This window comes from Phytohabitans flavus (genome assembly GCF_011764545.1).
Taxonomy (GTDB): Bacteria; Actinomycetota; Actinomycetes; order Mycobacteriales; family Micromonosporaceae; genus Phytohabitans; species Phytohabitans flavus.
Map to the genome: position 1 here is coordinate 285,229 of NZ_AP022870.1, position 57,671 is coordinate 342,899.

Annotated in this window: 43 protein-coding genes, 10 pseudogenes and 1 riboswitch (1 of these 54 running past the window's edge); of the genes and pseudogenes, 41 read left to right on the forward strand and 12 right to left on the reverse strand. The window is 71.2% G+C overall.

All coding sequences use genetic code 11. The features are described 5' to 3' along the window. Positions 1-345 precede the first annotated feature (345 nt). Positions 346-810 (reverse strand): DUF5709 domain-containing protein, encoded by a 465-nt coding sequence (locus Pflav_RS01265; protein ID WP_173033062.1) that lies wholly within the window; start codon positions 808-810, stop codon positions 346-348. A gap of 98 nt (positions 811-908) precedes the next feature. On the opposite strand from Pflav_RS01265, the gene Pflav_RS01270 reads away from it, so the two are divergent. The 3 genes from Pflav_RS01270 to Pflav_RS01280 all read left to right on the forward strand — a co-directional run bounded on the left by Pflav_RS01270 (position 909) and on the right by Pflav_RS01280 (position 4,943). Then, a complete protein-coding gene (locus Pflav_RS01270) occupies positions 909-2,132 on the forward strand; it encodes a multidrug effflux MFS transporter (protein ID WP_173033064.1) in 1,224 nt (407 codons plus the stop codon). Between the two features lie 130 nt (positions 2,133-2,262). Then, positions 2,263-2,994: a methyltransferase domain-containing protein gene (locus tag Pflav_RS01275; protein ID WP_232070902.1), complete on the forward strand. Its 732-nt coding sequence runs from the start codon at positions 2,263-2,265 to the stop codon at positions 2,992-2,994. Positions 2,995-3,164: 170 nt separating this feature from the next. Continuing rightward, a complete protein-coding gene (locus Pflav_RS01280; RefSeq protein ID WP_173033067.1) occupies positions 3,165-4,943 on the forward strand; it encodes a putative bifunctional diguanylate cyclase/phosphodiesterase in 1,779 nt (592 codons plus the stop codon). Positions 4,944-4,996: 53 nt separating this feature from the next. On the opposite strand, the gene Pflav_RS01285 is transcribed toward Pflav_RS01280, so the two are convergent. Further along, positions 4,997-5,512 carry a peptidase inhibitor family I36 protein gene (locus tag Pflav_RS01285; RefSeq protein ID WP_173033069.1) on the reverse strand — a complete coding sequence of 172 codons (516 nt, stop codon included), beginning with the start codon at positions 5,510-5,512 and terminating at the stop codon, positions 4,997-4,999. A 212-nt stretch (positions 5,513-5,724) separates the two neighbouring features. On the opposite strand from Pflav_RS01285, the gene Pflav_RS01290 reads away from it, so the two are divergent. Both Pflav_RS01290 and Pflav_RS01295 read left to right on the forward strand, forming a co-directional pair. Further along, the gene (locus Pflav_RS01290; protein WP_173033071.1) at positions 5,725-6,309 is read left to right on the forward strand and encodes an RNA polymerase sigma factor; all 585 of its coding nucleotides are present in this window, start codon (positions 5,725-5,727) and stop codon (positions 6,307-6,309) included. A 223-nt stretch (positions 6,310-6,532) separates the two neighbouring features. Beyond that, positions 6,533-7,396, forward strand: coding sequence for a hypothetical protein (locus Pflav_RS01295; RefSeq protein ID WP_173033089.1), 864 nt, complete (start codon positions 6,533-6,535; stop codon positions 7,394-7,396). Positions 7,397-7,436: 40 nt separating this feature from the next. Here Pflav_RS01295 and Pflav_RS01300 read toward each other — a convergent pair whose 3' ends face one another. Then, entirely contained in the window at positions 7,437-8,462 is a 1,026-nt protein-coding gene (locus tag Pflav_RS01300) for an aldo/keto reductase (RefSeq protein ID WP_232070903.1), read from the reverse strand. A 92-nt stretch (positions 8,463-8,554) separates the two neighbouring features. Between Pflav_RS01300 and Pflav_RS01305 the strand changes: the two genes are divergently transcribed. Genes Pflav_RS01305 through Pflav_RS01315 form a run of 3 tightly spaced genes read left to right on the forward strand, consistent with a single transcriptional unit; the run spans position 8,555 to position 11,143 of the window. Further along, positions 8,555-9,397: a helix-turn-helix transcriptional regulator gene (locus tag Pflav_RS01305; protein ID WP_173033091.1), complete on the forward strand. Its 843-nt coding sequence runs from the start codon at positions 8,555-8,557 to the stop codon at positions 9,395-9,397. Between the two features lie 43 nt (positions 9,398-9,440). After that, positions 9,441-10,541 (forward strand): LLM class flavin-dependent oxidoreductase, encoded by a 1,101-nt coding sequence (locus Pflav_RS01310; RefSeq protein WP_173033093.1) that lies wholly within the window; start codon positions 9,441-9,443, stop codon positions 10,539-10,541. Then, positions 10,538-11,143: an FMN reductase gene (locus Pflav_RS01315; RefSeq protein WP_173033095.1), complete on the forward strand. Its 606-nt coding sequence runs from the start codon at positions 10,538-10,540 to the stop codon at positions 11,141-11,143. Before Pflav_RS01310 ends, Pflav_RS01315 begins: the two co-directional genes overlap by 4 nt. 108 nt (positions 11,144-11,251) lie before the next feature. Here the strand turns inward: Pflav_RS01315 and Pflav_RS01320 are convergent, their stop codons facing one another. Then, entirely contained in the window at positions 11,252-11,485 is a 234-nt protein-coding gene (locus Pflav_RS01320) for a DUF397 domain-containing protein (RefSeq protein WP_173033098.1), read from the reverse strand. A gap of 310 nt (positions 11,486-11,795) precedes the next feature. Between Pflav_RS01320 and Pflav_RS01325 the strand changes: the two genes are divergently transcribed. Beyond that, positions 11,796-12,659 carry a helix-turn-helix domain-containing protein gene (locus Pflav_RS01325; protein WP_232072589.1) on the forward strand — a complete coding sequence of 288 codons (864 nt, stop codon included), beginning with the start codon at positions 11,796-11,798 and terminating at the stop codon, positions 12,657-12,659. An 804-nt stretch (positions 12,660-13,463) separates the two neighbouring features. Here the strand turns inward: Pflav_RS01325 and Pflav_RS01330 are convergent. Further along, entirely contained in the window at positions 13,464-14,219 is a 756-nt protein-coding gene (locus Pflav_RS01330) for a DUF427 domain-containing protein (protein ID WP_173033102.1), read from the reverse strand. An 85-nt stretch (positions 14,220-14,304) separates the two neighbouring features. On the opposite strand from Pflav_RS01330, the gene Pflav_RS01335 reads away from it, so the two are divergent. Continuing rightward, complete coding sequence (locus tag Pflav_RS01335; protein ID WP_415624369.1) at positions 14,305-14,712, forward strand: type II toxin-antitoxin system PemK/MazF family toxin; 408 nt, start codon at positions 14,305-14,307, stop codon at positions 14,710-14,712. A 2-nt stretch (positions 14,713-14,714) separates the two neighbouring features. Next, positions 14,715-15,536 carry a methyltransferase domain-containing protein gene (locus Pflav_RS01340; RefSeq protein ID WP_173042166.1) on the forward strand — a complete coding sequence of 274 codons (822 nt, stop codon included), beginning with the start codon at positions 14,715-14,717 and terminating at the stop codon, positions 15,534-15,536. Here the strand turns inward: Pflav_RS01340 and Pflav_RS48330 are convergent. The 6 genes and pseudogenes from Pflav_RS48330 to Pflav_RS01375 all read right to left on the reverse strand — a co-directional run bounded on the left by Pflav_RS48330 (position 15,505) and on the right by Pflav_RS01375 (position 21,340). Beyond that, a pseudogene (locus Pflav_RS48330) lies at positions 15,505-16,661 on the reverse strand (serpin family protein). The gene Pflav_RS01340 and the pseudogene Pflav_RS48330 sit on opposite strands and share 32 nt — an antisense overlap. 81 nt (positions 16,662-16,742) lie before the next feature. After that, positions 16,743-17,564 carry a C39 family peptidase gene (locus Pflav_RS01355; RefSeq protein ID WP_173033110.1) on the reverse strand — a complete coding sequence of 274 codons (822 nt, stop codon included), beginning with the start codon at positions 17,562-17,564 and terminating at the stop codon, positions 16,743-16,745. Positions 17,565-18,103: 539 nt separating this feature from the next. Beyond that, positions 18,104-18,271, reverse strand: a complete 168-nt coding sequence (locus Pflav_RS01360; protein ID WP_173033112.1) for a hypothetical protein — start codon at positions 18,269-18,271, stop codon at positions 18,104-18,106. 403 nt (positions 18,272-18,674) lie between these two features. After that, a pseudogene (locus tag Pflav_RS01365) lies at positions 18,675-19,354 on the reverse strand (TVP38/TMEM64 family protein). Positions 19,355-19,413: 59 nt separating this feature from the next. Next, positions 19,414-20,130 carry a type 1 glutamine amidotransferase gene (locus Pflav_RS01370; protein WP_173033114.1) on the reverse strand — a complete coding sequence of 239 codons (717 nt, stop codon included), beginning with the start codon at positions 20,128-20,130 and terminating at the stop codon, positions 19,414-19,416. Beyond that, on the reverse strand, positions 20,120-21,340 hold the full coding sequence (locus Pflav_RS01375) for a Mur ligase family protein (RefSeq protein WP_173042167.1): 1,221 nt from the start codon (positions 21,338-21,340) through the stop codon (positions 20,120-20,122). Before Pflav_RS01375 ends, Pflav_RS01370 begins: the two co-directional genes overlap by 11 nt. A gap of 531 nt (positions 21,341-21,871) precedes the next feature. Further along, a riboswitch (cyclic di-AMP (ydaO/yuaA leader) is annotated at positions 21,872-22,015 on the forward strand. 190 nt (positions 22,016-22,205) lie between these two features. Between Pflav_RS01375 and Pflav_RS01380 the strand changes: the two genes are divergently transcribed. The 28 genes and pseudogenes from Pflav_RS01380 to Pflav_RS01510 all read left to right on the forward strand — a co-directional run bounded on the left by Pflav_RS01380 (position 22,206) and on the right by Pflav_RS01510 (position 54,671). Next, positions 22,206-22,700 (forward strand): NlpC/P60 family protein, encoded by a 495-nt coding sequence (locus Pflav_RS01380; RefSeq protein WP_232072819.1) that lies wholly within the window; start codon positions 22,206-22,208, stop codon positions 22,698-22,700. Beyond that, entirely contained in the window at positions 22,622-22,843 is a 222-nt protein-coding gene (locus Pflav_RS44590; protein ID WP_232072591.1) for an NlpC/P60 family protein, read from the forward strand. Before Pflav_RS01380 ends, Pflav_RS44590 begins: the two co-directional genes overlap by 79 nt. A 327-nt stretch (positions 22,844-23,170) precedes the next feature. Beyond that, positions 23,171-23,602, forward strand: coding sequence for a division/cell wall cluster transcriptional repressor MraZ (gene mraZ, locus Pflav_RS01385; RefSeq protein ID WP_173033118.1), 432 nt, complete (start codon positions 23,171-23,173; stop codon positions 23,600-23,602). A 175-nt stretch (positions 23,603-23,777) separates the two neighbouring features. Continuing rightward, positions 23,778-24,788: a 16S rRNA (cytosine(1402)-N(4))-methyltransferase RsmH gene (gene rsmH, locus Pflav_RS01390; RefSeq protein WP_415624370.1), complete on the forward strand. Its 1,011-nt coding sequence runs from the start codon at positions 23,778-23,780 to the stop codon at positions 24,786-24,788. Positions 24,789-24,833: 45 nt separating this feature from the next. Continuing rightward, entirely contained in the window at positions 24,834-25,361 is a 528-nt protein-coding gene (gene ftsL, locus Pflav_RS01395; RefSeq protein ID WP_180201252.1) for a cell division protein FtsL, read from the forward strand. A gap of 6 nt (positions 25,362-25,367) precedes the next feature. Continuing rightward, a pseudogene (locus Pflav_RS01400) lies at positions 25,368-27,607 on the forward strand (peptidoglycan D,D-transpeptidase FtsI family protein). Between the two features lie 54 nt (positions 27,608-27,661). Continuing rightward, a complete protein-coding gene (locus Pflav_RS01405) occupies positions 27,662-29,155 on the forward strand; it encodes a UDP-N-acetylmuramoyl-L-alanyl-D-glutamate--2,6-diaminopimelate ligase (protein WP_173033120.1) in 1,494 nt (497 codons plus the stop codon). Then, positions 29,152-30,533: pseudogene (locus tag Pflav_RS01410) on the forward strand (UDP-N-acetylmuramoyl-tripeptide--D-alanyl-D-alanine ligase). Before Pflav_RS01405 ends, Pflav_RS01410 begins: the two are co-directional and overlap by 4 nt. Further along, the gene (gene mraY, locus Pflav_RS01415; RefSeq protein WP_173033122.1) at positions 30,530-31,627 is read left to right on the forward strand and encodes a phospho-N-acetylmuramoyl-pentapeptide-transferase; all 1,098 of its coding nucleotides are present in this window, start codon (positions 30,530-30,532) and stop codon (positions 31,625-31,627) included. Before Pflav_RS01410 ends, mraY begins: the two are co-directional and overlap by 4 nt. 1,107 nt (positions 31,628-32,734) lie before the next feature. Further along, positions 32,735-34,135: an FtsW/RodA/SpoVE family cell cycle protein gene (locus Pflav_RS01420; RefSeq protein WP_232070906.1), complete on the forward strand. Its 1,401-nt coding sequence runs from the start codon at positions 32,735-32,737 to the stop codon at positions 34,133-34,135. Next, positions 34,135-35,243 (forward strand): annotated as a pseudogene (murG, locus tag Pflav_RS01425) (undecaprenyldiphospho-muramoylpentapeptide beta-N-acetylglucosaminyltransferase). Before Pflav_RS01420 ends, murG begins: the two are co-directional and overlap by 1 nt. After that, a complete protein-coding gene (murC, locus tag Pflav_RS01430) occupies positions 35,240-36,640 on the forward strand; it encodes a UDP-N-acetylmuramate--L-alanine ligase (RefSeq protein WP_232070907.1) in 1,401 nt (466 codons plus the stop codon). The pseudogene murG and the gene murC overlap by 4 nt, the downstream one beginning before the upstream one ends. Before the next feature lie 85 nt (positions 36,641-36,725). After that, a complete protein-coding gene (locus Pflav_RS01435; protein ID WP_173033124.1) occupies positions 36,726-37,517 on the forward strand; it encodes a cell division protein FtsQ/DivIB in 792 nt (263 codons plus the stop codon). 216 nt (positions 37,518-37,733) lie between these two features. Beyond that, positions 37,734-38,840, forward strand: coding sequence for a cell division protein FtsZ (gene ftsZ / locus Pflav_RS01440; protein ID WP_173033126.1), 1,107 nt, complete (start codon positions 37,734-37,736; stop codon positions 38,838-38,840). Between the two features lie 14 nt (positions 38,841-38,854). Then, the gene (locus Pflav_RS01445) at positions 38,855-39,574 is read left to right on the forward strand and encodes a YggS family pyridoxal phosphate-dependent enzyme (RefSeq protein WP_232070908.1); all 720 of its coding nucleotides are present in this window, start codon (positions 38,855-38,857) and stop codon (positions 39,572-39,574) included. Between the two features lie 128 nt (positions 39,575-39,702). Further along, a pseudogene (locus Pflav_RS01450) lies at positions 39,703-40,436 on the forward strand (cell division protein SepF). A 27-nt stretch (positions 40,437-40,463) separates the two neighbouring features. After that, positions 40,464-40,760, forward strand: coding sequence for a YggT family protein (locus Pflav_RS01455; protein WP_173033127.1), 297 nt, complete (start codon positions 40,464-40,466; stop codon positions 40,758-40,760). 50 nt (positions 40,761-40,810) lie between these two features. Next, a complete protein-coding gene (locus Pflav_RS01460; protein ID WP_173033128.1) occupies positions 40,811-41,620 on the forward strand; it encodes a DivIVA domain-containing protein in 810 nt (269 codons plus the stop codon). A gap of 46 nt (positions 41,621-41,666) precedes the next feature. After that, positions 41,667-42,314, forward strand: coding sequence for a hypothetical protein (locus Pflav_RS01465; RefSeq protein WP_173033129.1), 648 nt, complete (start codon positions 41,667-41,669; stop codon positions 42,312-42,314). A gap of 152 nt (positions 42,315-42,466) precedes the next feature. Further along, positions 42,467-42,775 (forward strand): DUF167 domain-containing protein, encoded by a 309-nt coding sequence (locus Pflav_RS01470; RefSeq protein ID WP_173033130.1) that lies wholly within the window; start codon positions 42,467-42,469, stop codon positions 42,773-42,775. Then, positions 42,775-44,280 carry a potassium/proton antiporter gene (locus tag Pflav_RS01475; RefSeq protein WP_173033131.1) on the forward strand — a complete coding sequence of 502 codons (1,506 nt, stop codon included), beginning with the start codon at positions 42,775-42,777 and terminating at the stop codon, positions 44,278-44,280. The genes Pflav_RS01470 and Pflav_RS01475 overlap by 1 nt, the downstream gene beginning before the upstream one ends. A 611-nt stretch (positions 44,281-44,891) precedes the next feature. Then, entirely contained in the window at positions 44,892-45,311 is a 420-nt protein-coding gene (locus Pflav_RS01480) for a TraR/DksA family transcriptional regulator (RefSeq protein ID WP_173033132.1), read from the forward strand. Positions 45,312-45,387: 76 nt separating this feature from the next. Further along, a complete protein-coding gene (gene lspA, locus Pflav_RS01485; RefSeq protein WP_173033134.1) occupies positions 45,388-45,966 on the forward strand; it encodes a signal peptidase II in 579 nt (192 codons plus the stop codon). Then, positions 45,963-46,888 (forward strand): annotated as a pseudogene (locus tag Pflav_RS01490) (RluA family pseudouridine synthase). The gene lspA and the pseudogene Pflav_RS01490 overlap by 4 nt, the downstream one beginning before the upstream one ends. Before the next feature lie 44 nt (positions 46,889-46,932). Beyond that, a complete protein-coding gene (locus Pflav_RS01495; RefSeq protein WP_173033136.1) occupies positions 46,933-47,949 on the forward strand; it encodes a hypothetical protein in 1,017 nt (338 codons plus the stop codon). A gap of 311 nt (positions 47,950-48,260) precedes the next feature. Then, positions 48,261-49,910, forward strand: a complete 1,650-nt coding sequence (locus Pflav_RS01500) for a MinD/ParA family ATP-binding protein (protein WP_173033138.1) — start codon at positions 48,261-48,263, stop codon at positions 49,908-49,910. Positions 49,911-50,032: 122 nt separating this feature from the next. Then, positions 50,033-53,569: pseudogene (dnaE, locus tag Pflav_RS01505) on the forward strand (DNA polymerase III subunit alpha). A gap of 196 nt (positions 53,570-53,765) precedes the next feature. Then, positions 53,766-54,671 (forward strand): DUF2567 domain-containing protein, encoded by a 906-nt coding sequence (locus tag Pflav_RS01510; protein WP_232070911.1) that lies wholly within the window; start codon positions 53,766-53,768, stop codon positions 54,669-54,671. 16 nt (positions 54,672-54,687) lie between these two features. On the opposite strand, the pseudogene Pflav_RS01515 reads toward Pflav_RS01510, so the two are convergent. Further along, positions 54,688-55,412 (reverse strand): annotated as a pseudogene (locus Pflav_RS01515) (LON peptidase substrate-binding domain-containing protein). Between the two features lie 88 nt (positions 55,413-55,500). Between Pflav_RS01515 and hisD the strand changes: the two are divergent. Both hisD and Pflav_RS43050 read left to right on the forward strand, forming a co-directional pair. Then, on the forward strand, positions 55,501-56,793 hold the full coding sequence (hisD, locus tag Pflav_RS01520; protein WP_173033140.1) for a histidinol dehydrogenase: 1,293 nt from the start codon (positions 55,501-55,503) through the stop codon (positions 56,791-56,793). Beyond that, a pseudogene (locus Pflav_RS43050) lies at positions 56,790-57,671 on the forward strand (histidinol-phosphate transaminase) (it continues 197 nt past the right edge of the window). The gene hisD and the pseudogene Pflav_RS43050 overlap by 4 nt, the downstream one beginning before the upstream one ends.

The following is a 57,671-nucleotide window of genomic DNA, read 5'->3' on the forward strand; positions in this document are numbered from 1 at the left end:
ATCCCAAACCAAGGAAATCGAGCTACCGCGATGTCCGTTGTGGTCCGGACCGTCGCTCCCGCGGCCTCGCCCTGCGCGGTTGGGCAAGCTCACCCCCCCCGGGTCGTGGTCGGCCGACCACGATCTCTCGCGTGCACCAACCCGACCGCGCCGATCAAAGGAAGCGGGTCTGCGGGTGGGGCTTGGACCGCGGACCTGGCAGCGAAGGTCGGGGATTTCGGCGAGCGCCAGCGAGCCGCCGACCTGCGCGGTGCCCGCGGGAGCATACGGTCGGCGACTGACGCGGACCGGGGCAAATATCGGTCTTAAGAAATCTCTAGGCTGAGTGCGGCAGTGCGGCGGTGGTCACCGCAGCGGCCCGTCGCCGGGCCCGTCCGGGTCGTCGACCACGTGCACCGCGGCCTCCTCGGCGCTCGCGCCGCCGCCGTCGATGCCCCGGTCCCAGCCCACCGAGTCGGGCTCGTCGTCCTCGCCGAAGCCCTCGTCGTCGGCGACGAGCCGGCCGGCGCGCGGGTCCCGCTCGTACCCGCGGCGGGTCAGCTCGTCCTCGTCCTCGTCGCCGTCCTCGGCGTTCGGGTCGACGTCCGGCTCCTCCTGCGCCAGGTACTGGTCCAGCGACTCGCCGGCCCGCTCCTCGGCCGCGGTCGTGCCGTACCGGTTCGCCCCGCTCCAGCGGTCGGCCGGCGCGATGCCGGTGTCCAGCGGGTCCTCGACACGGTCGTCGTCGAGCGTGTCGTACGTGTCGAGCACGCCGTCGTCCTCGATCTCGTCGCCCTGCCGGATGTCGTCGCGCGAGTCCTCCTGCGTCATGGTCCACAGCGTAGGGTGTGAGCTGGCGCACCTCGTGACGGAGTGGGAATGCGCAACGCCTGCGACGGTTGGAGGCAGGTGTGCTCAATGGTGAACTGATGAGCGGCCGGGACCGGCTGAAGCTCGTACTCGTGCTCGGCTCGCTGATCGCGATCGGCCCACTGACCATCGACATGTACCTGCCGGCGCTTCCCTCGATCACGACCGGCCTCGAGACGACCGAAACCACCGTACAGCTCACGCTGACCGGCACACTGATCGGCCTGGCGCTCGGCCAGCTCGTGATCGGCCCGCTCTCCGACGCGTACGGGCGCCGCGCCCCGCTCATCGCCGGCCTCGCGCTGCACGTCGCCGCCTCGGTGCTGTGCGTCGTCGCGCCGAACATCGAGGTGCTCGGCGCGCTCCGGCTGCTCCAGGGCCTCGGCGTGGCGGCCTCCTCGGTGGTGGCGCTCGCCGTCGTGCGCGACCTGTTCAGCGGTACCGCGTTCGCCAGCCTCCTTTCCCAGCTGATGCTGGTCATGGGCGCGGCACCGATCCTCGCGCCCACCCTCGGCGGCGCGTTGCTGCGCTGGACCGAGTGGCGGGGAGTGTTCGTCGCCCTGGCCGCCTTCGGCGTGGTGCTGCTCGCCGTGGCCGCGCTGCGGCTGCCGGAGACACTCCCGCCCGAGCGGCGCCGCCCGGCCGGTGTGGCCTCCACGCTGCGCGGGCTGGGCCAGCTCGCCAAGGACCGTACGTTCGTCGGCCTCGTCTTCGTCGCCGGGCTGAGCATGGCGGCGCTCTTCGCGTACGTGGCCGGCTCGTCGTTCGTCATGCAGGACGAGTTCGGGCTGAGCGAGCAGGAGTTCGCCATCGCGTTCGGCCTCGGGGCGGTCGGCCTGATCACGGCCAGCCAGCTCAACGTGCGGCTGCTGCGCCGGTACAGCCCGCAGCGGATCCTCGTCGGGGCGCTGGCGACCGGCACCGCGGGCGGCGTCGTGCTGCTCGTGTTCGCCGCGACCGGGGTCGGCGGGCTCGGCACGCTGCTCGCCTCGCTCTGGCTGGTGCTCAGCGCGGCGGGGCTCGCGCTGCCCAACGCGCCCGCGCTCGCGATGACCCGCCACGGTGAGGCGGCGGGTACGGCGGCCGCGCTGCTCGGCGCGGTCCAGTTCGGCGTCGGCGCGGTGGCCGCCCCGGCGGTCGGTCTGCTCGGCAACGGCGGCGTGGCGATGGCCGTCGTCGTGCTCGCCGGCATGGCCGGGGCGACCGCCGTGCTCCTCGGTGTGGTCCGCCCGGCGCGCCTGGAAGTGGTCGAGACGGCGGCGGTGCCGGTCGCCGCCCATTGATTAACCGTCACCTCGCCCGGGTAGGGTGCGGCTTCATGGGGGTCCACGATGGCAGGCCGCCGGCGACGGTCCGGCGAGCGCATACGAGAAGTACCTGGTACCCGCGTTTTTCACCGGGTGCGCTGAACAGTTGCTCGAGCTGGCCGAGGTCAAGCCCGGCGAGCGGGTGCTCGACGTGGCGGCTGGCACCGGGATCGTCGCCCGGCTGGCCGCCGCCCGGGTCGGCCCGGAGGGCAAGGTCACCGGCACCGACGTCGACGAGGGCATGCTCGCCGCCGCGTCCGCCGCCGGGCCGGTCGAGATCGATTGGCGGCAGGCAGACGCGACCTCGCTCCCGTTTCCGGACGGGAGCTTCGACCTGGTGACCTGCCAGCAGGGGCTCCAGTTCGTGACCGACACCCCGGCCGCGCTGGACGAGATGCGGCGGGTGCTCGCGCCGGAGGGCCGGGTGGCGATCGCGGTCTGGCGGGGCATCGAGGTCAACCCGGCGTTCGTGGCCGTGGTGGATGTCCTCGACCGCTACGTCGGCACCGCCGCGGGCATGGTCCTGCGCGAGCCCTTCGCCGGCCCGGACCGCGCCGACCTGCACCGGCTGCTCACCGCCGCGGGCTACCGCGCGGTGAAGGTGCGGATCGGCATCGTCGACGTCCGCTTCCCGTCGGCGAGCGAGTTTCTGCGCCGCGAGGTGGTGAGCACGCAGCTGGCCGAGCCGGTGAGTGGACTGGACGCGGCCCGGCACGAGGAGATGACCGCGGAGCTGGAGCGGACCCTCGCACCGTACACAGACGACGATGGAATCGCTTTTCCCTTCCAGACCTGGTTTGCCGTCGCCCGGCGCGGCCGGGACCTTGAGGAGGGATAACTCCCGCTCCATTGTGGATCAAGGTGCGAATCGGCGGTACGTGAAAAGAGGACACTTCGATATAGCGCCAAACGGCGAGACTGGATTAGGCCCCAGTTACCGGGAGGTTTGGGCGGCGTTCGCTAAGCGGCTGTGAAGTTCGTGCCAAACGGTTTGCCCGGGAGGACGGCATGGGGCAGGTGGGTTCGATCGACCCCCTCGCGCCGGCGGCGCCCGCGATGGTTGGCGAGCTGGCCGGCCCGGTGCCCGTCGTCTCGCCAGCGATTCTCTGTGCCGATCTCGACCAGATCTTCCGCCTCCGCTCCGACCTCTCCTCGGTCGCCGTGCAGGAGCGGAGCGGCCGGGTCGGGCTGGTGATGCGCGACCCGTTCACCCACCTGATGTCCGGGCCGTACGGGTACGGCCGGGCGCTGTGGGAGAAGATGCCGGTCGGCGCCGCCACCGACTGGGACCCGCTGCTGCTGGCGGCCAGCATGGGCGTGGCACACGCCTGCGAGCGGCTGCGCCTCCGGGCGCGGAGCGCGCGGTACCACGACGCGCTGGTCCGGATGCCGGACGGCACCCTCGGCCGGGTGTCGGCCGCGCGGCTCTTCGACGCGCTCGCCCAGATCATGGCCGACCAGGCCGTCCGTGACCCGCTGACCGGGGTGGCAAACCGGGCGCACTTCCTCGACCAGCTCAGCCGCGCGTGTGCCGACGGCAGCGGGCAGGCGGTGCTGGTGGCGTACATCGACCTCGACAAGATGAAGCAGGTCAACGACGCGCTCGGCCACGACGCCGGCGACCGCCTGCTCCGCTCGGCCGCGCGCCGGCTCGCGGCCGCGGCCGGACCGGCCAGCGTGGTGGCCCGGCTGGGCGGTGACGAGTTCGCGGTGCTGATCCGGCTCCCACCGACCGCGCGCTCGGCGGACATCGCCTTCGCCGTGGGGGAGACGCTGCGGGCGGCGCTCGCCGAGATCGATCCCCAGCTGCCCGCGGAGGCGCACAGCCGGGCCAGCGTCGGCGTCGCGGTCGGCGGCGAGCACCCGGACGGCCACGCCATCCTGACCGAGGCCGACATGGCCATGTACCGGGCGAAACAGTCCGGTGGCGACGCGGTGCGCGTCGTGGTCGACGTGGAGGGTCTGCTGCGGGCCCGCCATCCGGCCGCGGGCCGCGGCCTCGCGCGCGCCATCGAAAAGCTTGAGCTCCGCCTGCACTACCAACCCATCATCCGGGTACGGGATCGCGCGATCGAGGGCGTCGAGGCTCTGGTCCGCTGGCAGCACCCGGAGCAGGGGAGGCTCCTGCCGCAGCAGTTCCTGCCGGACGTGGCCCGCGCCGGCCTGCTGCCCGAGCTCGACCGGTGGGTGCTGGAGGCGGCCTGCGCCGACTTCCGTGGCTGGACCGCGGAGCTTGGCGACCGCGCACCCCGCCACCTCAACGTCAACATCTCCGCCGACACGCTGGTCGCCGACGGCCTGGAGACGATGGTCATGGAGGCGCTGGACAGCGCTGGCCTCGCCCCCGACCGCCTGCGGCTGGAGCTGCCCGAGTCGGCCGAGCTCTCGGTGCTGACCGGCGCGGTGTCCCAGCTCGCGGCCGTGCGCCGGCACGGCGTCGCCATCATGCTCGACGACATGGGCGCCGGCCTCTCGACGCTGCGGCACCTGTCGGTACTCCCGGTGAGCGGCATCAAGATCGACCAGCTCTTCGTCAGCGGCATGCTGAGCAACCGCAACGACCACGCGGTGGTGCGCCTGCTCTCCGACCTGGGCCACAACCTGGGGCTGGCCGTGACCGCCGAGGGCGTGGAGACCGCCGAGCACCTCGCCGAGCTGCGCCGGCTGGGCGTGCCGCACGCGCAGGGCTTCTACACCGGCCGCCCGCAGCCCCCGGACCGCCTGTTCGACACCCTCCAGGGCACCCTGCTGCCCGGACCCGCCCCCTGGCTGGCCGCCGCGGGCTAGGGCGTGGGTGCGGCCCGCGCGCATGGCGCGGGCCGCGGCGGTGAGGGGAGTGCTCAGCAGCTGCGGTAGACGTAGTCGGCCAGGTCGCGGTGCGGCGTGACGTCCGGGATCGTGCGGCGGGAGGTGCTTGCCGTGAAGAGGATCGTGTCGGTGGAGCCGGTCTCGTTGAGGAACGAGACCGAGCCCGTCGACATCCGGTAGTGCACCGAGGCCGTGCGGTTGCGCCAGCCCCACGTGCCGAGGTCCTGTGCGCCGCAGTCACTGAGCTTGCCGCGCGGGTACCCGTAGTTGGTGCCGTCGTAGAAGCAGAACCAGTTGGCCGGGCAGTCCGGCGCGGTGGCGGTGAGGCCGGTGCGCACGACGGTGACGACGAACTTGCCCCCGCTGTACGCGATGTCGGCCGTACCCACCTGCGTGCCGCCGGGGTGGGCCTTCATGTAGGCGTCGACCTGATCCTGGATGGTGGCCGCGCGGGCAGGCGCGGCGGTGGCGACGAGTGCCACGAGGGTAGTGGCTGCGGTCAGTAGTGCGGCTACCACCCGTGCTCGTGCAAATGCAGAGAGCAACATGTGACCTAAGGTAAGGGTGCGATTACCGTCAATGCCAGACTGTTGTCGCCAATTGGGCAAAGACACGGGCGTTCCGGGTCAGCCGCGCTGATGAATTTGGGTAATGGTGGGTCACAGCGAGCCGCCTGGCGACATCTACCAATTAGGTGATCACGCCCAATCGGGTTACCGACAGCGGGGGGCTTCGAAGGCTGTCCATCAAGGAGTCCACATTGGGCACCGAAGGGGTGCGGGACGAAGCATGGCACGACGACCTCTACCGGCGTTACCGGCAACGGGTGATGGCGGTGGCGGCGTCGTTGTTGGGATATCAGTACCGGCACGAGGCGGAGGAGGTCGCGCAGGAGACGTTCATGACGGCGTGGGAAAAGCGGGCGGCTCTGGGCGACGACCCGTGGCCCTGGCTGTACGTGACCACGCGCAACCACGTCCACAACCGGCAGCGGCTGCACGTGCGGCTGCTACGCGTGCTGACCAGGCTTGGGGAGCCTGAGCCGCCGCACGACGGTGGCCTGCGCGACTGGGAGCGGCAGTACGACTTCGGGCCGGCCTGGCGGGCGATCAGCGACGACGACCGTGAGCTGCTGCGGCTGCGGTACCTATACGAGATGAGCGACGAGCAGATCGCGGCGGTGCTCGGGATCCTGCCGGCGACAGCCCGCAAGCGGGTGCAGCGCGCCCGTGGGCGCCTGCGCAAAGTGATCGAGGAAATGGACAGCGACCTGCCCGCGGGCGGAGCCCTGCCGGTGGTCGGCGCCAGGTCTCTGGCGCCCGCTGGCGCCCGGAAAGGTAAGTGATGGGACACATCGAGGAAGAGCGCGTCGACGAGGTGGTGCGCCAGGTCGTCCAGGCCGCCTACCCCGTCCGCGATCTCCCGGTGCCGCCGCCCGGGCCACCCCCGCGGAGCTGCGCGCCCGGGCCGAGGCGCGGCGCGCCGGCCACCCGGCCACGCGGCTGCGTGAGTGGGCCGCACGGGCCGGGCGGTGGGCGCTGCCCGTCGCGGCCGGTACCACGGTCGTGGTGGTCGTCGTGCTGGGCGCTATCGGGGCCGGCCACCTGACCGGGGGTGTGGCCGAGGACGAGACGCCGGCCACCGGGTCGTCGCACATGGTGCCGACGAGCGCTCCGGGCGATACCCCCAGCCCGCTTGTCCTGTCGACGGTGGGCGACCCGTCCGCGACGCGGGCCCACCTCGTGGCCCTCGCGACGGTGGCTGGGCGCGCGCGGGAGACCACCGGGCCGGGGGCGTATGCGTACGTGCACGTGCAGAGCTGGGCGGCTGGGCAGAGCCGGGGGGCCAGCCCGACGTCGCGCGACGAGCGGCTGTGGTGGGCCGCCGACCGGTCCGGCCGGGCGGCGACCACCGTGCTGTCGCAGCCGCCCCCCGTCCCGGTGCCTACCGTGCCGGAAGCGTCCACTTCGGACACCACCATCACCACCTACAAGCCAGGGAAGGTGCCCGTCGTGGTTGACGCGCCGTCCGTACAGGCCCCACTCCTCGCGTTCCAGCTTGCCGACCAGCAGCCGCTCAGCGAGGGCCCGCGCGGCGTGCTGCGCGCGGTGGCCGATCTCTACCGCTCCCACCACCTGGACCCGGCGCAGCGCGCGGCCGCTCTCAAGGTCCTCGCCGACACCGACGGCGTCGACTACCGGGGGACCGTCGTCGACCGCAGCGGGCGCAGCGGCATCGCGGTCAGCGTCGACAGCGACGGCGGTGCCACGCGCGACGTGGCTGTCTTCGACCCGCGTGCCGGGCGGCTGCTGAGCTACGAGCGGGTCGAGCTCGTCGGCGCGGCCACCTCGCCGTCCCGGTCGCCCGCCCTGGTGGCGTACGTGCTGTACCTCAACTCGGGGCGCACCGAGACGGCCGGCGCCATCCCGTAGCCGGCCCTGCCGGTCGCCCGGGGATCAGAGCTCCGACCGATCACGTCTCGCTGTCGAGGATCGACATACCGACCGCGTTGTACCGCGTTCCGGCCACCGCCTCCGCCGGTACCGCCGCCTCGATGCGGGCCAGCACCTCGGGCGCGAGCCTGACGTCCGTACTGCCGAGCGACTCAGCCAGCCGCTCCCGGGTACGCGCGCCGATCAGCGGCACGATGTCGTCGCCTCGGCTGAGCACCCAGGCGATGGCCACCTGCGCCACCGTCGCGTCCCGCTCCCGCGCGACCTCGCGGAGCGCGTCCACAAGCCGCAGGTTGGCGTCCAGGTTGTCGCCCTGGAAGCGCGGTGAGTGCCCGCGGAAGTCGGCCACGCTCAGCTCGCGGTCCGCCCGCCAGTGCCCGGAGAGCAGGCCGCGCGAGAGCACGCCGTAAGCGGTGACAGCGATCCCCAACTCCCGCGTGACCGGCAGGATCCGCTCCTCGATGCCGCGGGACATCAGCGAGTACTCGATCTGGAGGTCGGCGATCGGGTGTACCGCGGCCGCCCTGCGGATCGTCTCCGCGCCCACCTCGGAGAGGCCGACGTGGCGCACGTACCCCGCGTCGATCATCTCCTTGATCGCGCCGACCGTCTCCTCGATCGGGATGGCCGGGTTGAGCCGCGCTGGCCGGTAGATGTCCACATAGTCGGTGCCGAGGCGGCGCAGCGTGTACGCCAGCCGGTCCTGCACCGCCGCGGCGCTCACGTCGGCGCCGACCGGCTGGAAGCCACCGCCCGGGCTCCGCATGCCGCCGAACTTCACGCTGATCACCACGTCCTCGCGCTTGCGGTCGCGCAGCGCGCGGGCGATCAGCATCTCGTTGGTGCCGGAGCCGTAGAAGTCCCCGGTGTCGATCAGGTTGATGCCCGCGTCCAGCGCCGCGTGGATGGTCGCGATGCTCTCGGCCTCGTCCGCCGGGCCGTAGAAGTCGGACATGCCCATCGCGCCCAGCCCGAGCGCCGAGACGGTGGGGCCGGTACTGCCGAGCTGTCGTGCCTCCATGCGATCCTCCGATTTCTCGCTCACGCATCGATCCTGCGGCGATTACCCCAGATGTGGCAGGGCCAGGCTTACCAGGGACTGGCTCTCCCTGTTTCCCGCGTGGCTAGGGTTGAGAGGTGGATCGGGCGCAGCTCGCAGACTTCCTCCGGCGCCGCCGGGAGGCGCTCCTACCCCGCGACGTGGGCTTCGCGGCCGGTGTACGCCGCCGCACCCAGGGCCTGCGCCGCGAGGAGGTGGCGCTGCTCGCTGGCATGTCGACCGACTACTACAGCCGCCTCGAACAGCAGCGCGGCTCCCAGCCGTCCGAGCAGATGGTGGCCGCGATCGCCCGCGCGCTGCGGCTTCAGCCGGACGAGCGGGACCACCTGTACCTGCTCGCCGGCCACCAGGCCCCGGCCCGCCCCGGACCCTCCGCCGCGGTGCACGCCGCCACGCTGCGCATCCTCGACCGGCTGCACGACACGCCGGCCGTGGTGATCAGCAATGTCGGCGAGACGCTCGCGCAGAACCGCCTCGCGGTCGCGCTCCTCGGCGACGCGTCCGGATACACCGGGCTGGCCCGCAGCTTCGTGTGGCGCTGGTTCGCCGACCCGGCCGCCCGCCTCATATACCCCGAGGCCGACCACGAGCGCCACAGCCGCGTGCTCGTGTCCAACCTGCGCGCGGCGTACGTCCGGCGCGGCCAGGACCCGTTCGTGCAGGAGATCGTGACGAGCCTCGCCGCGGCGAGCCCGGAGTTCGTGGCGCTGTGGGAGCGGCACGAGGTCGCGGTGCGGCGGATGGACACCAAGCGGATCGTGCATCCCGAGCTCGGCGTCATCGAGCTTGACTGCCAAGGGTTCGTGGCGGAGAGCGAGACGCAGAAGCTGCTCGTGTACACGGCGGCGCCCGGCAGCCACGCCGCTGAGCAGCTTGAAACCCTTGCTCGAAGGGAAGGAATACTGACCTCCGGCATCTAGTTCAAAGTTGAAAGAAAGCAGGACTAGAGGCAGGATAGGTGACATGCAGTTCGGGATCTTCTCCGTCGGCGACGTCACGCCGGACCCGACCAACGGCACCGTGCCGACGGAGCACGAGCGGATCAAGGCGATGGTGACGATCGCGCTCAAGGCCGAGGAGGTGGGCCTGGACGTCTTCGCGACCGGCGAGCACCACAACCCGCCCTTCGTCCCGTCGTCGCCGACCACGTTCCTCGGGTACATCGCCGCTCGCACCGAGCGGCTGATCCTCTCCACGGCCACCACGCTCATCACCACCAACGACCCGGTGAAGATCGCCGAGGACTACGCGTACCTCCAGCACCTCGCCGACGGCCGCGTCGACCTCATGATGGGCCGCGGCAACACCGGTCCGGTGTACCCGTGGTTCGGCAAGGACATCCGCGACGGCATCGCGCTCGCGGTCGAGAACTACGCGCTGCTGCACCGCCTGTGGCGCGAGGACGTCGTCGACTGGGAGGGCAAGTTCCGGACGCCGCTCCAGTCGTTCACCGCGACGCCCCGCCCGCTCGACGGCGTGCCGCCCTTCGTGTGGCACGGCTCGATCCGCAGCCCGCAGATCGCCGAGCAGGCCGCGTACTACGGCGACGGCTTCTTTCACAACAACATCTTCTGGCCGGTCGAGCACACCAAGCGCATGATCGAGCTGTACCGCCGGCGCTTCGAGCACTACGGCCACGGCACGGCCGACCAGGCGATCGTGGGCCTCGGCGGCCAGGTCTTCATGCGGCGCAACTCGCAGGACGCGGTCCGCGAGTTCCGGCCTTACTTCGACAACGCCCCGGTGTACGGGCACGGCCCGTCGCTGGAGGAGTTCACCGAGCAGACCCCGTTGACCGTCGGCAGCCCGCAGCAGGTGATCGACCGGACGCTCACGTTCCGCGAGCACTTCGGCGACTACCAGCGGCAGCTGTTCCTGCTGGACCACGCCGGCCTGCCGCTCAAGACCGTGCTGGAGCAGATGGACATGCTGGGCGAAGAGGTCGTGCCGGTGCTGCGGCGCGAGATGGACGCGCTGCGCCCCGCGCACGTGCCGGACGCGCCGACGCACGAGTCCCTCAAGGCGGCCCGCGCCGCCTCGGCCGCCGCAGAGGTGGAGGCATGACCCGGCGTTCCCTCGTCGTGGTCTCCGCGGGCCTGAGCCAGCCGTCCTCGACGCGGCTGCTCGCCGACCAGCTGGCGGCGGCCACCCGCCGCCGGCTGGACGCGGACGCCGAGCCGGTCGACCTGCGCGACCACGCGCACGACCTGACCAACCACCTGCTGACCGGCTTCCCCGCACCGGGGCTGGAGCGGGTCCTCGACGCGGTCGCCCACGCGGACGGCCTGATCGCGGTCACGCCCATCTTCAACGCGTCGTACAGCGGCCTGTTCAAGTCCTTTGTGGACGTCCTGCCCAAAGAGTCGCTCGTGGACAAGCCGGTGCTCATCGCGGCGACGGGTGGCACCGCACGCCACTCGCTGGCGCTGGAGCACGCGATGCGCCCGCTATTCGCCCACCTGCGCGCGGTGGTCGTACCGACGGCGGTCTTCGCCGCGCCGGAGGACTGGGGCGGCGGCGCCACTGCGCAGGGCTCCCTGGCAGCCCGCATCGAGCGCGCCGCCGCGGAGTTCGCGGTGGAGATCGAGCGACGCGAGCCGCCGGTGGTGGTCGACCCGTTCAACGAGCCGACCCCGTTCTCCGAGCTGCTCGGCGGTTCGTCCTAGGAGGCGGCGGCACGAAATGTGAAACCGGAATGATAAAGCCCGCCGCAATGTGCTCCGACGGGCTGTAATGCGTGTTGCTATTCAGTTATACAGTCACCAAGGTAGCAATTACGACTGGGCTTCGCCGACTGTTCGATCGAAGATACCTGAACGCGTGGCGTGGATGAAGTCTTGGAAGCACTGCTGGCTTACTGTCAGGACGGGGCCACCAGGTTCGGCCTTTGAATCCCGTATTCCGACATAGCTGTCTGACAGCACGGCTACCTCTACGCAGTTGCTTTCTCCAGCGCCGGACCGGCGGCTCTTTTTCCATACCGTCGACGGCACGTGGTCGTTAGCCATGCTAACGTTTTCTCCCCAACCCTAAAGAGTACCTGCCATTGGCCCGCTGCAAGGATCTGCAAACGGGCTTGGATGGTCGCGTCTGGACCTAGTACGCGCGGACGGAAGGCTACACCATGCGGCGGCCACACAGGGGGCACTTGGGTTTATCCAGGTGAGTCCCGTGTGTCGCGCCCCTGTCGGGGCTGGGGTCGAAGGTAGCAGGGCGCGGCATTCAGATAGTGACTGTCTCATCGCTGGCCGTCATACTGCAAGTAGCGGTGACGTAATGATCGCTCCCGGCGATCATCGGCGAGGGGAACTCCCGGACATGACTGAGCCTCTTGATCCCTCTATCTGCCGCCTGCGCCTCAGGCGTGCCTTGCGGGAGGCGCGTATTGTGAAGGGTTTCAGCCAGAAGGATGTCGCCGAGGCCCAAGATTGGTCAGTGTCAAAGCTATTAAGGATCGAGGGCGGGGCCGTCGGGGTGTCCACCACCGATTTGCGCGCGTTGCTTGACATGTACCAGCTGCGGGATCCGGAGCTTGTCGGCCAGCTGACACTATGGGCCCAGGCGGCTCGCCGATCGCCGTTGTCTGTCTACCGCGACGTGCTGAGTGCGGAGTTCCTCACGTACCTCAACTACGAGGGCTCGGCGGCTGTTGTGCGGCAGTGGGAGCCGCTTCTGGTGCCGGGCCTGCTACAGACCGAGAGCTACGCCAGAGCGATCATTCATGCCTTCGCGCCCGAGGGGAGATCAGAGCGGATCATCGAACGGCAGATCGAGGCGCGGATGAGCCGGCAGGAAGTCCTTCGCCAGCCGGGCGCTCCCGAGATGTTCTTCATCTTGGACGAGTCGGTGCTGCGCCGGCGGGTCGGCGGTGGCGTCACGATGATCCAGCAGCTGGAGCACCTACGCGAGCAGGCGGAACGACCGCACATCTCGATCCAGATCCTGCCCTTCGCGATGGGCGCGCACCGAAACATGCGGACGCCGTTCGTGATTCTCGAATTCAAGGAGGCAAACGTCGAAGATCTCCTGTTCCTGGAGAATCCGCGCGGTGACCTCCTCGACCGCGACGACGGTGAGGAGCTGGCCGTATACCTCGCGAGCTTCTGGGACCTGGAGAGCCGGGCACTCGCCGCCGCCGAGATGGTGGCCACGATCGACGCCGTCATCCGGGATCTCGCCTGAGCTGTCCCGCGTGGGCGCCGCACGAGTTGACAAAAAGATCGATGCGAGGCCGCCAAAGCGCGACCTCGCATTGATCGATTGTGGCGGTCCCGTGCTCACGCGTGGATCGGATAGAAGGCTCTGGCCGGCCGGAGCAGTGCCACCGGTGCTCCGATTATCGAGATCACTATTGGCGCCTCCCAGCCGAGGAGGGCCAGTGTGATCGCCTGCACGACAACCACGATCACGATGACGGTCGACGAGTGTCGCGGCTGTCGGTGGGGGACGGGGGTGATCGAGTTTGTGTGCCGTCTCGGTGGAAACCTCATTGTCATTGTGGCACCCTCTTTCTGCCTGAAGCCCGTTCCTCGGAGCAGGCTCTGCCGCGCGGGAGCGTTTGCCGCCGCTTTCCCCACCACGACAAGCCTGCTTTGAGATTACGTGCTGTAAGGGGCCCGAAATCATGTGGTGACGGCAGGTGCTAATTGGTGCCGAGCGCCCAAATAGCATGAAAGCCCTCTGCGGCAACAGAGGGCTTTCGTGGCGCTTCCGGGGTCAAGCGTCTGGGCTGCAGGCCGTGCCGTGGAAGCAATGCCGATCCGAGGAGAACAGCACATCTAGTATGGCGCTGACATCGGCGGAATGGAAGTGCCGACCAGCCATGTGGCAGATCGCGAGACGGAGGGTTGGTCGTTGCTGTCTGTGAGCGTCGAGAAGCCGACGTTCAGACGTACGATAGCTCAGCGCCCGATGGCAGGTTGGGATTTCCATAAATTGGCTTCCCATGCCAATGGCGTTGCGTGAAATGGTAACCGGATAGGAGGGCTAGTCGACGGGCTCGCCGTCCACGTACACGGTGACGCCGGGCTTGCCGGTCCAGAAGGAGAGCAGGCCGCTGATCTTCTGGCTCTCCGGCAGCGGCGTGCGGTACGTCCACACGACGTCGTCGCGGACCGAGTCTCCGGAGCGGACGGACCAGTACGTGGCCTTGCCCTTGTACGGGCAGTGCGACTCGGTGGCGCTGGGCTGGAGCAGGTCGAGCCGCACGTCGGTCATCGGGAGGTAGTAGCGCGGCGGGAGGCCGGTCTCGAAAAGGACGTGCGGGTGGGTGGACTCGGCCACCGTCACGCCGTCGACCTCCACGCGTACGTGCCGGGAGCTGGCGAGGATGTCGACGCGCGTGTACGGGCTGCGGACGTGCACGTACACCGGCTCGTCCTCCTCCAGCCATTCGTCCATCGCGTCCCAGTCGAAGCGGACCAGGCCGCGCAGCTCCTCGATCGGGGAGTCTTCGTGGCGGACGGCGGCGTCGACGGCCTCGCGGTCGCCCACGCGCACGGTGTAGAGCTGCCCGTCGCCGCGGCTGGGGGAGTGCTTGATGCCGCCGGTGGGCACCAGCACGCCGGCGCGCACGTCCGCCAGCGGCAGGTAGTAGGTGGGGTAGTGGGGGCTCTCCCACACATACGCCGGCTTGGTCGTGTCGGCGATCACCTGACCGTTGAAGACCACGCGGACCCGCTTGGCGCCCTGCTCCACGCGTACCCGGCCGCGGGCCGCGGTGGAAGCCGTAGAAGAAGTCATGTTGTGAACCAACGGACCCGGTCGAGATCGAATTCCGGATATGGTGCTCGCCGTGAGCAAGCTCCTGAAGAGCGTCGCGGCCAAGCTGCGCCGGCGCGCGCGGCGGCCGGCGGGCGTCACCACTGTCGGACGCAGGCTGGTGTACGCGCCCAATTTGGACGGTGACGCCGACCCGGGCGAGATCGTGTGGACCTGGGTGGCGTACGAGGACGACCCGCGGCAGGGCAAGGACCGCCCCGTGCTGGTCGTCGGGCGGGACGGGCGCACGGTGATGGGCCTGATGCTCTCCAGCAACGGCGACCGGGACGGGCAGCGCCACTGGTACGCGCTCGGCCCCGGCGCCTGGGACCGCGAGCACCGCCCGAGCTGGGTGCGGCTCGACCGGGTGCTCACTATGGACGAAGACGGCATCCGCCGCGAGGGGGCGGTGCTCGACCGGGTGCGTTTCGAGGCGGTAGCGCAGGAGCTCCGCACCGGCTACGGATGGGCGTGACGATGACGCGGGAAATACCAGAGCGGACGCCGTTCGCGACGATCGACGACATGCCGCCGCCCATGCGCGCGATGATTTTCGCGGCCCTGGATCGGATGGCCGCCGACCCGCAGATGCGGCGGGTGCGCGCGGTCGCCCAGCGGGCGCTCGACCCGCGGCCGGGCCAGCGGGTGCTGGACGCCGGGTGCGGCCTTGGCGAGGTGGCGCGCGACCTCGCGGCCGCGGTGGCACCGGGTGGGGAGGCCGTGGGGGTTGACGCGTCCGCCGTCGCGATCGCCACCGCTACCGAACGCGCCGGCGACGTCCCGGTCACCTACGCCGTCGGCGACCTGCTGTCCCTGGACTTTCAGGACCAGACCTTCGACGGTGTACGGGCGGAGCGCGTCCTCCAGCACATCGGCGAACCGGACGCCGCGGTCGCCGAGCTCGTGCGGGTGACCCGCTCGGGTGGGCGGGTGTGCCTGGTCGACACCGACTGGCTCTCGCTCGCCAGCGACGGGCTGCCGGAGGACCTGGTCTCGCGGATGTGGCGGGAGGCGACGGGGGCTCGCCAGCACAACCCCACGATGGGGCGTACTCTCCGCCGCCGCCTGGTCCGCGCCGGGCTGGTGGACGTGGTGTGCGAGCCGGTACCGCTCTGGTTCACCGACCCGGACGAGGCGAGCACGGTGATCCCGCTCTTCAACCGGAGCATCCCGCGCGAAGCCGGCTTCGTCCCGGACGAGCTGTGGGACCCGTGGTGGGCCGCGGTGGACCAGGCGACCGCGGCGGGCGAGCTGCTCGCGTTCGTGACTATCTGGGTGGCTGCTGGCGTCCGCCCGTAGTGTCACTCGGGTCGCCGACGATGCCGGCGAAGAGGGGCACCCCGGTCGGCGGGTGCGTGATCGCGAAGGCGAACGGGACGTCCGCGCTCACCGCCACGGTCGGTGGCGGGCGCCACGAGGTCAGCGACATCAGGCCGGTGGCGGCGGCCGCCTCGGTACCCCACTCGTCGACCGTGATGGTGGCCCGCTGCACGGCACCGTCGATGCGGAGCCCGGGGCGGATGCCACCGAGGTCCGCCCCCGCCTCGAAGACCGTCCGGAGACCGAGTGCCTTCATCGGCGGTACCAGATCAATGTGCGAGCCGTAATCGAAGCGCGGCATGGCCAGCCGGACGTAGACCGGCGCGAGTGATCGTGTGACGGCGGCGAGCAGGTCGGGCGCGAGCAGCGCGTCCGGCGCCTGGTCGTCCGCCGGCACGATGAGCCGCATGGCGAGGTCGGCGTCCTTGTAGGGCAGCTCGACGGCCTGCCAGCCCGGCCCGGCCGCGTAGGCGATGTCCGCGTCGAGGTGCATCATCGGCACCCGCACCGGACCGCCGGCGGCCGCGAAGTGCTCGTTGGCCGTCGCCGCCGGCTCGAACGGGTGGCGCCACTCGGCCTTGAGGTAGATCGCGTTGGCGAGCACCAGGAGGGTCTGGGGGAGAGGGCGTCGAAGAGGCGGGGGATCCGCCCGGCGGTGGCGTCGTGCACCCAGGCGTTGATGACCTCGGCGCCGTCGCGGCCGAAGTCGACCGGGTGCACGCCGCTGCCGTAGTGCGCGGCCAGCGTCTCCAGGAACGCGGCGCCGACCGGCAGGCCGTGCTGGGTGAAGAGGCCGTTGGCGACCCGGACGTGCGCGGTGGCGGTGGCCTGGGCGATCGCGTTGAACGCCCCGTGGAGGCCGTGCTCCGGAAAGCCGAAGACACGGTCGATCTCCGCGGCCGTCTCGCCGCCCGCGCCGGCCCGGGCCATCGCGAACGCGTACGCCAGGGAGAGGGGCGAGCACACCCAGTTGGTGGTGGTCGCCCGCTCGGCGAGCGCATGGCCCACCCCGGTCACGCCGCCGGCCACCTCGGCGATCGGGGCGTCCCCGGGCGGCGTGGCCCGCTCGACGCCGTCGGCCGTGAGGGTCGGGACGGCAGCCATGCGTACAAGACTAAATGGCCGCGGCCGGCTTGACGCCGGCCGCGGCCACTCGTGTTGCCTTATGGATATCGATCGTCAGCGTCAGCCGCTGTAGCCACGCTCGGCGATCCAGTTGGCGAGCGAGATGGTGCTCATCCAGTAGGTGCCACCGTTCGCCGGGTCGGCCGGGTCGGCGATCTGGACCGTACGGCCCTGGTCGCGGTAGCCCACGACGGTCAGGTAGTGCCCACCCTCGTACGAGTGCGCCTTACCGTCCTCGTCGATGGCCGTGCCCTTGATGTTGGCCACGATCGGGTGGCCATTGCTCAGGGCGCGCACCGCGTCCGCCTGGAGGCGGTCCATCTCAGCGGGCTTCGCGGCCGAACCCGGGATCTCCCGCGTCTGGTAGAAGTTCGTGCCGGTCATCTCGTTCAGCACACGCGTGGTCTCGTGCGCCGAGTTGGTGCCGGCCTCGGTCGTGCCCAGCTTCTTGGCCAGTTCCTCCTGGCTCGGTGCCGGCCCGTGCGCGGAGAGCGCGATGCGGGTCGCCGCCGGGGCACAGAAGTAGAACGTGCTCTGCTCCTGGTAGCCGATGCCAACCTGGGCCTCGCTCTTAGGCGCGGCCGCCGGCTTGGCGTCGGCCTTCTTGGCGTCGGCCGGCTTGGAGTCGGTCTTCTGGACGCTGACCGGCTTCACATCGGTCGGCTTGGCGTCGTTCGCCGGCTTCGCGGCCGCGTCACTCTTGGCGGCGACGGTGACCGTCGAGGCGGGCGGCGCCGCGCTGGCCGGGTCGCTCGCTGCCTGGATAGCTAGCGGGCCACCGACGGTGCCGGCCGCGACTGCCAACCCAGCGGCGAACATGGCATGCCGTTGGAGCCGGTTCCGGTCGACGGAGAACAGCGATCGATCGAAGACGCGCTTCATAAGGGGAACCCTTTCGTTTGGGGGATACGGCGCCTCGGGGGTGAGGGCCGCTTTTCGCGCGCACGGAAGCCTGTTTCGCGCTTCCGTGATTTCGCGCTGAGCGGCGCCTCCCGAAATGAGGCCCGCTCCAGACGCGCACCGTCCTCGGGGTGAGGCCGAGCGCGTGCGACACCTCGCTGAGGGCCGCGGGTCGCGCACGCGACATCTCTTGGTACTGGCCGCGAACGCAACGGCACGCGCGGTGAGGTTCCGGCGTGCCAGCGGATTTCAACCGGCCGGCGACCCGATCCATTCCCAGGCCCCGGGCGGGTCCCGCGCCACTGGCCGGCATGGCCCGGACGTCCCATCTGTGCGGGACGACCCTGCCCATTTGCTTGGTCTGTCCGGTTATGTACTTAACCCGGACGGCGATCGTGGCGGGGTCCACCGGCCTCCGGGGGATCAGCCCGCCGGACCGCCCGCCCCCGGCCCGCGGGTCATGTGGACGGGGCCTTGGGGTCCAGGTGCGGTCGGCCCGGCGGGCCGGCTATGTGGGCCGGTCAGGTCACTGGGCCGTCCGTATGGTCCTTCCTCGTCACGTGCCAGAAGCCGGCAACGGCTACCACCGCACCCAAGAAGGCGACAAACGGCGGCACGATCGCGGCCGCGATGGCAAGTGCGACGAATCCGATGACGATGGCCCAGAAGACCCGCGTGCCCCCACTCACGTACCACTCCCGTGTTGCGGTTGTGGCCGGCGCAGGGGGCCCCGGCGATGCGGGTTCGACGACCCGCACAGGAGGTAGAACGAGCGACCGCCCATGGGGGCGCGGCTACCTTCTCACCTGCGAACCCATCTCAACGCCGGCCCCCGGCCGGGTATGCCGCCGAGCTACGGCGTTATGCGCCACCCCATGCCCGACCGCCGGCTCCGGGCCTAGATGTCTTGGACGTGACGCCCGCGACCGGTGCGACGATCGAGCCGGATGTGACGCTGGGCGGTGGCGCTTTGGGCGATTCAGCAAACGCTCTATGCGCCGAACCGGACGCCGAAGACATGAGCGCCCTTGAGTCGCTCGCGCAAGCGGGCGAAGCCGTCATAAAGCGGGCATCCGGGTCAGGTCGGAAGGGTCAGGCGGACGCGGGCACCGGCTCGGTTGTGGCGGCGCGGGCGGCGCGGCGGGATCGGCGCCACTTCGTGACGATGATCGTGCTGGCTACCAAGCCGAGGCCGGCCGGGGCGATCGCGAGCCAGTTGATGTCGCCGGGTGACGCCACCGCGGCGCCCATCGCGGCGTACCCGAAGGCGGACGGGACCGAGGCGAGCACGCTGCCGATCAGGAATGGGCGGAGCCGGGCTCCGGTCGTGCCGTACCCGTAGCTGATCAGGCCGAAGCCGCCGACCGGGAGCAGGCGTACGGTCACCACGCCCAGCACGCTCTGCCGGGCGAACCAGCCGTCCAGGCGGGCGAGCCGGCCGCGTACCCGTTCGGCCACGAAGGCGCGGCCCAGCAGCCGGCCGACCCCGAAGCCGAGCGCGGCGGCGAGCAGTGCGGCCCCCAGCGCGTAGCTGGCACCCCGACCGTGCCGAAGAGCGCGCCCCACGCGAACGAGACAAGCGTGCGGGGGACGAGTACCACCATCATCAGCGCGCCGAGCACGATGGCCGCCGGCGGCGCGAACGGGCCCAGCCGGTCGACAAGGCGGGGCGCGGTGGCCAGGTCGGGCTGGGGCAGGAAGAGCACGCTGACGGCGCAGGCGGCCAGGATCGCCAGCAGCAGCAAGAACCGCGCCACCGACCGCTGCCGCATCAGCGCCGGCCAGGTGCGCGGCGGCGGGAGCGCGCGTACCAGCGCGCCGAGGCGGGCCGTCACGCCGCCGCCGTGGCAGCCATGCGCTCCGCCCGGAGGCGGTCGGCCCACGTGTCGTCGAGCGGGGGCAGCGTGTCGTACCCGGTGGCCCACCGCAGCAGCAGGTCGGCGATGGCCGGGTTGCGGGACAGGGCCGGGCCGTGCGAGTACGTGCCGAGCAGCTTGCCCCGCCACGCGCCCTCGGTCGCGCCGTCGTTGCCGATGCCGGTGCTGACCCGGGCCAGCGGCGAGACGCTGGGGCCGAGGTGGGTACGGCCACCGTGGTTTTCGAACCCGGTCAGCGGGGGCAGCCCCAGCCGCGGGTCGATCGGGCCGCCCAGCTCCCCGACCGCACGGGTGGGTCCGCGGTCGGAGCGGAAGTCGAGCAGGTCGAGGCCGGCGTACTGGGTGCCCTTGGCGAAGAACGAGCCGCCGAGCAGCTGGTACCCCGCGCACACCGCGAACACCACCGAGCCCTGCGCCACCGCGCGGTGCAGGCCGCCGTCCGCGATCAGCCGCTGCGCCGCGAGCGCCTGCGGGCCGTCCTCGCCGCCGCCGACCAGGTAGATGTCGGCGGTGGTGGGCATCGGCTGGTCGGAGCGCACCTCCACCGTCCGGACCGGCAGCCCGCGCAGCGCGGCCCGGCGGGCGAGGATGAGCATGTTGCCCCGGTCGCCGTACGTGGACAGCAGGTCCGGATAGATCCAGACAATGCTGATGATGCTGTCAGAGGACACGGTCGAGCTCCGCTCGGATGTCTTGGAACGCGGTGTAGTTGGCGATCACTTCCAGCCGGCCCGGCGGTACGAGCTTCACCGCCTCGCCGAATGTTCGTACGTGCTGGAAGGGCACCTCGTTCACCTCGAGGCGTACTGCCAGGTCATACGCACGGTCACCGGTGATGAGGACCTGGCGGCCGCGCAGGGGGCTGAAGTCGACGTCGAACAGCCACGACGTGTCGAGCCCGTCGGGGTCGCGTGCGTTGATCGACAGCAGGGTCGGCGCCACATCGGCCATGTCGAACGCCTCAAGCCAGCTCGCCGGGTTCTTGGCGAGCAGCAGCCGGATGTTGCGGCCCTCGCGGACCACCTGCGCGTACCGGCCGGCGACCGAGGCCACCGTGGAAAGCCGGGAGACCGCGTCGGTCGGGCGGACGCCGAACTGGGCCGCCACGGCGAGCGCGGTGGCCGCGTTGCCGAGGTTGACCCGGCCGGGGAGCTGGAGCGAGACCTTGTGCCACGCGCCGCGGGGGTCGACCACGCCGTCGTCCTCGACCACCCACTGCGGGACGGGCCGGCGCAACGAGCAGCCGGTGCACCACCACTGGTCGGCTTGGCGCTCGATCGGCGAGCCGCACTCGGGACAAACCCACGAGTCGTCATGCCACCGCTGGCCGGCGCTAAACCAGGTGACGGCCGGCGAACCGGCCGAGGCCCACACGACCATCGGGTCGTCCGCGTTGGCCACCACGTGTACGCCAGGGTGCTTGGCGAGTGCGGTGCGCCACATCTGGGCCATCATCGCGACCTCTTTGGCCCGGTCGAGCTGGTCGCGGGAGAGGTTGAGCAGGGCCACCACGCGCGGCTCGGTGGCGATCAGCACCTGCGCCAGGTAGTGCTCGTCGACCTCCAGCACCGCGTACGGCGTCTGGCCCGCCTTGGCGAGCGCCGAGGTGTGGCCCGTCGGCATGTTGGCGCCGAAGCCGTTGGTCGCCACCGGTCCGAGCACGCCCACGGCGGCCGCCGCCAGCCGGGTCGTGGTCGTCTTGCCGTTGGTACCAGAGATGAGTGCGATCGAGCGCCCGGCCGCCAAGTGAGCGAGGAGGTCGGGGTCGATCTTCAGGCCGATCCAGCCGCCGATCACCGAACCGTCGCCGCGCCCCGCCGCTCGCGACAGGGCGGCCGCCGTGCGGGAGACCGAGCTGGCGACCTTCGCCCGCAGGGGCATCTTGCCGTCTGTCACGGAGGCGAGGTTACCAACGATCTCTGGATCTTCGCCGCACCGCCGGATAGCCGTCCTTGAACGCCCTGTACGCCACGAAGTGTGTGGTGATACTCACCGTGATTGGTAGACGGAACGTGAACGGCGCTACTACTTAGTGTGCTGGCATTTAGGACAGTGCCCTTCGCGTGCGCTCATTCAGAGTCGTGCCAACTTCGCTCCGCAAGATCTTCATCACTCTATGTCAGTGAGGGCATCGGCTACAAACGTTGGGCCGGGTCGAAGTCCCGGCCGCACCGCCGGGACACGCCGAGCCCTGCCCACCCGTCCGGTGCGGACACTGGAGACACACAACGGCATAGCGGGCAGGGACGGGGGACCCAAGATTTGTGGTCCTGGGGTCTGTCTGGTGGATCTTGCGGGTGCGAGGCGAGGTCCAGGCGGCGTCCGGGGGTGCCGGACGGAAGGTCGCATACCGGTGTTGTATGTGGCCTTTCGTCCGGTGCCGCTGGTCGTCGTCTGGACCCGCCGCAGCCCCGCAAAGATCTGCCAGACAGACCCCAGCCCGCCGGGGAGGAGACCGGCCGGGCTGAGGCCTTGGGGTGAAGCCGCCACGGCGGCCGGGCAATCCTTCCCGCCCGAACCCGACAGCTGACCTCGCAGGCGTGCCGGAGGGAATCGATACCGTGCACGAACTCTGTTCGGGCGGGCGAAGCCTGCCCTCTAAACGCCGGGCCCGCGGGCTCGCTCTCGCGGTTGGGCTCTGCGTCTGCGCCGGCCAGCTCCTGGCCGGCCCGGCACTCGCCGCGCCCGCGCCCGCGCCGAACGCCCCGGGGCCGTCGCGGCGACCGCCGCAACGATCGCGCCGCGCGTGACGATCAAGCCCAGCACGACGCGCCTGGCGTGGGGCTCCACGCTGATGCTCACCGCCACGATCACTGACCCGAGGACCGGTAAGCCGGTGTGGGGTGGCACCGTGCAGTTCCAGGTCCGCAAGGGCAACAAGTGGGTCAGCACCGGCACCCGCCCCGTCTACTCCACCGGCAAGTCGATCCTCTCGATCAAGCCGTCCGAGAGCCGCCTGTACCGGGCTGTCTACAGTGGGCGCGGCGCGTACCGGGCAACCGCCACCGGCAAGGTCAAGGTGTCCGTGGTGAACAGCCGGGCCAGGGTGCTCGCCGAGGCCCGTAAGCACATCGGCAAGCCGTACCGGTTCGGCGCCTCCGGCCCTCGGCCTTCGACTGCTCGGGCTTCACCAAGTACGTGTACCGGAAGGCCACCGGGCGGGTGCTCCCGCACAAGGCCAACGAGCAGCAGCGCTCCGGCACGGGGGTCGCCAAGAACAAGGTGCTCCCCGGTGACCTGATCGTCATCCGCTCCGGCTCGTACGGCACGCACGTCGGCATCTACGCCGGCGGCGGCTACATGTACGACTCGCCGCGCCCGGGGGTGCGGGTCGGCAAGCACAAGATCTGGTCGCGCAACTACGTCGTGCGCCGACTGGCCTGACCCCGAACCCTCCACTTCCCTCCCCATCCCCCGGCACCACCACATCCCCCAACGATCCAGGGCAAGCCCGTCCGGGTTTGCCCTGGATCGTGTTTAGGCCCCAATGGCGAGCGGCGCGTGTCGCCATCCAGACCCTCCACCACGCCCCACCGCGTTTGACGTGCACTTTTGTCAACGGAGTCAGCCGAGCAACGCTGCGATTCCGGTTGCGAGTGGAGGGAAGTGGAGTACAGTGGGGCGCAGTGGCAGGGTTACTCACCGGAGGGACCTGCCGGCCCCGGGGGACAGCGGCTCCGCGAAAGCCGCCGAAGGGCGAGGGGTGGGCCGATGTTTCTCGGCACCCACACTCCGCGCCTGGACGAAAAGGGCCGGTTGATCCTTCCGGCGAAGTTTCGAGACGAGCTGGCGGGAGGTGTCGTGATCACGAAAGGGCAGGAGCGCTGCCTCTACGTCTTCCCAACGCCCGAGTTCCAGCGGATCGCGGGCCAGTTGCGCGAGACGCCGATGACGCACAAGGCGGCGCGGGCCTACAGCCGGGTGTTCTTCGCGAGCGCCCACGACGAGGTGCCCGACAAGCAGGGCCGGGTGACGATCCCGGGCCACCTGCGGGAGTACGCCGGGCTGAGCCGTGAACTCGTCGTGATCGGTGCGAGCACCCGGGTGGAGATCTGGGACAAGCAAGCGTGGGACACCTATCTCTCCGAGAGCGAAGACGACTTCGCGGGCATCGAGGAGGGGGTGCTGCCCGGAGGACTGTAAGGGCTGGCAGACGCCGTACTGCGAGATCTCCAGCCGCTCCTGCTCCTGGCATCTCTTCCCCGATGCCAGGCGCGTCCCGGCCTCCCGCGAAGGAGGCTCACGGAAGGGCGGATGGGGATCTGGCAGTACGGCGCACGGTTCTTCAGGCACCGGGCGCATGCGCACGGGCGGGTCACTGGGGGTCGAGATGGGGGAGCTGCGCGGTACTCACGTACCTGTGCTGCTAGAGCGGTGCCTCACGCTGCTCGCGCCCGCGCTCGACCGGGGTGACCGCACGACCGTGCACGTGGATGCCACCCTCGGCCTCGGCGGTCACGCCGAGGCGGTGCTCCGGGCACATCCGCGGACCGTCCTCGTCGGACTGGACCGGGACCAGGAGGCGCTCGCCCACGCGCGGGCGCGGCTGGAGCCCTTCGCCGACCGCGTCCACCTTGTGCACGCGGTCTACGACGAGCTGCCCCAGGTGCTCGACCGGCTCGGCTACGAGCGGGTCGACGGGGTGCTCTTCGACCTCGGGGTCTCGTCCCTTCAGCTCGACGCGCCCGACCGCGGGTTCGCGTACTCGCGGGACGCGCCCCTGGACATGCGCATGGACCAGACCCGCGGCCGTACGGCCGAAGAGGTCGTCAACACGTACGAGGCGCCCGACCTGACGAGGGTGCTGCGGGTGTACGGCGAGGAGAAGTTCGCCGCACGGATCACCGCGTCGATCCTGCGGGAGCGGGCAAGGACGCCCATCACCTCGTCGGCACGGTTGGCCGAGTTGGTGCGGGACGCGATACCCGCGCCGGCCCGGCGCACCGGGGGGCACCCCGCCAAGAGAACGTTCCAGGCACTTCGCATCGAGGTGAATGGCGAGCTGGCCGCGCTGGAGACGGCACTGCCAGCCGCGCTCGACGCCCTCGCGCCGGGCGGCCGCGTGGTGATCCTGTCCTACCACTCGCTGGAGGACCGGATCACCAAGCGGGCGCTCGCCGCCCGGGCGCGGAGCACCGGGCCGGTCGACCTACCGGTCGAGCTGCCCGGCACCGGGCCGACGCTGCGGCTGCTCAGCCGCGGCGCCGAGCTCCCGAGCGACGAGGAGGTCGCGGAGAACCCGCGCGCCGCATCGGTGCGGCTGCGGGCCGCGGCCCGGATCGAAGAGGGGAGGGGACATGAACGCCGTTGGGCGCACGAGCGCCAATAGAGCGCCGCGGTCGGGGGCCGGACCGCGGAGCAGGACCACCGGACGGTGGGTAACACCGCGCTCAAGGCAGAGTCCGTCGCGGTGACCGTGACGGGGGAGCAGCTCGCGACGGAGCCGGGGGGCACGCCGCGCGAGCGCAAGGTTGGGGTGCCGTGGCTGCGGGTCGCGCCGCCCCTGCCTGTGGCGGTGCCGAGGGCGCCGTTCATCGCGCTGATCCTGGTCGTCGTGGTCGGCGGCGTCCTGGGGATCCTGCTGGTCAACACGAAGATCAACGAGAACGCCTTCCGGCTGGGCGAGCTGCGCGACCAGCAGTCCTCGCTGGACGTCCAGGAGCAGCAGCTCAAGCAGGAGATCGCTCGGGCCGAGGACCCGGGAAACCTCACCGCGCACGCCCGCAAGCTGGGCCTCGTGGAGGGCACCCCGGTGCAGATCCGGCTGCCGGACGGCCGGGTGACCGGCATGATGACGCCGGCCACGCAGCCGCCGTCGATCACCAGCCAGCAGGACACGGGTACCAGCGAGCAGGGCGGCACTACGCAAGGGACCGGTACCGACCAGCAGCCGACGGAGTAGGTCAGCATGCCGCAGCGGCCGACCGAGCCGCGCCGGGGGAGCGAGGAGCCCCGGCGCGGCTCCAACCGTGGCGCCGACACCGGGCGCCGGGGTGGGCAGCCCGAGGAGGACGCACCCGCGGAGCGCGGCTTCGGGATCTCCGAGGCACGGGCGTACACGCCGCGCGGCCGCACCATGCGGGAGCGCACACCGCGCAACGGGCGCACCACCGACCCGTTCCGCCCCGCGCTTCAGGTGGTCGACGGCGGCAAGCCACGTACCACTCGGCGCCGTGCCGACGCCGAGCCTGAGCCCGAGCCACGCGCCGCCAGCGGCCGTGCGGGCGGGGGAGGCGGCGGCAGCCGCCAGGGGCGCAACCGCGCGCGGGCCGCACCGAGGCCCCGCCCAGGGTCGGGCGGAAGGCCACCACGCCGCCGGTACCAGAGCCACGAAAGCGCACGGCGGCGGCGAAGGCGTCCGCGGCGGCCAAGCGGGCACCAGCGCCGCGCAAGAAGGCGCCGCGGCGCCCGCCGCCGCTGGTGGACCAGCGGCGGCGGCTGCGGCTGGGTACGGTGCTGGCCCTCACGGTCTTCGCCACGATCGGGATCCGGATCGTGACGATGCAGTTCACCGAGTCGCCGGCGTTCGCGGAGCGGGGCCTTCAGACGCGGCTGGACCGGGTGGATCTGCCGGCGCCGCGCGGTGCCATCTACGACCGCGGCGGCGCGGTGCTCGCGCACAGCGTCGAGGCGCGTTACGTGGCGGTCGACCCGGAGCTGGTCAAGGACCTGCCGAAGACGGCCGCGGCGCTGGAGCCGCTGATCGCCCTGCCGAAGTCGGAGCTGATGGCCAAGATGGCCAAGCGCAAGCAGCCCGGCGGCGGCACGTCCCGTTTCGAGTACCTGGCCCGCGGTGTCGACATCTCCGTCGGCCAGCGGGTCGACGCGCTCAAGCTGCCCGGCGTCATCGTGCACCGGGACGAGCGGCGGGAGGTGCCCGGCGCCGACCTCGCGGCCAGCATCATCGGCTTCACCAGCCCGGACCTCAACGGCCTGGAGGGGCTTGAGGCGCGCTACGACGAGCTGCTGCGCGGTGTCGACGGCAAGCGGGTCTTCGAGGTGGGGCAGGGCTCGCTGGACGCGGAGATCCCGGGTGGGTACAAGCGCGAGACCGAGGCGCAGCCGGGCAGCTCGCTCCAGCTGACCATCGACCGCGACCTCCAGTACTTCGTGCAGAAGACGCTCGCCGAGAAGATGGCGCCGGCCAAGGCGTACACGGCGGCGGCGGTCGTGATCGAGATCCGCACCGGCGAGGTGCTCGCGCAGGCCAGCTACCCGACGTACGACGCGGCGCAGCCGTTGAAGAGCAAGCCCGAGAACCGCGAGGACACCGCCACCAGCTTCGTGGTCGACCCCGGCTCGGTGCACAAGGCGATCACCATCGGCGCCGCGCTGGAGGAGGGCGCGGTCAAGCCGACGGACACGTTCATGGTGGGGCCGAACGTGCAAAAGGGCGACCAGCGGTTCAAGGACTCGCACACCAACTGGACGCCCAAGCGGATGACGATCCCGGGCATCCTGGCGTACTCCTCCAACGTCGGCACGATCGCGATCGCCGACAAGCTGGGCAAGGAGAAGCTGTACGAGTACCAGAAGAAGTTCGGTCTCGGCGAGGCGACCGGCGTCGGCGTGCCCGGCGAGGCGGCCGGCGCGCTGCTCCCGCCGGACGACTGGAGCGGCTCGGCGGCCGGCTCGGTGCCGATCGGCCACAGCGTGGCGGTGACCCCGCTCCAGATGGCCGCGGCGTACGCGGCGATCGCCAACGACGGTACGTGGGTGCAGCCGCACCTGGTGAAGGAGACGATCGCGCCGGACGGCAAGCGCACCCCGGCCGCACGGCCCACCACGCGGCAGGTGATCAGCCCGGAGAACGCTCGCGAGCTGCGCCAGATGCTCGAGGCGGTGACCACCGTGAAGGGCGCCACGGGCGTGCACGCGGCCGTGGACGGGTACCGGGTGGCCGGCAAGACCGGCACCGGCTCCCGCGTCGTCAACGGCCAGTACGTCTCGGGCCCGGTCGCGTCGTTCGTCGGCATGGCGCCGGCGGAGAACCCTCGGTACGTCATCGCGGTCTTCGCGCACACGCCGGGCGGCGGGGGCGGCGAGGTCACCGCGCCGGCGTTCCACGACATGATGGGGTACGCGCTCACCCACTTCGGGGTACCGGTGAGCAGCGGGAAGCCGCCGAACTTTGTCGTCTACCCCTGAACCGCCGGACGTGCTGTACGGCTCTCATGCCACCAACCGGTAGGGTCTGACGCCGTGCCTGGCAATCTCCGTCCGCGTACGGCGACACCGCGGTCCCTGGCCGGCCTCGCGGCGCTGGTCGGCGTCACCACGCCGGCTGATCCGCTGGTCAGCGGGGTGACCCACGCGAGCGGTGACGTACGCCCTGGTGACCTGTACGCCGCACTGCCCGGCGCGCGGCGGCACGGTGCCGAGTTCGTGGCCGACGCGGCCCGTGCCGGTGCGGTGGCGGTGCTCACCGACCCGGCCGGCGCCTCGGCGGCGGACGCGGCCGGGCTGCCCGCGATCGTGCTGGACGACCCGCGCGACGCGCTCGGCGTGATCGCCGCGTCGGTCTACGGCGACCCGACCGAGCACCTCACGGTCATCGGCATCACCGGTACCGCGGGTAAGACCTCGACGGCGTACCTGGTGGAGAGCGGGCTGCGCGCGGCCGGCCACGTGACCGGACTGATCGGCACGGTGGAGACCCGCCTCGGCGACCTGGTGGTGGACAGCGTCCGTACCACGCCCGAGGCGACCGACCTGCACGCGCTGCTCGCCGTGGCTCGGGAGCGGGGGGTGACCGCGGTGGTCATGGAGGTGTCCAGCCACGCGCTGGCGATGGGCCGGGTCGGCGGGGTGCGCTTCGACGTCGGCGGGTACACCAACTTCGGCCTCGACCACCTCGACTTCCACGCCGACGCGGCGGACTACTTCGCGGCCAAGGCGAAGCTCTTCGACGGCCGCTGCCGGGTGGAGATCCTCAACCTTGACGACAAGGCGCTCACGCCGCTTCTCAAGCCGTCCACGGTGACGTACTCGGCGGCCGGCTCGCCTGCCGCGACCTGGCGCGCATCGGACATTTCGGGCTCCGCCTACGCCCAGCGGTTCACCGCCCTCGGGCCGGACGGCGCGGTCGAGGCCGGGGTCTCGCTGCCCGGCCGGCACAACGTGGCCAACGCGCTGCTGGCCATCGCCGCGCTGGTGGCCGTCGGCGTCGACCCGGCCACCGCGGCGAGCGGCGTGGCCTCGTGCCCGGGTGTCCCGGGGCGGCTGGAGCGGGTGGCGGCACCCGGGCCGGTGCTCGGCGTCGTGGACTACGCGCACAAGCCGGACGCGATCGTGGCCGCGCTCGCCGCGCTGCGCGAGCTCGCCACCGACCGGGGCGGGCGGCTCTTCTGCGTGATCGGGGCCGGTGGCGACCGGGACAAGGCGAAGCGCCCGCTGATGGGCCGGGCCGCCGCGGAGGGCGCCGACGTCGTGGTGGTCACCGACGACAACCCGCGTACCGAGGACCCGGCGGCGATCCGGCGCGGAGTGCTCGACGGCGTCACCGCCGCCGCCGAGTTCTTCGAGGTCGCGGGACGGCGGGCGGCGATCGACTTCGCGGTCGGCAAGACGGCGCCCGGCGACATCGTCGCGGTGTTGGGTAAAGGACATGAGCGCGGGCAGGAGGTCGGTGGCGAGGTGTTGCCGTTCGACGACCAGGTGGAGCTGGCCGCGGCGCTCGCGGAGGTGGGCAAATGATCCCGCTGACGTTGGCCGAGATCGCCGCCGCGGTCGACGGCCGGCTCGACGGTGGTGACCCGGCGGCCCGGGTGACCGGCACGGTCGAGTTCGACTCGCGCAAGGTGACGCCGGGCGGCCTGTTCGTGGCGTTCCCGGGCGAGAAGGTCGACGGGCACGACTACGCGGAGGCAGCGGTCGCGGCCGGTGCCGTCGCGGTGCTCGCGTCCCGGCCGGTACCGGTGCCCGCGGTGCTGGTGGACGACCAGCTCGACGCCATGGCGGCGCTCGCCCGGTACGTGGTAGACCGCCTCCCCTCGCTCGTGGTGGTCGGCCTCACCGGCTCGTCCGGCAAGACCACCACCAAGGACCTCGTCGCCCAGCTGCTCACCCGGCTCGGCCCGACCGTGGCCCCGGCCGGCTCGTTCAACAACGAGCTCGGCCACCCGTACACGGTGCTGCGCGCCGACGAGGAGACCCGCTTCCTGGTACTGGAGATGGGTGCCCGGGGCCTCGGCCACATCACCCACCTCAGCGCGGTCGCCCCGCCGCGGGTCGGCGTCGTGATCAACGTCGGCGTCGCGCACATCGGCGAGTTCGGCTCGGTCGACGCGATCGCCCAGGCCAAGGGCGAGCTTGTCGAGGCGCTGCCCGCGGACGGCGTGGCGGTGCTCAACGCGGACGACCCCCGGGTGCGCGCGATGGCCGCCCGGACGACCGCCCGCGTGGTGCTGGCCGGGGAGGCGCCGGACGCGTCGGTGCGCGCGGTCGACGTGGTCATGGAGGCCGGGCGGGCCACGTACACGCTGGTCACCCCGGACGGGCAGGCGCCGGTGCGGCTGGGCATCGCCGGCCGCCACCAGGTCGGCAATACGCTGCTGGCCGCGGCGGTCGCGCACAGCCTCGGCTACCCGGTGGCCGAGCTGGGGCCGCCCTGTCGGAGCTGCGGGTGGTCTCCGCCCGCCGGATGGACGTCTTCGACCGTGCCGACGGTGTCACGGTCATCGACGACTCGTACAACGCCAACCCCGCCTCGATGGCGGCCGCGCTGCACGCGCTGGTCGGTACCGGGTCGGGCCGCCGCACGGTGGCGGTGCTGGGCTACATGGCCGAGCTGGGCGAGTACGAGAGGGAAGGCCACGAGGAGGTCGGCCGGCTCGCCGCGGAGCTCGGCGTCGACCGGCTGATCGTGGTGGGTGATACCGCCGCTCCGATCCACTCCGGTGCGGCGACTGTGGCGACGTGGGGAGGAGACTCGGTGCTGGTTACCGATCAGGGTGCGGCCGTCGCGACGTTGCGGCGTGAGCTGCGCTCCGGCGACGTCGTGCTCGTAAAGGGCTCGCGATACCGCACCTGGGACGTCGTGGACGCACTGCGCGCAGACGGGGCCGATTCGTGAGGGCGGTCATCGTCGCGGCCGCGGTCGCGTTCCTCGTTTCGCTCTTCGCCACCCCGGTCGGCATCCGGGTCTTCACCGCGCTCAAGGCGGGGCAGCCCATCCGCTCCATCGGCCCCTCGACCCACCAGGGCAAGAAGGGCACGCCGACGATGGGCGGCGTGGTGTTCATCATCGCCACGGTCCTCGCGTACGTCGCCGGCCACGCCGCCCTCACCACGCTGCCCGAGGCGCAGATCGCCCAGGTGGGCCCGACGATCACCGCGCTGGTGCTGCTCGGGCTCTTCGTCTTCTGCGGCGCGGTCGGCTTCATCGACGACTACCTGAAGGTGCGGCGCCGCAACAGCGGTGGGCTCAGCGGCCGGTACAAGCTGATCGGCCAGGCCATCGTCGGCGGCGTCTTCGGCGTGATCGCGCTGTACTTCCCGAGCACCAACACCGAGACGGTGGGCAGCACCAACATCTCGTTCATCCGGGATGTCGACTGGCTCGACGTCGGCAAGGTCGGCTCGGTCATCATCTTCATCCTCGTGATCATGGCGACCAGCAACGGCGTCAACCTCACCGACGGCCTCGACGGCCTCGCCACCGGCGCGTCGATCATGGTGCTCGCCGCGTACGGGCTGATCGCCTTCTGGCAGTACCGGCACTGGTGCGCGGACCCGAACTACAGCGTGGACTACTGCTACGCGGTCCGGGATCCGCTGGAGATAGCGCTGATCGCCGGCGCCGCGGCCGGGGCGTGCGTCGGCTTCCTGTGGTGGAACACGTCACCCGCGCGGATCTTCATGGGCGACACCGGCGCGCTGGGGCTGGGCGGCCTGATCGGCGGCCTGGCGATGGCGAGCCGCACGATGCTGCTGCTGCTCATCATCGGCGGCCTCTTCGTCATCATCACGATGTCGGTCGTGATCCAGGTGATCTCCTTCCGCACCACCGGCCGCCGCGTCTTCCGCATGTCACCCCTCCAACACCACTTCGAGCTGGCGGGGTGGAGCGAGGTCAACATCGTGGTCCGCTTCTGGATCATCGCCGGCATCGGCGTGGCGATCGGCCTCGGCCTCTTCTACTCCGACTTCCTCACCGCCGTGAGCTAGGGGATCCATTCCAAGCCAAAGACGTGAGCTACCGCGACGTCCGCGGTGGTCCGGACCGCTGCTCCCGCGGCCTCACCCTCCGCGCCACACAACCCTCCGGCCCGCACACGGGCCGGAGCCCGGCCCAGCGCGATGCGCTCGCGCCTTGCGGCTCCGTGCCCGTGGGCGTAGCAGGGCGAGTGGATCTCTAGTATCGCCACGACCGGGTCCGCGGCCCGCTCGGGCACGGCGCCGCCGGGGACCGGCAGCTGTTAGGCGCGGAGTCGGCTTAGAACGCGGGCGTTGACCCGTGCCCGGCCAGCCTCCGCTGGCCGCTCTAGGTCGGCTTGGGCGTTCGGGCTGGCCTTGATCGATGGGCGGTTGGGCGTCCGTGTCGAGAAATTGCCCCCGGAGAGCCGTTCGCGTAATTCGCTGTCGAGGCGGGTCAAGCTGCTGGACCTTCCGGCGCGTCTGGCGTAAGTCGGGCATTTTGGAGTGCCAATCAAAGGCCTCCGTTAGATAAGAAGTCCCTTTCGTGGCATTGGTGCAGCCGCAAGGCGGGCTTGACAACCTCCCACGAGGAATTACGCGAACGGCTCCGGAGGGGCGCGTTTTCGCCACGGACGCGGGGCGGCACCCGCGACGGGGCCGATCAAGGACGAGTCCGCGGCGGTCTTTTGCTTGTCGCGGGGCGCTTCCCATAGGGAAGCAGAGCGGATGCCGCGCGCGGGCGCGCCCCGCGCCCCTTCGTGCCATCCCGTCGGCCCTCGACTCGCTTTTTTCTTCGAGCGGGCCGGGGCCCGGGCGCCACCACAGGCGGACCGAAACGCACGGCACGGCGCTGGTGCCCCAGGCATCGGTCTGCTCGGCTCTTGTGGGTCGAGGGCCGATGGGATGGCACTTTCCTTCCCCATCCCGGAGGCTGGAGCGCTTACGCCGGAGGCAAGAGGGGTGACCGCGACCAAGCGCGGAGGGTGAGGCTGCGGGAGCGGCGGTCTGGACCACAGCGGACATCGCGGTAGCTCGGATCTGTCTGTCTCTTGAAGAAGGTGGCCCGATCGCGAGCGGTGCGCGACACGCCCGGGGCATTAGCGGGGCTGCGCGTGTTGGAGCGCCGATGATAAGGGCGTGGGGGAGGACGACAAGGCTGGTGCTGGGGCCGGTCCGCTCGCGGTGCTTCGCGGGCTGCTCCAGCGTCCCCTCGCCTCGTACTACCTGCTGATCTCCAGCGCGGCCCTGCTGCTGGTCATCGGCCTCACGATGGTCTTCTCGGCGACCAGCGTGAAGGCGTACGCCACCAACGGCAACGCGTTCACGATGATCACCAAGCAGGCCGTGTTCGCGGCCATCGGGCTTGTCGCCTTCTGGGCTTGCCAGCGGCTGCCGGCCCGTACGTTCCGGGCGCTCGGCCGGCCGGTCCTGGGCGTGGCGATCGCGCTGCTGGTGATCCTCAACATCCTCGTCGTGTACGGGCGGATGGCCGAGGTCGAGGTCGACGGCGTGGTCACGCTCGGGCCGATCAAGGCCCACCTGCTCTGGCTGTGGCTCGGCCCGATCCAGGTGCAGCCCTCCGAGCTGGCCAAGTTCGGCCTGGTCATGTGGGGCGCGGATCTGCTGGTCCGCAAGGGCGAGTCGCTCGGCTGGTGGCGCGAGCTGGCCACCCCGCTCTTCCCGGTGGTGGGGCTGCTGTTCGTGCTGGTCGGCTACAACGACCTCGGCACGATGCTCTGCCTGCTCGCCGTCGTCGTCGGTCTGCTGTGGGCGGCCGGGGTCCGGCTCCAGGTGTTCGCGGTGCTTAGCGGGCTCGGCCTCGCCGGTATCGGCCTGCTCGTCGCGGCTGCCTCGGTCGGCGGCGGCTCCAGCGAGGAGGGCAGCGAAAACTACCGGCTCGCCCGGCTGACCTCGTTCTTCAACCCGCCCGTGGATTGCGAGCAGCTCTCCTGCTACCAGGCCATACAGGCCCGCTACGCGATCGAGCACGGCGGCTGGTTCGGCGTCGGGCTCGGCAAGAGCAGCCTCAAGTGGGGCTGGCTGCCGGCCCAGGACAACGACTTCATCTTCGCGGTACTCGCCGAGGAGCTGGGCGTCGTGGGGTGTGTCGTGGTGCTCGCGCTGTTCGCCGTGCTGGCGTACACGGGCCTGCGCATCGCCCGGCGCGTCGAGGACCCGTTCCGCCGGCTCGCCGCCGCGGCCGTGACCACCTGGCTGACCAGCCAGGCCATCATCAACATCGGCGGGGTCGTGGGGTTGCTGCCCATCACCGGCCTGCCGCTCCCGTTCATCTCCGACGGCGGTAGTGCCCTCGTGGTCACCCTCGCCGCGGTAGGCATGCTCGCCTCCTTCGCGCGGGCCGAGCCCGATGCGGCGCGAGCCCTGCACGCCCGTCCACCCGCCAAATGGGTGCGGCTACTCTGGGCCCCGTTGCCACCGCTACCGCCGGCCGCCAAGCCAGCGGCGAAGCCCACGGCCGCCGCCAAGGCCGCCACGGGGGCGGCACGGCCTGGCGCGGAGAGCGAGAGGAGACGGTGATGGGTGTGCTGCGGTCGGTCGTCCTAGCGGGAGGAGGGACAGGGGGCCATATCTACCCACTGCTCGCCTTCGCGGACTGCCTTCGCCGCCACGACCCGCACGTGCGCATCACCTGCGTCGGCACCGCGAAAGGGCTGGAAAACGAGCTGATTCCGCCGCACGGCTACGACTTGCGGCAGATCCCGGCCTACCAGCTGCCGCGGTCGCTCAACATGAACCTGCTGCGCACACCGGACCGGATGTGGCGCTCGGCCCGCGCGGCGGGCAAGGTGATCGACGAGGTGAAGGCCGACGCGGTGGTCGGCTTCGGGGGTACGTGTCGGTGCCGGCCTACCTCGCCGCGTGGCGCCGCGAGATGCCGATCGTGATCCACGAGGTAAACGTGCCGCCGGGTGTGGCAAACCGGATGGGCATGAAGTTCACCAAGCACGTCGCGGCGGGCTTCCCGCACCAGCCGGTGCAGGCCGAGTCGCTGCGGGGTGCGCGGGTGGTGGGTGTGCCGCTGCGCCACTCGATCACCTCGCTGGACCGCGCGGCCGCCCGTGACGCGGCCCGGGCCCACTTCGGGCTCCGCCCCGACCTGCCGGTGCTCTTCGTCTCCGGCGGCTCGCAGGGCGCCCGTTCGATCAACCTCGCCGTGATCGGCGCCGCCAAGGAGCTGGCTACGGCCGGCGTGCAGGTGCTGCACGTGATCGGCGCGCGCAACGAGGCGGTGTCGCCCCCGAGCGACCTGCCGGTTCCGTACGTGACGCTGCCGTATCTGTCCGAAATGGAGCTTGGATACGCGGCGGCCGACCTGATGCTGTGCCGTGGCGGCGCGATGACCTGCGCCGAGGTGGCCGCGATCGGGCTGCCCGCGATCTACGTGCCGTACCCGCACAGCAACCAGGAGCAGAAGCGCAACGCGTTGCCGGTCGTCGAGGCCGGCGGCGGTCTGCTCGTCGACGATGCCGAGCTGAGTCCGGACTGGATCGAAAGGACGGTGATCCCGCTGGCACGCGATCCGCAGCGGCTGGCGGCGATGGGAGCCGCCGCGGCAGCCTACGGTCGGCGCGACGGCGACGAGGCGCTGCTCGACTTCGTGTACGAGGCGGTGGCGGCAGCGTGAGCGACTCCCTGACGGCGGAGGATCTCGGCTCCGTCCATCTCATCGGTGTGGGTGGCGTGGGCATGAGCGGCCTGGCCCGCCTCCTGCTCACCCGTGGCATCCCGGTCTCCGGCAGCGAGCTGCGCGAGTGGCCGTCGCTGGCCGGGCTGCGCGCGCTCGGCGGTACCGTCCACATGACACACCAGGAGTCCAACCTGGACGGTGTGGACACGGTCGTCTACTCCACCGCCATCCCGCAGGACCACCTGGAGCTGGTCGAGGCGCGGCGGCGCGGCCTGCGGGTGATGCACCGGGCCGAGGCGCTGGCCGCGGCGATGACCGGGCGGCGGGCGATCGCGGTGGCCGGTACGCACGGCAAGACCACCACCACCTCGATGGCCACGCTCATCCTCCAGCAGGCCGGTGAGGACCCGTCGTTCGTCATCGGTGGCGAGATCTCCGAGGCGGGTTCCAACGGGCACCACGGCACCGGCGCGTACTTCGTGGTGGAGGCGGACGAGAGCGACCGCTCCTTCCTGCTCTACCGGCCGTACGTGGCCATCATCACGAACGTCGACGCCGACCACCTCAACACGTACGGCGACCTGGCCGGGCTCTCCGCCGCGTTCGCCGAGTTCGCGCGGCTCGTGCAGCCGGGCGGGTTCGTGGTGGTCTGCGCGGACAACCCGGGCACCCGCGAGCTCGCCGAGCTGCTGCGCGGCGAGGGGCGCACCGTGTACACGTACGGCGAGGCGGAGGACGCCGACCTGCGCCTGACCGACATCTCGTCCTCTGTGGACGGTGTGCGGTACCAGGCCACATTGGACGGTAAGTCGCTCGGCACGGTCACGCTGCCGGTGCCCGGCCGTCACCTCGGCCTCAACAGCGCCGCCGCCGTGCTCACCGCGGTACGGCTGGACCTGCCGCTGGAGGCCGCGGTGAGTGCGCTGGCGGCGTTCCCCGGCGTGCGGCGGCGCTTCGAGCGCAAGGGTGTCGCGGCCGGCGTCGCGGTGTACGACGAGTACGCGTACCACCCGACGTCGATGACCGCCGCGCTGCACACGCTGCGCGAGGTCGCCGCCGGCGGCCGGCTGATCGTCGTCTTCCAGCCCTACCGGGTGTACCGCACCCGCGACCTACAGGCCGAGCTCGCCACCGCGCTGGGCATCGCCGACGAGGTGATCATCCTGGAGGTCTTCGGCCCCGGCGAGGTGCGCCAGCCCGGCGAGGGCGGCATCGCCCTGACCGCCGCCGTAGACCTCCCACCGGAGGCAAAGGTCTTCGTCCCTTCGTGGGAAGACGTAGCCGCCGAGGTAGTCCGCCGCGCCCGCCCCGGCGACGTAGTAGTAACAATGGGCGCCCCGCCCATCTCCCTGATGGGCGACGAGTTGCTAGCCGCCCTGGAGCCCCCCGCGTGATCTCGCTGTTGATCAGGGAGTTGGTGGGCGGGTCGTGCGGCGTGTCCCTCCATAAAGTCCCTGATCAACGGCGAGAGGCGGAGGCATGACCGCGCCGGGGAGCCGTGGCGCCGGGTCCGGTCGGGCGCGGCGCTGGCGGCTCGTGCGCGCTGACTCGGACGCCGTTCCTGCCTCGGTCCGGCGTTTTATGGCACGGGCCCGGCGGCGCCGGGTGCGGGCGGCGATGCCGTGGGCGACCGTGGGCGTGGTGGTCGCCGTCATCGGCTTGGCCACCTGGATCGTGTACGGCACCGGCCTGCTCGGCGTCCGCGAGGTGCGTGTCTCCGGCACCGAGATCCTTTCCGTGGAGCAGGTGCGGGAGGCGGCCGGCGTGCGGGACGGCGCCGCGCTGGCCGGCGTCGACCTCAGCAGCATCGAAGACCGGCTGGCCACGCTCGCGCCCGTCGACCATGTGATCGCCTCCCGCGACTGGCCCGGCACGATCGCGATCGACGTCGTGGAGCGCACGCCGGTGGCGGTGGTACCCCAGGGCCAGTGGTTCGTGCTTGTCGACCGGCACGGGGTCGCGTTCCACACGGTCGCCGCCATGCCCGGCGGGCTGCCGGTGGCCCGGGTGGCCAAGCCGGGACCGGACGACGCCGACACCCGGTCGGCGCTTGACGTGCTCACCGCGCTCAGCCCGCAGCTGGCCAAACAGCTCTCCGCCGTGGTCGTCAAGGGCCCGGCCGAGATCGAGCTGGAGCTGCGCGGCGGCCGCCTGATCGTCTGGGGCGACTCGAGCCAGAGCGACACGAAGTCTCAGGTCGCGACCGCGCTGCTGCGCAAGAAGGGCGACCGGATCGACGTCAGCGCGCCGGAAGTCGTGACTATCCGGTGAACGAGCGTGCGTGGGCGGCGCTCGCCCACGACGGCGGTGAGCGAGTGAGCCAAATAGCGGCAGAGTAGTTCGCTCGGCGTGTCGGTCCTTGGATACCGCCCTACCTCCGCATACGTTGCCGGAGAGGATCAGTAGTTGACATAACTCTAAGCCTCTAGTAGAGGGTGAGGGTTACGCCTTCGCTCGTCATGGCTACACCTGGAGGGAAGGCACCTGATGACACCACCGCACAACTACCTCGCGGTCATCAAGGTCGTCGGCATCGGTGGTGGCGGTGTCAACGCCGTCAATCGGATGATCGAGGTGGGCCTGAAAGGCGTCGAGTTCATCGCGATCAACACCGACGCCCAGGCGCTGCTGATGAGTGACGCCGACGTCAAGCTCGACGTCGGCCGCGAGTTGACCCGGGGCCTCGGCGCGGGCGCCAACCCGGACGTCGGCAAGAACGCCGCGGAGGACCACCGCGACGAGATCGAAGAGGTACTCAAGGGCGCCGACATGGTCTTCGTGACCTGCGGCGAGGGCGGCGGTACCGGCACCGGCGGCGCGCCGGTCGTCGCGCAGATCGCCCGCAAGCTGGGCGCGCTCACGATCGGCGTGGTGACCCGGCCGTTCTCGTTCGAGGGCAAGCGGCGCCAGGTGCAGGCCGAGACGGGGATAGACGAGCTGCGCAACCAGTGCGACACGCTCATCGTGATCCCGAACGACCGGCTGCTGGCGCTCGGCGACCGCGGGATCTCCATGATGGACGCGTTCCGGCAGGCCGACCAGGTGCTGCTCTCCGGCGTGCAGGGCATCACCGACCTGATCACCACGCCTGGCCTGATCAACCTAGACTTCGCCGACGTCAAGAGCGTGATGAGCGGCGCGGGCAGCGCGCTCATGGGCATCGGCAGCGCCCGCGGCGACAGCCGGGCGGTCGAGGCGGCCGAGAAGGCGATCTCCAGCCCGCTGCTGGAGCAGAGCATGGACGGCGCCCGCGGCGTGCTGCTCTCCATCGCCGGCGGCTCCGACCTCGGCCTGTTCGAGATCAACGACGCGGCTCAGCTGGTGACCGACGCGGCCCACCCGGACGCCAACATCATCTTCGGCGCGGTCATCGACGACGCGCTCGGCGACGAGGTGCGGGTGACCGTGATAGCGGCCGGCTTCGACGGGGGCGCGCCCGCGTACAAGCCGGTCGAGGCGCCTCGCAAGGTCGTGCCCCGGGACATCCCGGTGCCGACCAGCGCCCCGCCGGTCTCGCCGGCCCCGCCGCCGCCCGCCCGTCGGGTGCTCTTCGACGATGTCGACGTGCCCGACTTCCTGAAGAACGGATCCTGATCCACCCTGTGACGGTGCGCGAGGAGGAGATCACGGCCGGACTGGCGGCCGTACGTGAACGCATTGCGGCGGCCTGCGCGGCGGCGGGCCGGAGACCGGCCGAGGTGACGCTGATCGTCGTCACCAAGACCTATCCGGCCACCGACGTGCAGGTCCTGGCCCACCTTGGGGTGACCGACGTGGGGGAAAACCGCGACCAGGAGGCGGCGCCCAAGGCGGCCGACGTCGCCGCGCTCGGCGCGCAGGTGCGCTGGCACTTCGTCGGCCAGCTCCAGCGCAACAAGTGCCGTTCGGTCGTGGAGTACGCCGACGTGGTCCACTCGGTCGACGGCGTGAAGCTGGCCCGCGCGCTGTCCGGGGCGGCCGAGCGGCACCGGGAGCGTCCACTTGACGTGCTCGTGCAGGTGAGCATCGACGGCGACCCGGCCCGGGGTGGCGCGGTGGTGGGGTCCACCGTGGAGCCGGACCGCGACTTCGACCGGGTGGCGCTGACCGTGGCCGAGGCGGGCCCGCTGCGGCTCGCCGGCGTCATGGCGGTCGCGCCGCTGGGCTGGTCGGCGGAGGCGGCGTTCGAAAAGCTGGCCGACGTCGCCGCGCGGCTGCGGGCCGCGTACCCGGAAGCCACCGCCGTTTCGGCGGGGATGAGCGCCGATCTCGAACCGGCGATCGCGCACGGCGCGACACACGTAAGGATCGGCAGCGCGGTGCTCGGAACACGCCCCAAGCTGCGGTAGCCTGGCGGCCAGGCACCGAACTACACCATTGTTATTCGTGGTTCCTCAGTGGGGCCTCAGGCCGGTGTGCGGGTTCGCGATGTGGCACGACAGGGGGCGCGTGCCGCCCGGCGGAGGGAGGTGGGCGCATGAGCGCTCTGCGCAAGGCGGGGGTCTGGCTCGGTCTCGTCGAGGAAGAGGACGACGACCGTTCCTACGACGACGGTTACGAGAGCAAGGGCAGGTACCGCGAGAGCGGCTACCGCGATTCGCGCGACTCTCGGGACGGCTGGGAGAGCCGGACGAGCCGGTACGCGGAGGAGTTCGCCGAAGAGGACGAGGAAATCGACGAGCAGCCACCGCCGCGTACGCGGCCGCGGCTGGGCGAGCGCGTCCCGCTGGAGCGTTCGCCGTCGCGCAACGAGCTGCCGCGCGAGCCGTCGGGTCGGGGGACCTGGAGCGCGTGGACAATGACCGGGCCAGCGTCCGGTCGATCACCCGGCCTGGCACGTCGGAGTCAGTCGCGTATCCGACTCGGGAGAACCTGGCGCTCGCACCCCAGGTCCAGCTCCGCGAGCGGGCCGTCGTGGCGGACGAGGACCAGCGGTACCAGATCACGACGCTCCACCCGACGACGTACCGGGAGGCGCGGACCATCGGCGAGCACTTCCGCGACGGTGTACCTGTGATCATTAATCTCACCGAGATGGATGAGGCGGATGCCCGCCGACTGGTCGATTTCGCCGCCGGACTGGCGTTCGGACTGCGCGGTACGATCGAGCGCGTGACCAACCGGGTGTTCCTGCTCTCTCCAGCCAACGTCCAGGTCACCGCGGAGGACAAGGCCAAGATCGCCGAGGGCGGGTTTTTCAACCTGAGCTGATAACCCGACCAAGGGACTTTTTCTGCCGTGCTGTCGATCACCTTACAAGTCGTTTACCTGGTGCTTTACGGCTTTTTCCTTACCCTCCTTGCCCGGTTTGTCCTAGGCGCTGTACTACAGTACGGTCGCCGCTGGCAGCCGAGCCGGGGGGCGGCGGCAGCATTGGAGTCCGTGTGGACCGTCACCGATCCGCCCCTGCGCGCGTTGAGGCGTGTGATCCCACCACTGCGAATTGGTACTGTCAGCTTCGACCTAGCCTCCCTTGTGTTGCTGGTTATTCTGTTCGTGCTGATGTACGTGGTAGGGCGGTTGATCACTAGCTGAACAGCTGGTGACCAGCCGCTACGCGGCCTCAACTGACCCGAGGAGTTTCGATGCCGCTCACCCCGGCCGACGTTCACAACGTCGCCTTCAAGAAGCCTCCGATCGGCAAGCGGGGGTACGACGAGGAGGAGGTCGACGCCTTCCTTGACGAGGTTGAGCGCGAACTCGCTCGTCTGATCGAAGAGAACAACGAGCTCCGTGCGCAGGTCGAGCGCGGTGGCGGCGGTCGTGGCGGCGCTCCAGCCGGCCCGGGTGCCGACCCGCGACTGGCCGCCGAGCTCAACGACATGAAGGCCCAGCTCGACCGCGTCCAGCGGGACAAGGCTGCCGCCGAGCAGGCGGCGCGGGCCATGCAGGCCGAGCTCGAGTCGGTCCGTTCGCAGGGCGGTCCGGTGGTCGGTGGCGACGGCGAGCAGCAGGCCCTGCGGGTCCTGATGATGGCCCAGCGCACCGCCGACGACCACGTCGCGGACGCCCGGCGCGAGGCGGACAAGCTGCTCTCCGACGCGCGGTCCAAGGCGGAGGAGGTCACGCGCGAGGCGCGGGCCAAGGCCGACGCCCTGGAGCGGGACGCTCGCCAGCGGCACCAGGAGGCGATGGGCGGGCTCGACGCCAAGCGCACCGCACTCCAGAAGCACATCGAGGAGCTCAAGCAGTTCGAGCGCGAGTACCGCACCCGGCTCAAGGCCTACCTGGAGAGCCAGCTGCGCGACCTCGACGGTCGGGGGCAGGGCCTCGAGGCGGAGATGAACCGGGCCGACGGCAACCGGGTCCAGAGTGGCAGCGGTGGCCTGGCGACCGCGGGTCTGGCCGGGTCGTACGGCGGGGGCCGTTCGGGTGCGCTCGAATCCGGCCGCTAAACCAAGGAACCATCGAGGAATGCCGTTCTTGCGGCGGGGGTGAGCCGTGATCGTCGGAAGTTTGCTGCTCATCCTCGTCGCCGTCACGCTGCTCGTGCTCGGCCTGGCCAACGGGTCGAGCGCGCTGCTGATCAGCTCCATCGCGGCGAGCCTGCTGGCCGCCGTCGCATTGGTCGTCGGTGCCCGCCAGGCAGCCGCTGCCCGTGCGGACGCCGGCTACGCCGACGACGACGAGTGGGAGCGTGCCGGCGACGAGGTCGAGGAGGGTGAGCGGGAGCGCCGCCGCGCGCTGACCGTCGCCCGCCCGGCCGAACCGCTCGCTCGCCGTGCCGGCCCGGCCTACGGAGCGCCAGCCCGCCAGGCGGACAACCCCATGCTCTTCGAGTCGCCGGTCGCGGTGGCCGAGCCCGAGACCGCGGACGAGACGACGGCCGACGTCCCCGACGAGGACGACCCGCCGGACGAGCCCGCCGCGCAGTACGTGTCGCCCGCCGACGCCGCCCGGGTCGCCCGGATGACGGCCGACGTGCTGGTGGTCGACGGCCGCCCGCGCTACCACCTCGCCGGCTGCGTGCACCTGCTGGGCCGGGAGAGCGAGCCGCTGCCCGTCAGCGAGGCGGTCGAGCTCGGCTTCAGCCCGTGCGGCCGGTGCGAGCCCGACGGCGCGCTGCTCGCCGACGCCCGCCGCGTCTAAGCCCGGTTTTCTCCAGCGCCCAACCATCCCGCGTCGACCGTCCTCCCAGGAGAATTGAACCTTTTTCAACTCCACTTGAGGTTCGTCGTGCCTCCAGGTAAAAGTCGGGGTTCTAGCGCCGCGCTGTCCAGTTGAAAAAGGTTCAATGAGGCATGGTCACGCCGCCTGAGTCCCTCGTCGTGCCGGTCCGGGTCAAGCCCGGGGCCGCCCGCGCCCGGGTCGGCGGGCGGTACGACGGGCCGTACGGGTCCGCGCTCGTGATCGCCGTGAACGCGCCGCCGGTCGACGGGCGGGCCACCGAGGCGGCCCGGCGGGCACTCGCCGCGGCGCTGGGGGTGCGCCCGGCCCAGGTGGCCCTCCGGTCCGGCGCCGCCAGCCGGGACAAGCTCTTCGAGGTGAGCGGTACCGCCGACCCGGCCGACCTCGCCGGCCGCCTCGACGCACTCCGCGAGACCTCCTAGTGGTGGACCGGCTGGACATCGCCCTGCTCATGGGGGCGGTCGTCGTGCTCGTGGCGGTCGGCGCGGTACGCCTCTCCACCCGCCTGGGCCTGCCGAGCCTCCTGGTCTACCTGGCGATCGGCGTCGCGCTCGGCGAGTCGGGGCTGGGCATCGAGTTCGAGAACGTGGAGCTCACCCGCACCCTCGGCTTCTGTGCGCTCATCGTGATCATCGCGGAGGGCGGGCTGACCGCGCGGTGGGGCCAGCTCCGGCCCGTGCTCGGCGTCACGGCCACGCTCTCCACGCTGGGCGTGCTGGCCAGCTCGGCGGTGGTCGGCGTGGCCGTATACCTGGTGCTCGACCTGGACTGGCAGCTCGCGCTCCTCTACGGCGCGGTGCTCTCCTCCACGGACGCCGCCGCGGTCTTCGCCACCCTCCGCCGGCTGCGGCTGCCGCCCCGGCTGGTGGCCATCCTCGAGGCCGAGTCCGGCATGAACGACGCCCCGGCCGTACTCCTCGTCATCCTGCTCTCCATGAACCCGATCGGCGGCGGCCACCCGTGGTGGTACGAGGTGCTGCTCGTCGCCTACGAGCTCGCCGTCGGCACGGCCGTCGGGTACCTGGTCGGGATCGCGGGCCGGTGGGGACTTCGGCACGCCGCGCTCCCGTCGGCCGGGCTCTACCCGATCGCGGCGGTGGGGCTGACCGTGCTCGCCTACGCCGTGGGTGCGGTCGCGCACGGCTCCGGTTTCCTCGCCGTGTACGTGGCCGGTGTGGTGCTCGGCAACGCCCGGCTGCCGCACCGCCAGGCGATCCTCGGGTTCGCCGACGGGCTGGCCTGGCTCGCCCAGATCGGCCTCTTCGTACTGCTCGGCCTGCTGGCGTCGCCGGACCGGCTGGACGAGGCGGTGTTCCCGGCGATCGTGACCGGCCTGGCGCTGGTGCTGCTGGCCCGGCCGCTGTCGGTGGTGCTGTCCGCGACGCCGTTCCGGATCAGCCCGCGCGACCAGGCGTTCCTGTCGTGGGCCGGGCTGCGCGGGGCGGTACCGATCGTGCTCGCGACCGTGCCGCTCTCGGCCGGGGTCGAGGGCGCCACCCGCCTCTTCGACGTGGTCTTCGTGCTGGTCGTGATCTTCACGCTGGTACAGGGCGGCACGCTCGCCCCGGTCTCCCGCCTGCTCAAGGTCGCCGCGCCGGGCGAGGCCACGGAGATCCGGGTGGACAGCGCGCCGCTCGAGCGCATGTACGCCGACCTGCTCCAGCTGGAGGTGCCGGAGGGCTCGCGGCTGGCCGGCGTGCACCTGGACGAGCTGCGCCTGCCGGTCGGCGCCTCGGTCACGCTGGTGCTGCGGGACGGGGTGGGCTTCGTGCCCGCCCCGGACACCCGCCTCAAGGTGGGCGACAGCCTGCTGATCGTCGCGACCGCCCAGGTACGCGACGCGGCCGAGCGGCGGCTGCGCGCGGTGAGCCGCCGGGGCCGGCTGGCGAAGTGGTTCTACGAATACGGCGACGATCGCAACGATTGATCGACTAGAGCGTCTTTTGCCCGGTTTATGGGTTTAGCTGGCTGTGAATTGGGTACGAGCGGTGCGGCATGTTGTCGGACGTCTTCACGTTCCGTATTCTTGCCAGCCACCGGAGTGCACGGCGTCCCGCCGTGCGCCCGTTTTGCAACTGGGGGACTGCGATGGCCGAGCGGGCGGACAACGCGCGCAAGGCGGCATCGAAGGGCGGTGCGAGCACACGCACCGGGGGCTCTCGGGCCGCGGCGCGGCGTGCCGCGAGTGTGTCCGCGCCCAAGGCGCCGGCTGCCAAGCCCGTGACTAAAAAGACAACCCGGACCACCCCCACGAATACCACAGAACCCGCCAAGAACGCTGGAGCCGCGAAAGGCGCGAATAACACCGCCGCCGGGAACGCGACCGCCGTACCCTTGGAAGCCACTCCCGCCACCGCGGCCGGGCCGACCACGGTGACCGGCGCGGATGCATCACCACAGACTCCGGTGCCGCACGAGGCGCCGGCGGAGGCCGTGGCTCCGGCCCACCAGGCCGGAAGCGCTGCGAACACCACAACACCGACCGCGGCCACCCAGGCCCCGCCTATCGCCGCGGGTACCGCGGCCAAGGGAGCGACGATGGCGAAGCCAGCTGACACCAAGACCGCCACCAGCCGCAAGCCGGCGAAGGGGACCCGCAGCGCCGCGGAGACCGAGAAGATCAGGGCCGCCCTGGCGGGGCGCCGGGACGAGTTGCAAGCCGAGTACGATCAGACGCTGAGCGAGATTACCGAGCTTCAGCGCGAGCGGCTCACCGACTCGGCCGGCGACGACCAGGCCGACACGGGCACCAAGACGTTCGAGCGGGAGCAGGAGATCTCCCTCGTAAACGGCATTCTCGACCGGGTCAGCCAGGTGGAGCGTGCGCTGGAGCGGCTCGACGCGGGCAACTACGGCTGGTGTGAGCGGTGCGGCAATCCGATCCCGGTGGAGCGGCTCGCCGCGTTCCCCTCAGCGACGCTGTGCGTGACGTGCAAGCAGTTGGAGGAGCGGCGGTAAGCGCGCGGAGGCGGCTTCGACGGCCTGGAGTCGTCGGCGCCCGCCCGCTCGCGAGCCCCGCCGGTGTGAACGGAAGGTGTCACAGCTGAGCACGGAGGCGGAAGAAGCGGTTGGCGAGCGTCCGGCACTGCCGGCGAGACGGCTGGCGGTGTTGGTGCTGCTCGTCACCGCCGCCGTCTCGGTCACTATCGACCAGGTCAGCAAGCACCTCGCCGTCGTCCATCTGGATTACGACGAGTCCGTGCGCCTGCTCGGCGGCGCCCTCTACCTCAGCCTGACCCGCAACAGCGGCGCGGCGTTCAGCCTCGGCAGCGACTACACGTTCGTGTTCCCGCTGATCACCTGCGGGGTGATCGCGTGGATCGTGTGGATGGCGCTGAAGCTGAGGTCCGTGCCGTGGGGCCTGGCCTTGGGCTTCGTGCTCGGCGGTGCGCTCGGCAACGCCACCGACCGGATTTTCCGGGCACCAGGGCCGTTGCGCGGCCACGTGGTCGACATGTTCAGCCTTTTCGGTCCTAACGGGGAGCACTGGCCGATTTTCAACGTTGCCGACATGTCGCTGATCTGCGGCGTGGTGCTCGCGATCGGGCTGGAGTTCACCGGCCGCCAGCGCGACGGGTCCCGGGTGCGGGCGAAGAGGGCAGTGAAGGAATGAGCACCCGTTCCGTCCCGGTGCCGGACGGGCTCGATGGTCTGCGCCTCGACCAGGCCGTCTCGCGCCTCTTCGGGCTGTCCCGCAGTGCCGCGGCGGCGCTTGTGGAGGCCGGCGACGCGCTTGTCGACGGCGTGCCGCGGCCCAAGGCCGACAAGGTCAGCGCCGGCTCGTGGCTCGAGGTCCACCTGCCGGCGCCGCCCTCGGTCGTCGAAGTGGTACCGCAGGCCGTCCCGGGTCTTCGGGTGGTCTACGCGGACGACGACATCGTCGTCGTGGACAAGCCGGTCGGCGTCGCCGCGCACCCGAGTCCAGGGTGGACCGGCCCGACGGTGATCGGCGGTCTCGCCGCGATCGGCCACCGCATCTCCACCAGCGGCGCCGCCGAGCGGCAGGGTGTCGTGCACCGCCTCGACGTCGGTACGACCGGTGTGATGGTGGTGGCCAAGAGCGAGCAGGCGTACACGGTGCTGAAGCGCGCATTCAAGGAGCGCGAGGTCGAGAAGCGCTACCACGCGGTGGTGCAGGGGCACCTCGACCCGCTGCGCGGCACGATCGACGCGCCGATCGACCGCCACCCCACGCACGACTACAAGTGGGCGGTGATGTCGGGCGGCCGGCCGAGCGTCACGCACTATGACACATTGGAGGCGTTTCCGTCGGCGAGTCTCGTCGACGTACGACTGGAAACCGGCCGTACGCACCAGATCAGGGTCCACTTCTCGGCCATGCGGCACCCATGCGTGGGTGACCTGACGTATGGCGCGGATCCGACACTCGCAGCTAGGTTGGGGCTGTCCAGGCAATGGCTACACGCCCGTGCGCTCAGCTTCCTCCACCCCCGTACGGGGAAGAAGTTCGGTTCGTCAGCGACTACCCTGGGGACCTGGCGCACGCGTTGAACACACTCCGTGACGCCGCCTGACCATCCGGGTCGAAGGCCGACGACAGTCGAGGGAGAGCTACGCCGTGCGCACTGGCGACCTGCTGCGCCGGTTGGACAGCCGGTTGTTACCGCCGCTGGCACGAGCGATGTCGCGGCTGGCACAGGGACGACTGCGGATGCGGGTGTTGACCGCGGTCGCACTCATCTCGTCCAGCGCCGTGCTGCTCACCGCCGTGTGGGCGGCTGACCGCGGCCAGCCCGGCGGCGACCCGACGGTCGGCGAGGTCGTGCGGGTCGGCGTGGGCGACGGCCAGTCCATCCCGCGGTACGTGGCCTCCAGCCGCGAGGAGTTGGCCCAGTTGGTCGCCACCCCACCCTCTACAGCGGACACGTACGCCCTGGTCACGCTCACCCAGTACCTGGCGCCGGAGCAGCTCGCCCCGGTCCTGGGGGAGGTCCGCGTCGCCCAGGTCTTCGGGCGGGTGCCGCTGCCCGACGCGCAGACGCAGATCGTCCACATCCCCGCGGTGCGCATCCCGGGCGACGTGATCGACGGCATGGCGCAGGTGGCCACGCGCAAGGAGGCCGAGGCGGCCGAGTACCGCAAGCTGAGCGGCACGATGAGCGGCGACGGCGAGCGGGAGCGGCAGATGCGCCAGGTCTACGACAGCGGCGCCGCGGTGGCCGCCGCCGAGGCGACCGCGTACCGGGCCGGGTGCCACTGCGTGTACGCGGCGGTGATTCGTGCCACACCGTCCGCCATGGAGAAGGTCTCCGCCCGTTCCGAGGTTCGCGCGGTCGACCCGGCTCCCGAGGTGAGCCGCCTCGACCGGGCCGTGTTCCTGCCGCCGCTGCCCGAGCAGGAGGACGTGGTGCGGCCGCCGGTCGACACCGCCCTCCCGTCGCCGGACCCGTCGGCACCGCCCACGTTGGCGGTGCAGCCGGCGCCCACCGGCAGCCCTGCACCTCCATCGCCCGCCGTGACCAGCGAGGCGCCGGCCTCCCCGGCGCCGACCACGCCGGCACCGACGGAGACCTCGCCGCCCGCGTCGGTGCCGCCGCCCACCGAGCCGGCGGGCACGCCCACGGCGTCTCAGTGACCGCACGTGGGGTGCTGGTCGCTGCCTGTGGCGCATTCCGGATCACAGACCGGGCATTGAACCGTTGGCCTGCGGGGTTCGTGTCCAGACCGGATGCCCAGTTAGGGGACCGCGAGCCATCCGGAAGGATGGGCGTCGGGTGAGCGAGCGTTTCCCGAGGGCTGCCCACATGGTTGGTCGCGGATGAGCCGGAAAGGAGCATCTGTGACGGACTGTGTGTGCTTCGCTCGTTGGACCGATGGTGTGGTCTGAATAAGGATTTGTTCGTAGCCTGTCAGGCGGGACCGATATGGCGCTGGGAGGGGCGAGCCGTGGAGGGCACCGAGACCGGCTGGGGCCGGCCTGCGGAACCAGCGCCGCGATGGCGTGCGCTGCTGGACCGTGCCCGTGGCGGCGGCCGCAACGGTGATCAGGTAGAGGCCGACTTCGATCCACGTGGTCGCCGGGCGCCCAGCGCGCTGGACGGCCGCGACGATGACGACGGCCCCGCTTTCGACCTGCCACCGCCGCGCCCGCTCGACGGCGGCTTCGACGACCGGTGGGAAGAGCCGCGCGGTGGCCGGGACTATGACGCCCGCGGCTACGACACGCAGCCGCCGCGTTCCCGCGGGGCGAATGGCACGGCCAACGGCACCAACGGGCGATCGCGCTCCGGTTCCGGGTCCGGCTCTGGCAGCAGCGGCTACACCCCGCAGGGCGGCTACGGCAGCCCGGTGGCCTACGGCAGCCCGGTCGACTACCCCGACGACGGGTACCCCCCAGACACCCGCTACGGCGACCAGCCGGGGTACCCGGACCAGCGCTACCCGGAGGGGCGCTACGGCGACGGTCGGCGTCCTGAGGCGCCGCGCTACCCGGCCGAGCCGGGTGGCTACCCAACGCCGGACCCGCGGATGGCGGCTCGGCCCGGTCCGGCGGTCGTGCGTGAGCCGGCGCCGCGCGAGCTGTCTCCACGCGAGGCAGCGCGGCGCGACCAGCCGACCTCCTCGCCGGGTGGGTACAGCCGGTGGGCCGAGCTGGAGGGCGGGTGGCAGCCACCGGCGCCGCCACGACCCACGGCACCACCACCCCCGCCGCCCCCGCCACCGCCGGTACAGCAGCAGGACAACGGCTACGTGCCGCAGGTGGAGTTCCGGCAGAACCGCCCCGACGCGGAGGTGGAGCGGGCCGTCAGCGTGCTCCGGCGCGACCTGGGCATGCCCAAGGTGCTCGCGTTCGCCAACCCCAAGGGCGGCGTGCACAAGACCACCGCGACAGTGCTTGCCGCCGCCACCGTGGGTAGCGTGCGCGGCCGCGGCGTGCTCGCCTGGGACGACAACGAGCTGCGCGGCACCCTCGGCCTGCGGGCCGGCAGCGCGCGGCACGCCCGTACGATCCGGCACCTGATCGCCGACCTGGCCGACGTCGAGGCGCACCACGGGATCGAGCTCAAGGAGGAGCTCGACGACTACCTGCGGCACGCCTCCGACGGGTCGTATGACGTGCTGGCCGGTGAGGAGAGCCCGCGGTTCGCCCAGCGGCTCGACCAGTACACGGTGCGCCGGGTGCTGGAGCTGCTGCGCCGTACCCACGACGTGATCTGTGTGGACACCGGCAACAACGTGGAGAGCGCCAACTGGCAGACCGTGCTCCAGGCGGCCGACCAGCTCGTCATCACGACGGTGCCGCGCGAGGACGCCGCGTTCACCGCGGACTGGATGCTCGACCTGCTCGACGAGGTGGGCATGGGCGAGCTGGCCGCCAACGCGGTGACGCTGCTGTCCTGCCCGACGCCCGGCCATTCGCCGCTGCTGGACGACCTGGCCCGGCACTTCGCCACGCGTACCCGCGCGGTGGCCATCGTGCCCTACGACCAGGCGCTGGAGACCGGCTCCTCGATCGAGTACAACCAGCTCCAGCCGGAGACGCGCGCTGCCTGGCTCAAGGCGGCCTCGGTGATGCTGGAGCCGTTCGTCCGATAAGTGTCTTCCTTCCCGTGGCGTGATCTAGATGGCACGGGAAGGGCCGTGTCGGCGGCCTTTTGCGTCGTCCCCGCGGGCTAGGCTCGGGCGCGGATTGACACCGTGAGGAGAGGGGGCTGCGCGTGTCTAACGCGTCGTTTGTGCACCTCCACGTGCACACCGAGTACTCGATGCTCGACGGCGCCGCGCGGCTCAAGGATCTCTTCAGCGAGGCCAAGCGGCTGGAGATGCCGGCCCTCGCGATGACCGACCACGGCAACCTCTTCGGGGCGTACGACTTCTACAAGCAGGCCACCGGCGCCGGCGTCAAGCCCATCATCGGCTGCGAGATGTACCTGACGCCCAACAGCGACCGGCGTGATCGGACGCGCGTGCGGTGGGCCGACGGCGGGGAGAACGACGTCTCCGGCGGTGGTGCCTACACGCACATGACGATGCTCGCCGCCGACGCGGACGGGCTGAAAAACCTCTTCCGTCTCGGGTCGTATGCCAGCCTGGAGGGCTACTTCTACAAGCCGCGCGCCGACCGCGAGCTGCTCCACCGGTACGCGAAGGGCCTCATCGCCACCACCGGCTGTCCCTCTGGCGAGATCCAGACCTGGCTGCGCATCGGCGACTTCGAAAAGGCGTGCGCCTCGGCGGCCGAGTTCCGCGACATCTTCGGCCCGGACAACTTCTACCTGGAGCTGATGGACCACGGGCTCGACATCGAGACCCGTATCCGGCAAGACCTGATCCGGCTCGGCAAGCGGCTCAACCTCAAGCCGGTCGCGACCAACGACCTGCACTACACGTTCGACCGCGACGCCGACGCGCACGAGGTGCTGCTCTGCGTGCAGTCCGGCTCGACGATGGCCGACCCCAAGCGGTTCAAGTTCGACGCCCGTGACTTCTACCTCAAGTCGCCGGCGGAGATGCGCAAGCTGTGGGACGCCGAGGTCCCCGGCGCCTGCGACAACACGCTGGAAATCGAAGAGAAGATCGGCGACTACTCGGCCCTGTTCGGCTCCCGCAACCTCATGCCGCAGTTTCCGGTGCCGGCGGGGAGACCGAGGAGTCGTTCCTGCGCAAGGAGGTCATGCGCGGGCTGGAGCGGCGCTTCCCCAGCGGCGTGCCCGACGACCGGCGCGCCCAGGCGGAGTACGAGCTGGACGTCATCCTCAAGATGGGCTTCCCGGGCTACTTCCTGGTGACCGCCGACCTCGTGGCGTACGCGAAGCGGGAGGGCATCCGGGTCGGTCCGGGCCGTGGCTCCGCGGCGGGCGCGCTGATCGCGTACGCGCTGGGCATCACCGAGCTCGACCCGATGGCGCACGGCCTGCTGTTCGAGCGGTTCCTCAACCCCGACCGCATCTCGATGCCCGATATCGACATGGACTTCGACGAGCGCCGGCGCGGCGACATGATCCGCTACGCGACGGAGAAGTACGGCGAGGAGCGGGTCGCCCAGATCATCACGTACGGCACGATCAAGGCGAAGGCCGCGATCAAGGACGCGGCCCGGGTGCTCGGCTACCCGTTCGCGATGGGCGACAAGATCACCAAGGCGATGCCGCCGGCCGTCATGGGCAAGGACATCCCGCTCGGCGGCATCTTCGACTCCAGCCACCCGCGCTACCCGAGGCCGTCGAGTTCCGCCAGCTCTACGACAGCGACGCCGAGGTGCAGAAGATCGTCGACACCGCCAAGGGGCTCGAAGGCCTCAAGCGGCAGTGGGGCGTGCACGCGGCCGGCGTGATCCTCTCCCGCGACCCGCTTGTTGACGTGCTGCCGATCCACAAGCGCGAGCAGGACGGCGCGATCATCACGCAGTGGGACATGGGCGCCTGCGAGTCCATCGGTCTGCTGAAGATGGACTTCCTCGGCCTGCGCAACCTCACGATCCTCGACGACTGCCTCGACGCGATCCGGGAAAACCGCGGCGAAGACGTGGTGCTGGAGCAGCTGCCGCTCGACGACAAGCCGACGTACGAGCTGCTGGCCCGCGGCGACACGCTCGGCGTGTTCCAGTTCGACGGCGGCCCGATGCGGGCGCTGCTGCGCTCGATGATCCCCGACAACTTCGAGGACATCTCCGCGGTGGGCGCGCTCTACCGCCCCGGCCCGATGGGCGCCAACGCGCACAACGAATACGCCGACCGGAAGAACAACCGCAAGCCGGTCGTGCCGATCCACCCCGAGCTGGCCGAATCGCTGGCCGACATCCTGGGCGACACCTACGGGCTGATCGTGTACCAGGAGCAGGTCATGGCGATCGCGCAGAAGGTGGCCGGCTACACGCTCGGCAAGGCCGACCTGCTCCGCCGCGCGATGGGCAAGAAGAAGAAGGAGATCCTCGACAAGGAGTTCCAGCCCTTCTCCGCCGGCATGAAGGAGCAGGGCTACACCGACGCGGCGATCAAGACGCTCTGGGACATCCTCGTCCCGTTCTCCGACTACGCGTTCAACAAGGCGCACTCCGCGGCGTATGGCGTGGTGTCGTACTGGACCGCGTACCTCAAGGCCAACTACCCCGCCGAGTACATGAGTGGCCTGCTCACCTCGGTCGGCGACGACAAGGACAAGTCGGCCGTCTACCTGGCCGAGTGCCGGCGCATGGGCATCAAGGTGCTGCCGCCCGACGTCAACGAGTCGATGGCCCGCTTCGCCGCCGTCGGCCAGGACATCCGCTTCGGCCTGGCCGCGGTGCGCAACGTCGGTACCAACGTGGTCGAGGCGATCAGGCGGTGCCGCAAGGAGAAGGGCGCGTACACCGACTTCTACGACTTCCTGCGGAAAGTCGACGCGGTGGCCTGCAACAAGAAGACCATCGAATCGCTGATCAAGGCGGGCGCGTTCGACTCGATGGGCCACCCCCGCAAGGGCCTGCTCGCGATACACGCCGACGCGATCGACTCGTTCCTCGACATCAAGCGCAACGAGGCCGTCGGGCAGTACGACCTGTTCGGCGACGCGTTCGGCGGTGGCGATGACGCGGTCGGTGCCGGCATGGTGGTCACCCCGCAGATCCCCGCCGGCGAGTGGGACAAGGGCGACCTGCTCACATTCGAGCGCGAGATGCTCGGCCTGTACGTCTCGGACCACCCGCTCTTCGGCGTCGAGCACGTGCTCACCGCCGCCGCCGACATGACCATCGGCGCGCTCGCCGAGGAGAGCTCGGTCGGGGACGGCGCGGTGGTCACGCTCGCCGGCATCCTCTCCGGGGTGCAGCGGCGGATCACCAAGCAGGGCCGGGCCTGGGCCTCGGCCACGCTGGAGGACCTGGGCGGCGCCGTCGAGGTGTTGTTCTTCCCGAATACGTACGAGATCGTCGGGCAGTACATCGCCGAGGACGCGATCGTCGTGGTGAAGGGCCGGGTCGACCGGCGCGACGACCAGCCGCGGCTGATGGCGATGGACATGTCGCTGCCGGACATCACGGCCGCCGACGAGGTCAAGCCGGTCGTGCTGGCCCTGCCCCGTCCCGGTGCACGCCGCCGCTGGTCGAGCGGCTGCGCGAGGTGCTGAGCAGCCACCCTGGCTCGGCCGAGGTGCACGTCAAGCTCGTCAACGGCTCGCGGGCCACGCTGCTGCGGCTCGGCCCGACCCGGGTGGCGCCGAGCACCGCGCTGATGGCCGACCTCAAGGCGCTCCTCGGCCCGGCCGCGGTCGCCGGCTGACCCGCCGATGTCCGGTCCGGCGCGGAGCGCCCCTGTCCAGCCCGCTGCCAGCGGAGCCTGAGAGGATCGGGCTGTGAGTGGGCTTAATGGAGGCGGCGAGGCGGACGCCCAGCATCCGGCGATTGGTCCGCGTCCGGCGGATGCCGAGCATCCGGCGATTGGTCCGCGTCCGGCGGACGGGCCGCATATTTCGGACGTGCCGTACCCGACTTTCGCCCCGCCGCTGGCGGTCGCCGCCGCCAACGGCCATCCGGAGCCGCGACCCAAGGGGTGGTCGACGCCGCTGGTCAGCCTCGGCGCGGCGCTCACGCTGGCAGTCCTCGGCGCGCCGCTCGGCTGGCTGTGGTCAGCGCTGGCGCCCGCGGTACCCCTGATCAAGACCGAGGACGGTGCGCGGCTGACCGACCCGCAGCCGGAGGAGTTCGTCGCGGCGGACGGGTGGTTCACGCTGCTCGGGCTGGGCTTCGGCGTGCTCGCCGCGATCGTGGTGTGGGCGCTGTTGCGCCGCCACCGGGGTCCGCTGGTCCTGCTCGGCCTGGCCGTCGGTACGGTCGGCGCGGCACTGGTCGCCTGGTGGCTGGGCGGCCTGATCGGTCAGAACGACTTCGACAAGCTCCTCGCGAGCGCCCCGGTCGGTACCGAGCTGAGCCGGCCGGCCGAGCTGCGGGCCGGCGGGTTCGAGTGGCTGTGGGGCTTCGTCCCCACGCTCCGGGGCGACCTGCTGCTGCCGGCGTTCGGTGCCGTCGTCACGTACACGCTGCTGGCCGGCTGGTCGCGGTACCCGTCGCTGGTACCCGAGCCGGAGCCGGAAGTCCCGCTCCCGCTGGCGGCGGCCCCGGAGCCCGCGCCCGACGGCGGCCTCCCCGGCCCGTGGCACGCACCGACCGAGCTGGCCCGCCCACCGGTCGGCCCCGACTGGCGCCCGCCGATCAACGGCATGGGCATAGACGGCGGCGGCCCGGCAAAGGACCCACTCCCCGGCGCCGGCCCTTGGTCCTCCCCACCCCCCAGCCCGCCCGGCCCCCGCCCGGCCCGACCTCACCCGGTTGATCAGGGACTTTGTGGCGGGACACGCCGCACGCCACGCGCACCAACTCCCTGATCAACTTCCGTCAGGGTTAGTTGGCGCTGATTGGGACGGCTAGCTCGGCCAGCGGGACCGGGACCGCGCGTATCCGGCCTAGTAGTGCGGCTTCGCGGTTCAGTAGGCGGAGTTCGTGGCGCAGCCGCGTGGCGGTGTCGTCGGCGGCTAGCAGGCGCTGGCGGTCCTCCACGGTGAGCGCGGCCGTGGCGGCGATCAGGTGGGACAGGACCGTCGGGTCCTCGGGCAGCTGCTCGCTGACCTCGGCCAGGTCGACCGTGTCGTCGGTGTCGCCATTGGCCCGCATGAGCCGCAGGTAGCGGCGGAACACCGAGAGCACGCGCGGGGCCAGCAGGTCGGCGAGGTCTTCCTGGCCACCCGGCTCGGGCAGCCAGTCGACCTCGCCCGTGAGGTACGGCTGGGAGTCGCTGTCGACCGCGTTGAGGCGGAAGCGGCGGCGGCCAACGGTGACGATGTCGTACCGCCCGTCGGGCAGCTCGGTCACCTGGCGCAGCTCGGCCGTGCAGCCCACGTCGTGGAGGCTCACGTCGGCGGTGGGCGCGGTGGCGCCGGGCGCGGTGGAGAGCGGTGCCTCCCAGCCGCGGCGGATCGCCACCACGCCGAACTCGCGGGGCGTGCCGTCCGGCAGCGATACGAGGTGGCGCACCAGCTCGCGGTAGCGCTCCTCGAATATGTGCAGCGGGAGCACGAGGCCGGGAAGAGCACAGTGCCCAGTGGAAAGACGGGCAGCCGCGGGCTCATCCAAGAAGCCTAACGGAGGAGTCTCAAGGCCTGGACCGGCTGGACGGGCCTGGACGGCCACATCTAGGTGCCCGCATAGACTCGGTACGTGCTCAACCGGATCGACCTGCGCGGTAGCGCCACGGACCCGCGTGACCTGCTGCCCCGTGCCCAGCTCGACGTCTCCGCCGCGGTCGACAAGATCCGCCCGGTCGTGGAGGCGGTGCGGGAGCATGGGTTCGCCGCGATCCAGGAGGCGACCGAGCGCTTCGACGGGGTGCGGCTGGAGCGGCTCCGGGTGCCGGCCGAGGCGATCGCGGCGGCGGTGGAGACGCTCGACCCCGAGGTGCGGGCCGCGCTGACCGAGGCGATCGCCCGGGCCCGCAAGGTGCACACCGACCAGCGGCGCACCGACGTGACCACGCAGGTGGTGCCGGGCGGCACGGTCACCGAGCGGTGGGTCCCGGTGTCCCGCGTCGGGCTGTATGTGCCGGGCGGCCTGGCCATGTACCCGTCCACCGTGGTCATGAACGTCGTGCCCGCCCAGGTCGCCGGCGTCGAAGGGCTTGTCGTCACGAGCCCGCCCCAGGTCGACAACGGCGGCCTGCCCGACGCCCGGGTGCTGGCCGCGTGCGCGCTGCTCGGCGTCGACGAGGTGTATGCGGTGGGCGGCGCCCAGGCGATCGCGATGCTGGCGTATGGGGTCGAGGGCGAGTGCGCCCCGGTCGACATGATCACCGGGCCGGGCAACATCTGGGTCACCGCGGCCAAGCGGCTGCTCCGGGGCGTCGTGGGCATCGACGCCGAGGCCGGGCCCACCGAGATCGCGATCCTCGCCGACGACACCGCCGACCCGGTGCACGTGGCCGCCGACCTGATCAGCCAGGCCGAGCACGACCCGCTCGCGGCGAGCGTGCTTGTCACGCCCTCGGTGGCGCTCGCCGAGGCGGTCGAGGTGGAGCTGGCCCGCCAGGTGGCCGCGACCAAGCACACCGGGCGCGTCACCGAGGCGCTGACCGGCCCGCAGTCGGGGGTCGTCCTGGTCGACGACCTGGAGCAGGGGCTGCGGGTGGTTGACGCGTATGCGGCCGAGCACCTCGAGATCCAGACCGTCGACGCGCGAGCCTGGGCGCTCCGGGTCCGAAACGCCGGCGCGGTCTTCGTGGGCGCCTGGTCGCCGGTGTCGCTCGGCGACTACCTCGCCGGCTCCAACCACGTGCTCCCCACCGGCGGCTGCGCCCGCCACTCCTCGGGGCTGTCGGTGCAGTCGTTCCTGCGCGGCATCCACCTGATCGAGTACGCCGAGGACGCCCTCCGCGACGTGGCCGGCCATGTGGTCACGCTCGCCACTGTGGAGGACCTGCCGGCGCACGGCCAGGCTGTGGAGGCGCGGTTCAAGTGAACACCGATCTCCCGATCCGCGACGACCTGCGCGGCCTGTCGCCGTATGGCGCGCCGCAGCTCGACGTGCCCGTCCGGCTGAATACGAATGAAAACTCGTACCCGGTGCCCGACGCGGTGGTCGAGGCGATCGGCAAGGCGCTCCAGGCCGAGCTGCGCGACCTCAACCGATACCCCGACCGGGACGCGGTGGCGCTGCGGGCCGACCTGGCGGCGTACCTGGGACACGGCCTCACCGCCGACCAGGTGTGGGCGGCCAACGGGTCCAACGAGATCCAGCAGCAGCTGCTCCAGGTGTTCGCCGGGCCGGGGCGGACCGCGCTGGGCTTCACGCCGGCGTATTCGATGCACCCGCTCCTCGCCAAGGGCACCGGCACCGCATGGGTCGACGGCTACCGGGCCGAGGACTTCGGGCTGAGCGCGGCACACGCGGTCGAGCAGGTCGAGCGGCACCGGCCGGACGTTGTCTTCCTCTGCTCGCCCAACAACCCCACCGGTACCGCCCTGGATCCGGCCGTGGTCGCCGCGGTGCTGGACGCGGCGCCGGGCATGGTGGTGGTCGACGAGGCGTATGCGGAGTTCGCCCGCCCCGGCACCCCGAGCGCGCTGGGCGTGCTGCCCGGCCACGAGCGGCTGGTGGTGACCCGCACGATGAGCAAGGCGTTCGGGTTCGCCGGCGGGCGGCTGGGCTACCTCGCGGCCGACCCGGCGGTGGTCGACGCGGTGCAGCTCGTGCGGCTGCCGTACCACCTGTCGTCGCTCACCCAGGCCGCCGCCCGCGCGGCGCTCGCCCACCGCGGCGCGCTGCTGGCCACTGTGGAGGCGATCAAGGAGCAGCGTGACCGGATCGTCTCGACGCTCCGCGCCCGCGGCCACCAG

Coding starts and splice junctions, on each gene's coding strand:
- Pflav_RS01480 (WP_173033132.1), top strand. CDS start 44,892: ATGGCGAAGCCAGCTGACACCAAGACCGCCACCAGCCGCAAGCCGGCG.
- mraZ (WP_173033118.1), top strand. CDS start 23,171: ATGTTTCTCGGCACCCACACTCCGCGCCTGGACGAAAAGGGCCGGTTG.
- Pflav_RS01265 (WP_173033062.1), bottom strand. CDS start 810: ATGACGCAGGAGGACTCGCGCGACGACATCCGGCAGGGCGACGAGATC.
- Pflav_RS01315 (WP_173033095.1), top strand. CDS start 10,538: ATGACCCGGCGTTCCCTCGTCGTGGTCTCCGCGGGCCTGAGCCAGCCG.
- Pflav_RS01470 (WP_173033130.1), top strand. CDS start 42,467: ATGGTCACGCCGCCTGAGTCCCTCGTCGTGCCGGTCCGGGTCAAGCCC.
- Pflav_RS01285 (WP_173033069.1), bottom strand. CDS start 5,512: ATGTTGCTCTCTGCATTTGCACGAGCACGGGTGGTAGCCGCACTACTG.
- ftsZ (WP_173033126.1), top strand. CDS start 37,734: ATGACACCACCGCACAACTACCTCGCGGTCATCAAGGTCGTCGGCATC.
- Pflav_RS01435 (WP_173033124.1), top strand. CDS start 36,726: ATGACCGCGCCGGGGAGCCGTGGCGCCGGGTCCGGTCGGGCGCGGCGC.
- Pflav_RS01460 (WP_173033128.1), top strand. CDS start 40,811: ATGCCGCTCACCCCGGCCGACGTTCACAACGTCGCCTTCAAGAAGCCT.
- Pflav_RS01280 (WP_173033067.1), top strand. CDS start 3,165: ATGGGGCAGGTGGGTTCGATCGACCCCCTCGCGCCGGCGGCGCCCGCG.
- Pflav_RS01310 (WP_173033093.1), top strand. CDS start 9,441: ATGCAGTTCGGGATCTTCTCCGTCGGCGACGTCACGCCGGACCCGACC.
- Pflav_RS01375 (WP_173042167.1), bottom strand. CDS start 21,340: ATGCCCCTGCGGGCGAAGGTCGCCAGCTCGGTCTCCCGCACGGCGGCC.
- Pflav_RS01320 (WP_173033098.1), bottom strand. CDS start 11,485: ATGGCTAACGACCACGTGCCGTCGACGGTATGGAAAAAGAGCCGCCGG.
- Pflav_RS01340 (WP_173042166.1), top strand. CDS start 14,715: ATGACGCGGGAAATACCAGAGCGGACGCCGTTCGCGACGATCGACGAC.
- Pflav_RS01355 (WP_173033110.1), bottom strand. CDS start 17,564: ATGAAGCGCGTCTTCGATCGATCGCTGTTCTCCGTCGACCGGAACCGG.
- Pflav_RS01325 (WP_232072589.1), top strand. CDS start 11,796: ATGACTGAGCCTCTTGATCCCTCTATCTGCCGCCTGCGCCTCAGGCGT.
- Pflav_RS01270 (WP_173033064.1), top strand. CDS start 909: ATGAGCGGCCGGGACCGGCTGAAGCTCGTACTCGTGCTCGGCTCGCTG.
- Pflav_RS01330 (WP_173033102.1), bottom strand. CDS start 14,219: ATGACTTCTTCTACGGCTTCCACCGCGGCCCGCGGCCGGGTACGCGTG.